The organism is Pseudalkalibacillus sp. A8, from assembly GCF_045920555.1.
Classification (GTDB): domain Bacteria; phylum Bacillota; class Bacilli; order Bacillales; family Fictibacillaceae; genus Pseudalkalibacillus.
Map to the genome: position 1 here is coordinate 5880648 of NZ_CP174509.1, position 57671 is coordinate 5938318.

Below are 57671 nucleotides of genomic sequence, written 5' to 3' on the forward strand. Positions count from 1 at the left end.
GCATCACGAAGCAAGTAATCCATCCGGTCTGCATCAATCTGGCTTGAGATCATACTGACGACGAGCTTATTTTCATAAGTTTTCGCAATGACTTCGGAAACTTTACGTGGAAAGTCATCATCCACCTTTTTTAAGACGCTGTTCACTTCTGTATCACCAAGGATGATCGATTGCGTGAAATTTTCGTGGTCAAGATTGAATACTTTTTCAAAGGAATGTGAATAGGGACCATGCCCGACGTCATGCAATAGTGCAGCTGCTAAACAAAGGATGCGCTCTTCATTGTTCCAATGCGGCCTGCCCTGAAAGATTTCAATGATTCGGCGGACGATTTCATACACCCCTAATGAATGGCTGAACCGGCTGTGTTCTGCACCATGAAAGGTTAAAAACGTCGTTCCGAGCTGCCGGATCCTTCTCAATCTTTGGAATTCCTTTGTTCCGATCAAATCCCAAATAATGCGGTCACGTACGTGAATGTATCTGTGTACAGGATCTTTAAATACTTTTTCTTCGTCTAATTGTTGCAGCATATAGCTCATCGCCTGACTTGATACCCCTTTCTTCTTACACCTGACTGAAGAAGCTGCGTCTATATTGGTCAAATGAAATTCATATTCATGTTGTTTTTGACAATGTTTTAATTATATATTCTTCAAAATGAAATGAAAACCTCTTCGAAAATCGGAAAAGCCAAGTTCCATTACATGACATGGAGTACAGTCATAGTAAAAATTTTTTTGCGGAAAATAAGGTTCCTAGAGTACTAAGTACAAGAGAGAAAATATAAAAATAAAAAATTCAAGCGGCAAATGACGAAATAAAAAAACTGACCGGAGGAAGTAGTCCTCTCAGTCAGCTCTTAGCCGTGATTTTGTAATTTTTAAATATCTAGATCTGGTGTCTTTTGCGGGGCACCGCCATGCTTTTCTTCAGATTTTGCAACTATGACAGCGCAAGATGCGTCGCCTGTAATATTTACAGCGGTTCGGGTCATATCTAACAATCGGTCGACACCAAGCACAAGTCCGATCGCTTCCACCGGGAGCCCTACTTGTTTTAAGACCATCGCAAGCATGATCAACCCTACACCCGGCACACCTGCTGTACCAATACTTGCTAGTACCGCCGTAAGGACAACTGTGATAAGCTGCGTCAAGGAAAGATCAACCGCGTAAACTTGGGCGATGAATACTGTGGCAACCCCCTGCATGATCGCTGTACCGTCCATGTTGATCGTCGCTCCAAGCGGCTGCACGAAGCTGCTGATCTGTTTCGGTACATTCAAGTTTTCCTGTGCAGTCTTCATCGATACAGGAAGCGTACCGCTACTGCTGGATGTACTGAAGGCAACAGACATCGCTGGTGCGAAGCTTTTGAAAAATTTGAGCGGATTCATCTTTCCTAATGTTGAAACGGCTGTTCCGTAGGTGATAATAGCATGCAAGAGCAATGCAAGCAGTACTGTTCCGAAATATAAGCCCATTGCTTGCAGTGCATCTAAGCCGAAGCTTCCGACTGCAGACGCGATCAATGCGAATGCACCATAAGGAGCAAGGATCATAACAATATTGACAAGATACATCAAAATATCATTACCTTCTTCAAGTAATCGACGTACACCTTTTGTCTTTTCACCTAACACCGCAACCGCAAAACCTACAAAGATGGCAAAGGCTATGATCTGGAGCATATCCCCTTTCGCCATGGCATCAATCGGGTTTGTCGGAATGATGTTCAATAATGTATCAACGACTGGTGGTGCTTCTTCGGCTTTAAAATTAGCCTGGCCTTGTGTATCGAACCCTCCACCTGCACCCGGCTGGATCAAATACGCTAATCCAAGGCCGATGACAATCGCGACTGTCGTAGTGATCAGGAAGTAACCGATCGTTTTCCCGCCGATACGACCCAGCTTTTTCGGATCCCCAATACCTGCTGCACCAAGTGCAATCGAGAAAAAGACAATTGGTACGACCAGCATTTTAATTAGATTCAAGAAGATCGTTCCGACTGGGCCGAAAACAAATTTATCTAGTGTTTCAAATAAATCGGCTGCAAATAAATTAAGTACGATTCCGACGATAATACCTAAAATCAGACCGATTATGATTTGGACGCTTAACTTCATATTTTCTCCTCCTATCTAATGTGATGCGCTATTGGCTATTTTCTTATGCTTAAAGAATGTTGTCAAATGGTAATATAAAACATCTCGCATGTTTATGCAAAGTCTTTCTTGTTAGAACATTGATATGTAAGCGTTTGTAATATTATTCCTTTCTAGGAAAAAGCAAAAACCTCTCTGTCCACCCCCCTTTTTATTTATGTATAAAATCTCCAGTCCACATACATTTCAATCCTCTATTCCCTTTTCTGACATAAGTTAACCATAGAAATTTCGACAAAAAAGTATTCGTAAGCGAAACGAATTTTACAGGACATGCTATAATAGAACGGTTGAGGTTATTAAAGGAGCTTTAGTAATGGAAGAAATGATAAAAAGTATATTGGCGCAGCCGGAATGGCGTATTATAGACCAAACGACATTGGGAGAATCATTCCACGCACTCCAATCATTTGCCATGGACGACACACTATGCAGTTCAATCGGCAGTGAGGACTCCCCTCCTACCGTCCGTGCATGGGTACATCCGAAAACCATCGTATTAGGTATCCAGGACAGCCGATTGCCGAACCTTACCGAGGGCGTCCAATACCTTAAAGAACAAGGATATGAAGTCATCGTCCGAAATTCAGGCGGCTTAGCAGTCGTACTCGATGATGGAGTACTGAACCTTTCGCTTGTGCTTTCTGAAAAAGAGCAAAAGATCGATATCGACTTAGGATATGAGGCCATGGTCTACCTTACCGAGGAACTGCTGAAGCCTTATGGACTAGCTTTCGAAAGAAAAGAAATCAGCACGTCTTACTGTCCAGGAAAGTATGATTTGAGTATTGACGGGAAGAAGTTTGCAGGTATATCACAACGCCGTTTGCGCGGCGGCATTGCAGTCCAGATCTATTTGTGTGTAAATGGTTCGGGCTCAGAGCGTGCAGAGTTGATCCGACAATTTTACGAACGGGCAAAGGATGGGCAGGAGACGAAATTCACCTACCCTTCTGTCGATCCGAATGTAATGGCCTCTTTATCAGAGCTGGCAGATACTCCAATCAAAGTTTCTGATCTCATGAAAGGCTTATTACTTTTCTTAAAGGAGCAAAACTCGGATCTGCTCTCCTCCCACCTATCCATATCGGAGATCAATCAATATGATTTTTATTTGAAACGTGTGGTTGAACGAAACAAAAAAGCACTGGATCGTTGACGGGCTTTGCTCCAACAACGCAGGATAAATAAATGAGAAGTTGGGGCGTCCCATAAGTGTCTGACACTTTATATTGGGATAGCCCCGTTTTTTATTAAAAGAGAATAGATTCGGAAAAGAGTTTGTTAAATATCACCCAATACCAGGAATTTTCTAAAGAATGGAGAATGATTCCGAAATTGCCGAACCTCATTGGGATTATTGGGCTGTCACTACTGGAAAAAATGAAAATGAGGGGAATGAAGGAGGTATTGGAAAGGGACCGAACGATTTTCCCCACGGAACTCGTATTCAAATTGAAGTAGATTCGATTGAAGAAGCTATTTCTAAAGCTAAAAACAATGGTGCGATGGTAGTAAGAGATAAAATGGAGCTTGAGGATTTTTATCTTGCATACCTGGTAGACCCTGTCGGGCTTGGGCTGGGTCTTATTCAAAAAAATAAACGATAGTCGACAGGAATTAAATTGGAAACGGGTGTTTATTACATAAAAGGGGCAGATCCAAAAAGAGTCAGCCCCTTTAAACGTTTATAATGATGTAGATTGTGGTTATTTGCCTATCACTATCAAACGAGTCAGAACGATGATTACCGTGCTTGCATGGCTGTAATCAAGGATAATTTATAAACATCCTCACTGTTACACCCTCTTGAGAGGTCGTTCACAGGTTTATTCAAACCTTGAAGAACAGGACCGATCGCTTCATAGCCGCCTAAGCGCTGCACCATTTTATACCCGATGTTTCCAGATTCCAACCCAGGAAAGACGAATACATTCGCTCTTCCTTCAAGCGGTGAATCAGGTGCCTTCTTAGCGGCTACTTCCGGGACGAACGCAGCATCGAATTGAAGTTCACCATCTACAGGGAAATCAGTGCCGACTTCATCCAAAATTGCAACTGCATCGATCACTTTCTGGGTCTCAGCTGATTTCGCTGAACCTTTTGTAGAGAAGCTGAGCATCGCAACTCTTGGATTGAGGCCGAAAACACGCGCAGTTTCTGCACTTGTTACTGCGATTTCCGCTAAATCCGTTGCCTTGGGATCGATATTGATCGCACAATCGGCAAAAATGTAGCGTTCATCTTGTTTAACCATTAAGAATGCGCCTGAAGTACGTTTGATGCCTTCTTTCGTCTTGATGATCTGAAGGGCAGGACGTACAGTATCAGCAGTAGAATGGGCCGCACCGCTTACGAGCCCTGCAGCTTTATCCATATAGACGAGCATGGTCCCGAAATAATTGACGTCCTGTAAAATTTCTCTCGCTTCAGGTTCATTGACTTTCCCTTTACGGCGTTCCACGAACAGTTTCACCATTTCCTCAAAACCTTCATAGGTATCAGGAGAAAGGATATCGACAAGATCGAGGTCAAGACCTTTCCTTTCCAGCGTAGTCCTGATGATAGCCTGGTCTCCGATCAGAATTGGTCTCAAAATCTTCACTTCAGCCAAACGGACAGCCGCATCAATGATCCGAGTATCCTCTCCTTCCGGAAAAACGATTGAAGGATATATCGCTCTAAGCTTCTGCTCCATCGCCGTAAACATATTGCTCATGTTAACTCCTCCTCTTTTATAGGAACTGCATACGTTTATTTCAAGGTTTTTTGATCACTTTAAATGACTCTATCTTTTTCATTTCCTACAATACTCTTTTTTATCCCTGTACGAAACCAAAAACCTTCATGTAATCGCTTTACTGAAGAAGTTTTTCATTTCACAATTCTCTTAACCTTTCGATTGATTTTTGAAACACATATGGAAATATACGGAGACTGTCTAACCCGATGAAATAGGAAAGCTATGACTTTTTTGTTAAAGTCAGTCCACTCTTTTTTGGTTTGAAGGGATTTGTGATATGATGGAAACGGAAAAAATACTGTTCTTCAATGAGATAAAGGAGTGTCTACTATGAACGAAGCGGCTAAAACCCTGGATGGCTGGTATTGCTTACATGATTTTCGTACGATGAATTGGGCAGCTTGGAAGTCCATCTCAAGTGACGAACGTGAGCATGCGATCCAAGAACTACTTACTTTTCTTGAAAAATGGGAAGTGACAGAAGCACAACAAAGAGGAAGCCACGCCTTTTACTCCATCGTTGGACAAAAAGCGGACTTCATGATGATGCTTCTCCGTCCGACCATGCAAGAGCTTAATGAAATTGAAACAGCATTCAACAAAACGACATTTGCAGAATATACGGTTCCGGTATACTCGTATGTTTCAGTCGTAGAGTTGAGTAACTATATGGCTTCTAAAGATGTGGACCCTGAAACCGATCCAATGATTCAAGGACGTTTGAAGCCTACTCTTCCTAAGTGGGAACATATTTGCTTCTATCCTATGGACAAGCGTCGAGAAGGCAATGACAACTGGTATATGCTTTCCATGGATGAGCGTCGCGATATGATGCGCAGCCACGGTATGATTGGACGGGGTTATGCTGGGAAAGTGAAACAAATCATCACCGGTTCGGTTGGTTTCGACGATTGGGAGTGGGGTGTAACTTTATTCGCCAACGACGTCCTTCAGTTCAAAAAGCTCGTTTATGAAATGCGTTTTGATGAAGTAAGTGCACGTTTTGGTGAATTCGGATCATTCTACGTAGGAAACATCCTACCGAACGAAAAAGTCAGCTCATTCTTAGCTGTATAATAAAGAAAACTTGGCGAGGCCAACCCTTGTGAAGGTCAAGCCTTAGTTGCCCTTATATTGAAGAAAGTATTTTATACTTTCTTTAAATGTTAAAAAATCTCAAGGAACAGCCCTTCTATGAAAGGGCTGTTTTTTTAATCTTAATTAATACTGTATGCGCATTTTCACTCAATCGAAGAAACCAGTTGAGCATGAAAAAACAGATTGAATTGCTTTATGAACATTTCATACGGACAGTTTAGCACTAAAAAACGGTTGGAGTTGCTCTATGAACACTTCATACGGACAGTTTAGCACTAAAAAACGATTGGGTTGCTCTATGGACACTTCATATGGACAGTTGAGGCTTTTTGAAAAGGGCAAATTTTCTCCCTGTCCATCAACATTTTCTGTCTTATCTATCATACCTATAGTAAGTGAAAGCCTACTTTTGGAGGTGGCATCATGGGAGTAGTGAAGGCAACTCAAAAAGATATCGAGACGCTTGCCAGATTGATGAGGGCTGAGGCAGAAGGCGAAGGGAAGCAAGGGATGCTCATGGTCGGAAATGTCGGAGTCAATCGGGTAAAGGTCCGCTGTCTGGACTTTAAAGACATTAATTCAATTCAAAGAATGGTCTTCCAATCTCCGGGTGGATTCGAAGCGACTCAGAAAGGCTATTTTTATCAGGGAGCCAGGCAGAGCGAAATCAAATTGGCGAAAAAAGTGATTGCAGGGCAACGTTTCCACCCTGCGGAATTCTCTTTATGGTTCTTCAAACCCCCAGGAGCTTGTCCTGGGCAGTGGTTCAACCAGTGGAATGCAGGGCGATTCAAATCACATTGTTTCTATAAGCCTACTGAAGCAGACTGTGCTGGAGTCTATTCTACGTTTTAGTAGTCATAACTTATCCGAGCGTCGAGTATACCTGTTTAATAGGGAGTATCATTGAAGATGGGGAGGTTTGTTATGAACTATCCGAATTATCGTCAGAACCAAAACAACATGCAGGGGATGCCAGGAAATCAAGGGATGCCAGGCATGCCGGGAAATCAAGGTATGCAAGGTATGCCTGGCCAATTCCCTTCCGGATTTCCTGGTGCAGCACAAATGAATGGCCAACTCCCGGTTGAACAGTCGTATATTGAAAATATCCTTCGATTGAACCGGGGTAAAGTCGGAACATTTTATATGACATTCGATGGCAATCCGAAATGGCCTGCAAAGATTTTCAAAGGCGTTATAGAAGCTGCCGGGCGTGATCACATCATCATCAGTGATCCTGAGACAGGGAAACGTTATTTATTGTTGATGGTTTACCTGGACTATGTCACGTTTGATGAAGAAATCGAGTACAGTTATCCGTTCAATCAGGCTGCAGCGGGACAAATGGCGACTTACTCTCCAAGGTAGGTTAAAAAGGGCGTATCCACACCTGGATTTGTGTGGAAGCGCCCTTTTTTCATTTAATGAAAGTCTATTATCTCGACAACACAGGAATTATCTCGACAACTACGAAATTACCCCGAAACTCAAAAAGTGGCCCAAAAAATTCGAGCCACCCTGCTTTCTAAACTTTCAATATTACAATGATGATCAGGACCCAGCTGATGATGAAAGCTAGTCCGCCAAATGGCGTTATGATCCCTAACTTCGAAATCCCGCTTACACTCAATACATAAAGGCTGCCGGAGAATAAGATGATCCCTATGAGCATGATCCATCCTGCAGTCCCGATCATTGAGGAATTCGGAAATTTATCAGCTAAAAATGCGACGACAAAAAGTCCGAGTGAGTGAAAAATATGATATTGAACCCCTGTTTTATACACATCCATCATCTTGGCAGATAACTTCGATTCAAGACCATGAGCTCCGAAAGCTCCCAGGACAACTGAAAGTCCCGCATTTAATGCACCTAGAAGAATAAATAATTTGAACATGATCCTACTCCTTTTGGAATCGTAGATTATCGATATACTGCTTCCTCAAGTGTAATGAAAATTTGTACACTTGCCAACAGAGGTCTAAAAATTGTCATCTTTTATTTTCTTAAGAATAGCCCGTCCCTCTTTCGTTTTTCCTAATAAGTCCTTTAAACTTGGCAGATTATCGGTATCATAATTCTGAACCGCTTCTATGATCCGGAGTTTAACCTCTTGTTCAATATCTTCTTGATACTGTTTTTCCATCGAAACAATCGTCTGTTTGATTTTCGGTTCAAGACGCTCCAGTATATGTTGTATTGATGATTCGTCATTGTTTTTCTTTGCCTTTTGAACGCTTCCGTATAAATCCATGTTTTTCATTCCTCTCTTCCAAATACTCACCAATTTCATTAATAGAGTTCTCTAAATTGACGAGTCTTTTTTCAAATTGAAACAGGAGATAAAGTGCTACCACCGTTGGAAAGCCTATATTTGAAACCAGATTAAACCAGCCTACGACGTTCGTACCTTCAAGCATATTTTTCACCCTCCATCCATTTTTTCAGATGATCAAGAGCGCGCCTATGGGTCTTCGATATGGATTGCGGACTTACTTTCAAAGAATCTGCAATCTCCCTCAACTTCCAATCTTTCTGGTAATGAAGATGGATGACTTTCCTTTGATGAACCGTCAGCCTCATAATCGCTCGGGCCAATACAGGACACTCGAACTCAGTCTGGATAAACCCTTTCAATGTGTCATCCTCTGTAAAATACCTCTCCTCATGCTCTTCAGATATGTTACGAAACTGGGTTTTCCGAAGCCTGCGTATATAATTAATCGATTGGTAATAAATGAATTTGGACATGTAGTGGATGAATCGACATTCGAAACAAAATTGTTGGAAGCGATGATTTAATTCCCGATATTGATCGGCCGATGGTGACATGATGAATTGCAGCATTTCACTCCGATTGTCTTGATCGTTTATAAATGCTGATAAGAGATCTCTTTGTCTCTCTATCTGGCGTAAAAAACGCTGTGCATCTCTCATTTTGCATCCCTCCCTTTATAAGTAAAGCAAAATAAACTCGTAAAAAAACAAACAAAATACGAACATTTGTTCCTATTTTTAGTATAAAAAAGAGAACACCCTTTGACCATGAGGCTTTTCGGGTGTTCTATGTTCATGTCTATCGTCCCATTTAACGAACCTCCTCTATCGTTATGTTAATACTTATCTTTCTTGTGCTTCAGTGGTCTTTGGTTTACGGATGAAAAACGACAATACTAAAAGAATGGCTAAAAAAGACAATCGGCAGTTTGAAGCCAGCATTAGAGCCATACGCTTCCGAAACAAGACCTACAATCCAACCAGCAAATGCACCACCAATACCTGCAGCCACATAGACCAAGCCAAGCGCAGAACCGCCTGTGCGGCTTAATTTCGTCCCGATTGCTGTGGCCGTTGGGAACAGCACTGAGAAGAACAGTCCCGCTACACCAAATAAGTAAACCCAATTATCAACGAATACTTTACTGATTGTTACGAATATCAGGCCTAACGCCGAGAACGACATCAGAAGCATCTTTTCTCCAAATTTTTTGATCAACCAACCACCCGCAAGACGTCCCACTGTAAAACAAAGTGAGAAAACAGATATGATGGTTGCTACCATGCTGTTCTTTGCAGCTTCAGATGCACCGCCCAGGCTGAGGTCTTTTAAATAAGTAGGGAAAAAGTTCAAAAAGGACACTTCTGCTGATACATAGAAAATTAAAAATACCATGACGAGAATGAACTGATAGTGGCCAAGCATTTCTTTAAAGGAAGAAAGGTCGACTTTATCTACTTCTCCTTCAGGTAAATTGACACTGAACACATAAATGATCAAAGCATTCAATAAAACAGCGATTCCGATGTAAAAATAACGCCATGAGATATCATTTGAAAACATCGCCTTCAATACGATCCGAAACAAAAACATCCCAAAGCCGTAAATGCCCATCGCAATATTCAACATCGTTCCTTGTTTTTCAGGATAGACGGCAGGAACAATTGCATTGGAAGCTACCGTCATCGCTCCAAGACCGAACCCTAAGACAAGATAAAATCCGAAAAAAAAGCTATCGTCTGGGCAACGCCAGTACCGAGTAGACCGGTCTCCATGATGATACTTCCGATGCTTCTCATATTTGTTTCCCCCACCCACCATACTTTACACTTCATTTCATCCATTGGATAATGGCAGTAAAGAAACTTGCATATACATGTGATTCTAATCAAGGAGGTCCTGTTCGGTGAAACAAAAATGGTGGAAAGAAGCAGTCGTCTATAAAGTGTACTGGAGAAGTTTCTATGATACAGACGGGGACGGATACGGAGATATAAACGGTGTCATACAGAAATTGGACTATATCAAAAAGCTTGGTGTGGATGTCATCTGGTTGAATCCTGTCTATAAGTCTCCCGATAAAGATAATGGGTACGACATTTCAGATTATCGAGCCATCATGGATAAGGCGGGGACGATGGAAGATTGGGAGAGGCTTTTAGAAGAAGTCCATAATCGGGATATGAAACTTATCATGGACCTTGTCGTAAACCATACATCTGATCAACATAATTGGTTTCAAGAGTCCCGTTCATCTGAAGATAACCGTAAAAGAGACTGGTATATCTGGAGAGATCCCAAACCAGATGGTGGCCCTCCGAACAATTGGCGCTCCTATTTCACACCATCCACATGGGAATATGATGAAAAAACAGGACAGTATTACTTCCATTCCTTTGCCATTGAGCAGCCTGATCTAAATTGGCGGAATCCAGAAGTGAGGGAAGCGATCTTCGATATGATGAAGTTTTGGCTTGATAAGGGAATCGATGGCTTCAGAATGGATGTCATCAACCTCCTTGCGAAAATTGAAGGTTTTCCTGATGCTGAGAAGCCAGAAAAAATAAATTATCTGGGAAATAATCCGGGTATCCACCAATATTTACAGGAAATGAATGAGAAGGTACTCCGTCATTACGATATTATGACTGTCGGGGAAATCCCATTTGTCACCCCTGAAGACGGCTTAAAATACGTAGGGGAAGACCGAGGTGAACTTGATACCCTCTTTCATTTCCAGGTGGCTGACGATATGCCGGAATGGGATATGGTCCAATTCAAGGATATACAGAAGAAATGGTTTGAAGGCATTTTTGGCAAAGGCTGGAACTCTCAATTCCTGAACAATCATGACCATACCAGAAAGGTGACAAGGTACGGAAATGATAAAGCTTATCGGGAAGAATCAGCCAAACTGCTTGCCACGATGGTACATACACTCCCTGGGACACCTTATATTTTTCAAGGTGAAGAAATCGGCATGACCGGTGTGGATTTTGATTCAATTAAAGATTATCAAGACATCGCCATGAAAAATAAATATAGAGAAGAAGTCGATAAAGGAAGAGATCCAGAAGAGGTGCTTGAAGAGCTGAAGCCATTAAGCCGTGATAATTCAAGAACACCTGTCCAATGGGACGCTTCTGAAAATGCTGGCTTTACAGACGGAGAGCCGTGGATTGCAGTCAATCCGAATTATAAAGAAATCAATGTAGAAAAGGCATTAGACGAGCCTCATTCAATTTATTACTACTACCAAAAGTTGATTGCACTTCGAAAAGAAAATGATGTTATGATCTACGGTGATTATGAGGATTTGTCCGAAGGTGATGAACGGCTTTATATGTATACAAGGAACTTGGAGGAACACTCCTGGCTGATTGTCCTGAACCATTCGGATGAAAATCAAGAACTGACTTTACCAAATGAAAGCATTAATGCTGAATTAAAGATTTCAAACTACGAAGACGTTCCGGAAAAGGCATCCAACCTGCAGACCACTTTACGTCCGCATGAAGCAAGGATCTATTCTTATATCAAATAGGTTATAAAAAAATAACAACTTCAATAAGGGAGCGACTCACTAACAATGCTCATTCTTCCGCACTCTAATAAATCAGCAATAACAATGCTGATCACAGGTTTTTTGCGGGTAGGATGCATTGAAGGAGTACTCCCTTTTTCCTTATGAACGATGTTCAAAAGCCACAAATGAGTTCGCTTTAGAACATGTTGATCTATTTAAAAATCAGCTCTGTTATACTTAATCGTTGATTTTTATGCGGGCGATCCGCAAACCTCTCGTTCGTTTCTCGCTATTGGGTCTCGCCTGGCTCGCTTTTCCCGCAGGAGTATCGTGAATTTCACTTAAAGCAATTTTTTATAAAAAAACTTGGGCTTTGACAAGCCTTGGCGAAGGCTGAGACTTAGTTGCCTTATACTGAAGAAAGTATTAAATACTTTCTTACAGTGAAAAAAATCAACATTAAAATTTAACAAAGCCTAAAAATCAAAAATTGAATCCCCGTTCACATCATCATCTTCTTTCAAACGCTTAGCGGACACGTTGCGGACAGGCGCCGGACTCGATTTTTTGACTTCAACCGTACTAGGCGCTGACGGCTTACGGCCGGTCGCCTCCATCAACAAGTCACAATAGGCTTTTATTGCACTCAGTTCGTTGCGAACCTGGCTCGAAGATGAGTTGTCATCAACCTCTCCTTTTATAGATTCAAGGCGATCAATCATTTTCTGGACTACTAAACTGGATTGTATACTCAAGAGAATCCCTCTTTCTTCAAATCATTCTTTCCTCATTATAAAGGGGTTCTCCTGTACAGCACAACACTCGGTATAATCGTTCTATTTTATGAGGTGTCCCAAAGCACATGCCTCTTCAGTCGGTAAAAGACATACACGCTTCGATTCAGGATGATTGCTTCAAACTTTCTAACTCCAACGAACGGAACACGATCGGGAAGATATCCATTCTGCTTATCGTTTAAGTCTTGGTGTTTAATCCGGGCAATACACACCATGGAAAGCCATATCACCAAAAAATACGTAACGAATTCGCTCATCATGAAACCTAAACCCCTTTCTCCTTCATCAATTGGTTCCGAAATTAACATACACCTCCTCTTTCCCGGAACTTATCATCTTTATTCGGTTATGTGTCCAAGTATACGTAAAGGTTGACTCAATGTTTGTCACAATCTGAATGCAAGAACAAAGAAATTATCTACAAAAAACTTTGGGATTTGCCATAGCGGGTCAAAGTCTTCTATCAATCTTACCTTCCCCTATTAGAATTCAATCGGATTAACACAAGTTTAGACGTAATATCGGTTATGAAAATTTTAAAAAAATAACAACAAGATTTAACACCGCTAAAAAACAAAAAGAACGGAATTGACAAGGGCTATCTATAGCTTTTGCCATTGTCGACTCCATTCCTATAATCCTTTTAAACTTTCTGGATGAACTTTTGCCTGATCTGTTCGACCCTTTTTCGATTGGCGCCGAAATCTGGAACACCTGTCCTGGACGCTGAACGTACATCGATAATTTTATTTCGCTCATGGATTAAAAATTCAAGATCATCCGTTAAGTTCAACCACTTCGATTTACACTCTGCATGGATATAATTCTCTTCCTTTTCCACTATATCTGTGACCTTCATATTGCTAAGCACCTGAAGCAATGTATCGTATGCGTGCTCGGTAGAACCGTTGTATGAAATCGGCGCTATGTTATGTTTTTGACTATCACTTGTGGATGAAACACAATTTGGAGAGGATGTACAATCTTCTAAGCTGTTTTTATCTGTCAATTCTAACTCCTCCTTAAGGTTGTATTCATCCTACCCTTTTCCCTTCTGCTTTACACTTAATCTCTTAAACTGTGAATTTAATCTTCAGCAATAATTGTTATTTCAATGTAACGAACTCTTAATAGGTTTTATTTGAAAAATAAGTTTATTTGGCTTTTGAATGTGATATTAAAATAATACATTAACAAAAGGAGGTTTTTTAAAATGGCAAAACCTATTGTAAGAGAATATGTTAATGATGAAGAATTGAAAAATGATGTGAAAGAGTTGCAAAATCGAGGGCTCGATAAAAACGATGTGTACGTGATCTCCCATGATGACGATCGGACGAATAGAGTAGCTGGAAACGCAGACGCCAACACGGTCGGTGTAAAAGAAATGGGACTAGACACAGCTGTCGGAAACATCTTTAATAAAAAAGGGGACGAATTAAGAGCTAAGTTTAACGAAATGGGCTTCTCACAACAAGAGGCTGATCAATATGAAGAAAGATTGGATAAAGGAAGAATTCTCATGTTAGTAACCGATCACGATAAAGTACAAGACTGGGTCTAACCTATTCGTAAAAGGGGCTGCACCAATGGGTGACAGTTCCTTTTACATTTTTAATAGATTGCAAAAACGATCATCAGTTCTTCTGATCCAAATTTCAATGATACGGATAATAGTTTCTCAGCATCTGTTATAGATACTTCGCTTACAATCCGTGGCGTTGTGATATCGATAGAAATATCTCCATTTGATAACTGAGTCGCTATATTACCTGCTAAGATATTGCCTAACTCCCCAACAAAAGATTCAAGCATGTCACCTTCGAAGGGCATCCCATACATCTTATTCCCGCATTCTCCAAAAAACCTTCTAGACGCCAGGAAAAGAAGCGAACCATTGATTTCTTTTTCAAGACCAATGATGACACCAATTTGTTCATCATCCTTGGTTTCAAGATCGACTTCGCTTTGAGGCATTCCCATATCGAATTCCATAGGTATGACTGTCTTTATGACACTGATCGTCCCGTTCAATAAATTTGTAATATGTTCTGCTGCAGCGATTGCCATTGACCAAACCTCCAAATGATTTCCCTTTTTATATTGGCTTTTTTCCTTTAAGTTAAAGGGAATCCTCTTAAAGAGTGATAAATCTGCAACAAAAAACTACTGAGAATTTCAGTAGTTTTTTTACAGCCGTCGATGTCGCATGATGTTCCTTCAAAGGCATCAGTTTTGCTGTTTTTCTTATTCAGTTCTTCATCAATGATATCCGAAAGGCGGTCAGCTGGGTACAGGCCCTGCAGCTTCCTTTCTCCGATAAAAAAGGTTGGAACCGCTCTGATATCTTGCTCTGCTGAGTTTCGTAACGCTTTTTGATGAAGCTCCTTATATTTTCTCGATTCAAGCGCTTCACGATATTCGGAACCGTTCAGGCCAACTTCTTCTGCAAGATCGACAAGAACATCGATTTGTCCGATATCCTTCCCTTCCACAAAAAACGCTTGTAAGATTCGATGGTTATAATCATTCGCTTTACCATGTTCTTTCGCGTACTGAAATCCTTCGAATGCCAGGTGCGTTCTTGGTTGAACTGGTGGAAGGTTCATCTCGACTCCCAGCTTTTGAGAAAGGGGCTTGACCGACTGGTGCCAGGCACTCTGTATATAGTCAGAGTTCGGGTCAAGGGTAGGAACCGGTTCAGGCCTCAATTCGAACGGCATCCATTCTACTTCGACATCCTTTCCTTCCATTGCCTCTTCTAGCGGAACCTCCGCTAAATAACAGAACGGTCATACATAATCTGAGTAGATTTGGATTTTTAACGTCATAAAAGTTCCTCCTATCCAGGATTAGTGATAAAAAGGGCTGCCCCACCCTGCAGGCTACAGGTCAACCCTCTCCGATTTATCGTAATGGTTTCAATGCTTTTGATACTTTCGCTACACGTTCTCCGAGCCTTCCAGCCATTACAAGGTCAACTTCCTTCGGCTGTTCTCCACCTTGTGGTCCAGCAATCGTCGATGCAGAGTAAGGAGATCCACCATTCGCATCAGCAGTCAGCTGTTCGGGATTTTCACCGTATGGAAGACCAACATAGATCAATCCAAAGTGCATGAAAGGAACGAAGGACGTTAGAGCTGTGGCTTCTTGACCCCCGTGAACCGACCCTGTGCTAGTAAATACAGCTGTCGCTTTACCTTCAAGCTCACCGTTCAACCACAACGAGCCAGCAGAATCAAGATATTGTTTCATTTGTGCTGGCATTGAACCATAACGGGTTGGAATTCCCCAGATAATCCCGTCCGCCCAACGTAAATCATCATGTGTTGCTTCTGGAATATCAGACTGCATTTCTTGAGCTTTTACATAATACTCCTGGGAAGACATTGCATCTTTTACTTCTGTAAATTCCTTTACACGAACAAGTTTAACTTCAGTATCTTCAACTCGTCCTGCTCCTTCTGCGACCGCCTGTGCCATTTGATAAATATGCCCATATGCACTGTAATAAGGAATCAAGATTTTCGTTGCCATTTTTATTCACTCCTCTAAAAATTTCATCTGGTTTAATAATTTCCCATCCCTGTGCCTAATTAATCACTTTTCTCTAAAAAATATCCTAGTTTCATATATTTCGAATTCGAGATATCGGTTTTGAAAGAAACTTGGCGAGTGCCAAGTCTTGTATGGATTTCCTACCCAATTGGATTTTTAAAAAATCACTTACTCGCTGCTGCGTACTTTCCGAGCTTTTTCAGCATCCGAATTGCTTCCGTCTTTTCCGATTCCGTAATCCCGCTTAATGCCTGCTGCAACACTTCTTCATGTGATGGGAAAATGTCTTCGATCAACGCTTTGCCTTTTTCCGTTAAAAACGCATAAGTAATACGGCGATCCCTTTCACACGCTTTTCTTTCTAAGTATCCTTTTTCCTCTAATTTATCGACGACATACGTAATACTTCCGCTTGCCAATAAAATCTTCCCGCCTATTTTTTGTAAAGGATGCGGTCCTTTATGGTAAAGAAGTTCAAGTACACCAAATTCAGTCAAGTTCAGACCAAACCTTTGTATATCTTTTTTCGCCACCTCCATAATGGATTGATAGGCACGGGAAAGTACTACGAATAGCTCCAATGACGAGTCTTTCATGCTAGTTAGATCTCCTTTTAAAATTATCTCGAATTCGAGACAATTATATCGTTCTTGATTTTCTATGTCAAAATATATGAATTGTTGTTTTTTACGAAATTCACTCCCTTTCCGCGGGCTAACGAAAAGCGGAAGCGGCCCCCTTAGTTACGATAGGTCGCTGGAAAACTGACGAGGAGGCTCGAACCAAACTCAGTTCGGTTCTGCGTGGGTAACATTCCGATCTAAATCAATGTGTCGACCGCCGCAGGAAGTTTGAAGTGATCCAAGTGACTGGTCGCTGAGCTGGACATCACTTCCACGGGGTCTCGCCTGGCTCGCTTTCCCGCAGGAGTGTCGCGAATTCCCTTAAATAAACTTTCTAATCCACTAAAACAGCCTATTTCACTAAAGAGAGAGCTTCAAAAAGCCCTCTCCATTTTATCCTTATGCACCTGCTGATTGAGGTTTTTGATCAGATACATTGCGTTTGGTGAAAAACTGCAATGCGAAAAGTCCGATGAATACAGCAAGGCCCAATAAATCAGTAAAACCTTCTGGATAGATCAACATGATACCTGCAGCAAGGCAAATTATACGTTCTACCCAATGCGTTTTTCTCATCCAATATCCGATCATTGCAGCTCCAATTGCAATCATACCTGTAACGGATGTAAAGATGATCCAAAGGGTTTGATCCCAGGTCGTATCAATCATCAACAGTTCAGGAGAATACACGAATATATACGGAATGATGAAAGCAGCTATAGCCAGCTTTGCTGAATTCACCCCGGTCCTGATCGGTTCTCCTCCAGATACCCCTGAGGCTGCAAAGGCTGCAAGAGCTACTGGCGGTGTGATATCAGCAATGATTCCAAAATAAAACACAAACATGTGAGCAGACAATTCATGAATATTCAGAGCTAATAAAGCCGGTGCAGCGATCGTTGCCGTAATAACGTAGTTCGCTGTTGTCGGTGAACCCATCCCTAAAATAAGAGATGCGATCATCGTAAAGAATAGCGTAAAGAACAGGATACCATTTGATAGGTCGATCAAACCGCCCGCCATTTTAAGTCCAAGACCTGTCAACGTTACCACACCGACGATGATCCCCGCACAGGCCGTAGCTGTGGCAACACCGATTGCTGTCCGGGCACCATTAATCAATGCTTCCGCAAAATCCTTTGGTCCCATCCTTGTTTCTTTATTGATCGCTCCCACAACGATACAGGACACAATCGACCAAAGGGCTGCACGTGTAACACTCATTCCTGACATCAGAAGAATGACAACCACGAAAATAGGCGCTAGTAAATAAATCTTCTTGAAAACTTCTTTCCGATCCGGCATCTCCTCTTTACTAAGACCTTTTAAGCCAATTTTCTTTGCTTGGAAATGAGTCATGATCCAAATCCCTGTAAAATAGAGCAAGGCTGGAATCGCAGCAGCCTTTGCAATTTCCCAGTAGGTAATGCCTCCGCCGATGAATTCGACCATCAGGAATGCGGCTGCTCCCATGATCGGCGGCATCAATTGGCCTCCTGTAGACGCAGCTGCTTCAACAGCTCCAGCAAAATTCTTACGATAACCGAGCTTTTTCATCATCGGTATAGTGAAAGAACCTGAAGTAACAACGTTTGCGACAGAGCTTCCGGAAATCGTACCTTGAAGGGCACTTGAGAAAATCGCTACCTTTGCTGGTCCGCCTGTACGCCTTCCTGTTAAGGCTACTGCCAGATCATTGAAGTATTGGCCGACCCCGGTCTTAACTAAAAATGCTCCAAATAATAAGAACAGGAAGATGAAGGTGGACGATACTTTCAATGGTGTTCCGAGAATCCCTTCTGTCGTGAAGAACATCGTACGGATGATCCGTTCGATTCCAATTCCACGATGCTGTAAGAACCCTGGCATGACAGGCCCTAAATAAGCATAAAGCAAAAACACTGTAGCAATGATCGTAATCGGTACTCCTACTACCCTTCGTGTCGCTTCAAGTACAAGTACAATAGCAAGTACACCGACTAGTAGATCCATCGTTTCAAGACGTCCGACCCGTTGGACGAGGTCATTGATGTTGAATGGCCAATAAAGACCTACTACAACACTTAACGATGCCAACAAACCATCAAGCCACGAAATCTGGAACTTCCGTTTCGCATCCTTCACCCTGCTCTTTTTTGATGCTGGAAAGAGTAAAAAGGCTAGAGACAAAGCAAATCCTAAGTGGATGGAACGATGGACCTGTGGTGAAAATCGATCCAACGTTGAGGTATATAATTGGTATAACGAAAAACCCAACAGCAGAATCGTAACAATCCAGCCTAAAATTCCCGTTAATCTACGAAACCCGGCTTCAGGATCGTATTTCGCCATCATTTGTTCTAATTCCTGATCTGTAATCTGCTTATCTTTTTTCAAACCTTTTTCATCCAAAAATCTCATCTCCTTTAAGCCGCTGCCATAGATTAATAGGTTGTACATTCAAACGGATCCAGCTGCCTGGCGCCACAGCTTGGTCCAAAGGAAATTCTTCCTGGTCCATTACCAATGTATGATTTGCGATTACTCGTCCAATGCGAATATCAATGGCAGGAAATATCCTATTCATATTCGTAATGTAATAGGTTCCGTCCTTTTCGATGAATTTTTCTTCACCCGTTGCATTGGACGGCATGCCGATGGCGAAATTTTCATATTCTAGCTCTGTTTGAACGATTTCTTTTTTGTCGTTAATTTCGTAAGTTTCTTTTACAGGCGTTCTATGGACGGAATGGATATATTTAATATGAAACCTGGTATCCTTATCCACGTTCACATACGCCATGACATTTCCGGTATTTTCGAATGTGATCGTTAATACATTCCCATAAGGAATAAACACTATTAAAATAAGTCCGATCAAAACAATCAGGCTGGCCAAGGCCTTCGTATATCTTTTCATATATACACATCCATAAGAGCCGGTTATATAAGGAAGGCTGACTCATAAGTGCCTGACCACCTCCATTCAGATAACGGAGGGTCTGTCACTTCAGTTTTGAGCCAGCCTCATTCACTCATTAAATTATTACTTCAAGCCTTTTTCTTTAAAGTATTTTTCTGCACCTGGGTGAAGATCGATCCCCACACCATCAAGTGCTTTCTCCGGGCTGATCAATTCGCCTTTTGCGTGCTTGACGTTATCTACGTTATCAAAGAACGCTTTTGTCAAATTGTAGACAGCGTCTTCACTCAAGTCCGCACGTGCTACAAGCATTGCCAACACCGCAACTGTTTCAACGTCTTCTTCAAGACCGTACGTTCCAGCTGGAATGGTGTCTTCAGCATAATACGGATACTTATCGCTAAGCTCTTTTGCTTTGTCAGCTGCTACTGGTACGATTCGAACAGGTTTTTGAGCGGATAACCCCTCAACTGCCCCAGTCGGTGCACCAGATGTAATGAATGCAGCATCGATATCGCCGTCCTGCATAAGTTCAGTCGATTCATCAAAAGCAAGGTTTTCTACTTGGATATCATCTAATGTAAGTCCATGGATCTCTAGGATTTGCTTCGCATTTTCTGCTGTTCCGCTTCCGACATCACCGACAGACACCCTTTTACCCTTCAAATCTTCTACAGACTGGATATCACTGTCTTTCAAAACAACGATTTGAATCGTTTCAGGGTATAAGGTACCAATAGCTTGTACATTATCAGTTGCGGCATCCTCGAACATCAATTTTCCTTCCACTGCATAACTGGCAATGTCCGTCTGGGTGAATGCTAGATCTGCTTCCCCATCTTGCAGGGTCTGCATATTTTCTACAGAAGCTCCTGAAGCTTGTGCAGAAACGGTTTTCTCTGTGTTATCAGACATGATGGTTGCGATTTCACCACCAAGTGGATAATAGGTTCCACCCGTACCACCTGTCAGCATGCTGATTTCATCTGGATCAGCGTCTGCTCCACCGCCAAGTGAACCACACCCTGTCAATACCATTGCAATGGCTAGCAAACTAACAAATGTAAGTGAGAGTCTTTTAAACTTCATATGTAACATCCCCCTTTTCGAATGTATAATCATACTTATTTTACCATAGTAAATAGTACAAGAGTAGGAAAAATTTAATTTTTATCAATCATAAGAATTTTTTGATAGTTTCACTTCCCAGTGCATTAATAGAGGACGTTGGTGAAGGCTGGTTTTCGGGAACACAAAGGTCCAGGGCATAGACGTATCAGGAAGAACAACAACCTGGGGTGAATCGAATCGGGAAGAGGCCACCATTCCTCTCTTGTTTTCATAATAGTTGAGAAATATCCTTTCCGCTTTGAAGGTTTCTTCTTCGCCATTTTGAATGAGAACCATTGCTAGTAGTGAGCCTTGGTGGTTCATTGCGGCGCGGATCGGAAGCCATGTCAGTTCTCCATGTCGGATAGGTGATTTTTCATGTAATTGCTCGATGCGGATTCTGTCCTGCTTTGCGATCGCCTTCTCCCACGAAGGTTCGAAAATTAATCGATCACCCATGATTCAATTCCTTTCTCAATTATGTAGTTTGGTCTGTTATAAAATTTAGAGGACATCTGTTCCTTTATCTGCAATAAAAAGGGGTGTTTATAATAATTAGTGGCCATCTGTTTCTTTATTTGTGTGAAAAGCAGCTTATTTCCAATGATTTTCAGCAGATAAGGTCTCTAGTGTCCTCTATTTTTTCAAAGCATGGCGATTTCATGCAAATAAGGTCTCCTGTGTCCGCTAAATCCATCATAAGTTTCCGATTTTATCCGACTTCCATTTCAAGTTCTTCAATCCGTTTCTCAAGATATTTCGTATCTTTTTGAGCATGGAAGGTTTCTGCTTTTTCAACAATGACGGCTGTATTATATTCAGGAATCCCTGCGTATTGTTCGTAAACCCCTTTCGGAATGAGTACATTACCTTCAGGCCAGTGTACCTGGATGTTTCCAGGCTTGACCTCTACAAACCGTGCTTTTCCATGGAATAAACCATACTTGTTGTAAACGACGATCGCCTCTCCTTGCCCGATGCCATATTTCTTGCCGTCCTCTTCATTCATCAATACATCATATCGTTCAGCCTGGTTGAACGGGTCCTGATCAGAATAAATCATGGAATTGAATTGCTTACCGCGTCGGGTCGTCACATAAAAAAGACCCTCGGCTTTTCGTAATTCGGGAATATCCATTGCGATCAAATTTCCTTTCCCATCTGGAGTTGGACATACACCTTCCTCACAAAGCCATGCACCGCCCCACTGGAATACATCCCCTTTTTCCTTCAAATGCTGGATGCCATCATAATTCGGAGCAGCTTTTGCAATTTCCTCCCGGATCGACTGCGCATTTTTAAAATCAATGAGGTTTGCATGTTCAGGCTTCACACGTTTCGCCAAATCGACGTAAATTTCCCATTCCGGCCGTGCTTCTGTAATTCGCGGCCCTTTGATTTCGGGTGAAAAATACACCATGCGCTCCGTTGAAGTGGATGTACCTCCACCAGGCTGTTCATAACGTGTCATTGCAGGCAGTACGACTACCGCTTCTTTCGCATCAACAAAAGTGGAAGTATTGAAGATGATGTCTTGATGAACTCTGATATCCACACTTTCAAGGCATTTTTTAACAAATTGAGGGTCAGGCATCGTTTCGAGGAAATTTCCGCCGGACATATAGTAGAGCTTCAGCTTACGCTCATGATCTTCTGGGAGCAAGGCATTTTCAAGGGAAACCCCGACGATATCACCCTGCCATCTAGGAATCTCAAATCCCCATACTTTTTCAACGCGTTCAACGTTCTTGTCATTAAACCCGCCCCCTGGAAGGACGAAAGGATCAGCACCCATCTCTCCAGAACCCTGGACACCTGAGTGACCACGTATTGGCATGACACCACAGTGTTCCCGTCCTATAAAACCTTGTAATAGCGCAAGATTTGCTACTTGCGAGACATTATCTGTCCCGAACCGATGCTGTGTCAAGCCCATCGACCATACGAACACGGCAGATTGTGATTTTGCGAGTAAAACCGCAAGCTCTTCCATCCGCTCCTTCGATAGCCCGGATGATTTTTCAAGCGTTTTCCAATCATAGGATCGGACCTTCTCTTTCAACCCAGCTAGCCCATTGACATGCTCTTGGATGAATTCATGATTGATCGCCGATCCTGGTGCCTTCTCTTCCATTTCGAACCAGTGCTTCATGACCCCGTGCATGAAGGCGATGTCACCGCCGATGTTCACTTGATACACATCATCGGCAATCTTTGTCCCGAATAATGCAGATTCAGCGATTGAAGGGATCCAATATTTCTCCATCGACGGTTCATAATAAGGGTTGATGACGACGATTTTCGTGCCTTTACGTTTCGCCGCATACATGTATTTTGTGGATACTGGCTGATTGTTGGCTGCAACCGATCCCCAGAATACAAGTACATCCGTACCGATCCAATCTTTATAATTACAGCTGGAAGCGCCGATCCCAAGAGACCTGCTTAAGGCGGTTTTTGAAGGAGAATGACAAATTCGTGATGCATTGTCGATGTTGTTCGTACCTAAAAACCGTGCCACCTTTGCTGCAGTATAATAGGATTCATTCGTAATTCCGCGTGATGTCAAGTAAAACCCGTATTGCTTCGGGTCAAGGTTTTTCATTTTTCCTGCAAGCAAATCAAGCGCATCGTCCCAAGAAAGGCGACTGAATTTCCTTTCCCCAGGTTTACGGATCAGTGGATAAGGAATCCTTCCCAGCTTTCTTAAATCTGTACTGCTCTTTTTACGTAGCTCATCAATATCGGAATGAATGACATCAGGCTTCATTTCAGGCATTGTGTTCAAGCGCAAAACATTCAATCGGGTTGTACACAGATGTGGTCCTTGCAATGTCTGGTCTTGTAAACCAGCAACTCCAAGGGCACAGCCGTCACATACACCTTGAGTCAAAATCCGTGCGGCATATGGGAGATTGTCTATATTTTCCCATGCCACTTTTACGGTGTCTCGAATATGGTGCGGCTTTATTTTACCTAATCCAAATGGAACCTTGCTCACCCACAAGGATGGATCAGGATTCTTTTTTATTTTCATCGGGCCAGTATGTTTCGTCTTCCCCATTTCAATTCACCTTCCCTGATCAGCCAAGGGTGACTGATTTTATAATCTAATAGTATTATGAAAGCGGATACAATTCAACAACCTCCACTATCCGCCAATCTATATGATTGGTTATCTTAGCAGAATTCCGGAGAAAATTGTCATTAAGAATCGAATTGGTAACAGGAGTTCAGTTTCCCGCTGTTGAAATGATTTAGGTAGAATATATAGAAGGAGCCTGGAGAATGAGAGAAAGTTATAAACTGCGCAATGAGGATTGGCTGGAACGTGCAACCATCCTTGAAATCCAGAAAGCGATGAATAACGGGGAACTGTCTTCATTACAGCTCGTAAGCCGTTGTTTAGAAAATATCGTAAAACACAACCATGCCGGTGCCAATTTGAACGCCATAATCGAGGTGAATCCCGAGGCAATACAGATTGCAGAGACACTTGATGCAGAACGAAAGCTGAAAGGGATGAGAGGGCCGCTTCACGGTATACCGATTATTTTGAAAGATAATATCGAGACTGCAGACTTGATGCATACGAGTGCTGGTTCTCTTGCACTCGAAAACAATTTCGCCAAGGAAGATGCCACGATCACCCGAAAATTGCGTGAAGCTGGTACAGTCATTTTAGGAAAAGCAAACCTTACAGAGTGGGCGAACTTCATGAGCATGTCGATGAAAAACGGTTACAGTTCTAGAGGCGGCCAGGTCCTTAACCCTTATGGCGGGCATGTTGATGTCGGCGGTTCCAGTTCAGGATCAGCGGTTGCGGCTGCTGCACACTTTTCAACACTTACAATCGGAACGGAAACATCCGGATCGATTTTAAGCCCTGCAAGCCAGAATAACGTAGTGGGAATAAAACCGACGGTCGGCCTCATCAGCCGGGCAGGTATCATCCCGCTTTCGCACAGTCAAGATACGGCAGGCCCGATTGCTCGTTCTGTAACCGATGCGGCAATTTCGCTCGGTGCTCTGACAGGGCAGGATGAAAAGGACCTTATCACACAAACGAGCATTGAACGGAGCTACCGGGATTACACATCCAACCTGAATGCAAATGCGCTTCACAACGCGAGGATTGGTGTGGCACGCTCCTTGTATATCGATATTTTACCGGAAGAAAAACGTCTGGTGATGGAAAAAGCGATTGAAGATATCAAGGAGGCCGGTGCAACCGTGGTGGAACTTGAATCAATCTCACCGATGGAGGAGGATTCCACATGGGACTACAATGTCTTGTTGTATGAATTCAAATCCGATCTGAATGCGTATTTGAGTAAACTCCCCTCCACTTCCCCAGTACATTCATTGGCAGATGTGATCCGGTACAATGAAAATCATTCAGAACGAGCATTGAAATATGGACAGGATATCCTGATCGAATCAGATAAGACATCCGGAACGATGACGGAACCTGCCTACCTTGAGAGCCGGTTGCGTGACCTTCAGCTGTCCAGAACCAGAGGGATTGATGTTGTCATGGCAGAATATCAGCTGGATGCTCTGCTCTTCCCTAATTCCAGCGGTGCTGGGGTGGCAGCAAAAGCAGGCTACCCATCCATCGCTGTTCCTGGCGGGTTTACAGAAGAAGGGCAGCCGGTAGGGGTCGTATTCTCTGGCCTTGCATATAGCGAGCCATCCTTGATCGGTTTGGCCTATGCATATGAGCAAGCGACGAAACACCGTAAGCTTCCTGAATTGAATTGAGGATTAAGGGAGACTTCATTTTTGAAGTCCCTCACACGTGCTGTACGAAGTGTTTTGTAGATCATACATTTTTTTTGCCCCGCACAAGCTATTATCTTTAAAAAACGGCATCCTAACTTGAAACTTTTAAGATTATCTTAAAACTTGTGATTTTATCTTTAAACTTGAGAAATTATCTTGAAAATTCTACTCCAGCACCTCGATCGAATCATCGACATTGATAGTGCCTGGCTTTATAACCGATGCATAGATGCCGAAAATCTGTTTGTTTTCTTTAACTACGGTTTTCAAGACGTTGGTGTCTACTTCTTGTGTCCTAGAGTCAAAATTGACATAGGCACAGCGTTCACAGCCTTTTTCTACATGCAGGATGACGTCATTGATTTTAAAATCCTTGCCGATCCAGGACTCTTCTAAGAAAGGTTCAGCATTCCCGAGGTTCATGACGATATTTGGCCTGAATCTGAGCATGTCCATTTCTTCACGCCCACATAAATGTTTGAGTTCTTTTAACGAGGCTTTGCTAGTCAGCAATAATGGGGAATCCCAATAAGATGGTCCTGTTCCGGCCGGATTCGTATGAACAAGATTAATGCCTGCACCAGTCTTTCTCTCAAGATACTCATAGAACTCTTTATCGTCTTGCTTAAAACGCTTATCTTCTTTTATGAAAACGAGTGTGCCTTTCTCCTCTAGCTTCACATCATAATCCAATAGAAAGGGTGAATCAGGGATCGTTAGATGCTTCTCAGGATTTTCGCGTTTTTCCCATGCAAAAACACGGTCACCTTTGACACCATGATCATGGACTGTAGCTGCTGATAAATACTCACCTTGCATGGATTTCACCGGATATCGGATCACTTCTGTAACTTTGCCTACATTCATATTTCATAACCTCCGATTCTTTTCCTTATGATAAATATTCGGAACATCCTAGCCATTCCCTCTACCTTATTGAAAAAGGACCAACCTTTAGAAAGTTGGTCCTGCTTATTATGCTTGTAATCTTTGTTGGAACTTATGGACCCTTGGTGCGATCAATTGGACAAGCGGGCCAATCGTAAACGTGACGATGAGGGTCCCGAGTCCAATAGGTCCGCTGAAAAGAAAAGCAACTACAAGTGCTGACAGTTCACCGATCGTTTTCGCCACACCCATGCTTACACCTAGTCGTTCCTGTATGGCTAACATAAGCTTATCAATAGGGATAAGGGGAAAGTTTGCTTGTAGATAAACCGAAATCCCAAAAGCTAAAATCACCATTCCAACGACGAAAAGGATGATCTGGTGCAGCAAACCACTTACTTTGAATTGGTCCAATACTATGAGCAGCCAGCTGTCAATAAAAAGACCCGCTAGAAAGATCGTGATTACCGCCAGCATATCAGGGCGTGCCCGTAAAAGAAAAGCGTTTAAAATAATCAGGATGATACCGACAATGAAAACCCAGCTGCCCACCGTCAAACCGACCGTTTTCGATAACCCGACATTGAGCGCATCCCAAGCGCCTGTTCCTAATTCTGCTTTTATTGTAAAACTTACACCAAGTGATATCAAACTTAGTCCAACTATAAAACTGATCAAACGTAAGATGAACGATTTCATGCTGTCTCCTCCAACCAAAATTTCATCTATCCATCATACCATGTTTATATTGAAGAAGGAATCAGTCTATCGTATTGCGCATTCTGATCATTGAAAAATTCAAGGAAGACATGGGAATTTCCTCCCTTAACATTCTTAAAGAGGGCAAGCACCTTAATTCGACGTCTTCCTCTACAAGAAGCTGGGGTAAGCTTTCGAGTCTTTGGACAGAAATCGGAACCACCGTTGACCGGGAAGTGTAATAGCCTGCATTTTTATCGAAACAGATGAATGAATCTCCTTTAAAGGTGTATTGATAGATTGTCGCTTCCTTCAACCGATCCATCCAACCGCTTTCAATTGTGATAACCATCCTTACATTCACGTTGTATTTTTCCAGGTCGCTTTCTGTGGTCTGATTACCTTTCCAAAAGGCAACCCGTGGACAGTCTCTCGGGAAAAGGTATAGCGGGCGATGGGTTTCATCTATCGCCCAAACCAAAGGAGGTGCATCCGGAAACGATGCTGGTTTTCTTGGATGAAATTCCTTGATCGTCCCTTCTTCACTAAAGTGATAAAACAGATTCAAGCTTTTCGATCCTCTATGGTCGCGAGGTGTGCGGAACAGTTCAATAGCTGGATTTCCCACTTCTTATTTACAAACTTGAAAATGGAGACTGACGTATTCCCAAACCGGCATCTTTCATAATCTTCTAGAAGATACGTGAACAAATCGTTGAGTAAAGCCCCGTGACTGACGACGATGACCCGTCCATCTGGATGTTTATGGATGACTTGATCCATGAACGATTTGATCCTCGCTAGGATGTTTTCTTCCTTTTCAAAATTAAGATCAAGATCTCGCCAGTTTTCTCCCCATCGTTCGAGACGTTCTTCTTCATTCGTTCCTTCCATTTCACCCCAATGGAGTTCACGAAGCCGTTCATCTGTCTGGACAGGCAGGTTAAGGACGTTCCCTATTGATTCTGCCGTCACTTTAGCACGGCTAAGATCACTTGAGTAAATCGTATCCCATTCTTCGCCTTCAAACCTCCGACCTAATGCTTTCGCTTGAAGCAACCCTTCTTCATTAAGAGGAATATCGGATTGCCCTTGAGCTCTTGCTTCTAGATTCCAATTCGTAACTCCGTGTCTGATGAATGCGATTGTCGTCATATTGACCCCTCCCTGTAAAAATAGCAGACTCGTAATATTCGCTAATAAACGAAAGAAACCTTCTGCTTTTTTTAAAAAAAATTAAAAGAAAAAACCGTTGTGTTTCCCGCGGTTCTTTCTTTCATTTAAAAAAAGTATAATATTCTTCAATATAAGTTCAACTAAGGCGAAGCCTTCACCAAGGGTTTTGGCTTTGCCAAGTTTCCTTTACACCTCATGGTATAAGTTCAACTAAGGCGAAGCCTTCACCAAGGGTTTTGGCTTTGCCAAGTTTCCTTTACCCTGTCTGGACTTGATTTTTACCATTTCGTTTTGCCGAGTAAATAGCTTGTCTGCTTTTTCAAAAATACTTCCTTACCTATCCCTGCATCGTATTCATTGACCCCAATACTTACAGTCACTCGAGATCCTTCCAATACCCGGAATGAAATACGTTCGATTTTGCTGCGGATCCCTTCGACCAACTCAACCGTCTTTTCTATCGGTTTACCTACAAAGACCAAGCCTCTTTCAGTTATCCCTATGACAGATAGTGCGGCAATTGAAAGCATCGCTAACAAAGTGAAATGGTCGATGATCCCGATACTGCTTCTAATCATAGGATCGATGATGGAAAGGATTGAATAACTTACAATCGTCAAACCGGTCGTATATAAGATGATCCTCTTCTTGAAATAAGGGCCAGAAGCAAGGACCGGGAGAAAGAGGCAGCTTTTACAATGAGCAAATCTGGTCGGCTATAGATAAAATTAAGCGCGATCAAAAGACCTGCTGTAATGACGGTAAAATCCTTCAACGAATGGTCCAGCCGAACTGCGATCTCAGCTCCCCCAACAATTAAAGCTCCGATTACACCTGGTACAGCAACAAAGTATATAAGATACTCCCCTAATGGTATATTGCTGAAGTTATAATTGATGAGCTTTATGATGATCGCTAAGAAGATGATCAACCAATACACATTCAGAATTCTGCGATTCAATTTTCGGGTATCAAGTTCCATCTGGCTCATAGGCCGCCCCACGTTTTAGTGTTAGGCTCTGTTATCCTAAATTGTTGATTTTTGCGAAATTCACTCCCTTTCCGCGGGCTGAAGAAAAGCGGAAGCGACTCGCTTAGTCACGTAGGTCACTGGAAAACTGACGAGGAGGCTCGAACCAAACAAAGTTCGGTTCTGCGTGGGCTCACACATAAGATGTAAAATCAGTGTGTTGCCGCCGTAGGAAGTTTGAAGTGATCCAAGTGACTGGTCGCTGAGCTGGACATCACTTCTCTGTATCCAATCTGCGGGGTCTTGCCTGGCTCGCTTTTCCCGCAGGAGTGTCGCGAATTTCGATTAAAAAAATTTTCTATAGAAAACCAACATTAAAATTTAGAAAAACCTAGTAATAAGGAGATATCAGGATATAGACCAATACTCCTGTCAGGCTGACATAAAGCCAAAGAGGCATTGTCCACCTTGCAATTTTACGGTGCTTTTCGACTTGCATGGTCAAACCACGTACCAAGGACAATAGTGCTAAGGGAACAATGACTGCTGCCAAAATGATGTGAGTGATCAAGATGAAATAGTAGATGTATTTTAATGGTCCTTCTCCACCGTATGAAGTTGATTCAGCAAGATAGTGGTAAGAAACATAAGAAATCAGAAACAGGGTTGTCGATGTGAATGCCGCAAATATGAAGCGACGGTGCAGTTTGATATTTTTATGCAGGATGAACCAAAGTGCTGCAAGCAAAAAAACAAACGTAAAACTATTGAAAATAGCATTCAATAAAGGCAACACGGTTATGTCGAAGCCCGTTTCTCCCTCATATTCCGGTAAAAAGAAGAGGACAACGACTAAAGCATTTATCAAAATCGATAGGAATACGACAATTCCTGTGTAGCTTTTTTTATTGGCAGTTGAATTATGATTCATGGTTTCTCTCCTATTCAGCAATAATTCTCCTTCAAGAATAAAAGATGTGTTACCCTGTAGGCAACTTTTTGTCCATAAATCCACACAACGTTCAAATATGTCCCATTATAATCAGCCAATTTCATCCCTTTGGTTCCTGTGGCTAATTCTTTCTAAATCTTCCAATACATCTTCTAATGCTAATAATTCATAAATGACTGTAATTCGCTGTGAAATATGTCGTTTAACCTTGGAAGCTTCGGTAACATCACGACGGTCCCTCTCCGAAATGAATAAAGATTCAAGCTGTTCAATAAGCTTGTTATGCTGTTCATTCATTTTATGACGAGGATCTTTTAAGATAGCGGCAATTGAAGTAGCGGAATCAATAATAGTTCCGGATTGTTCTGGAGGTAATTTCGTCTTCTCTATATTAAGATATAACAAATTCCCGAAATGATAAAGAATCTTTTGGTGATATTCCAATTTTTTTACAACAATCCCAAATTTCTGGATGTCCTTCAAGTTGTGTCTCCTATATTTCCATTCCTCGCGTTGGTACTGGGCAAGTGCAAATGTGCGTTCCAATTCCTTGCTCAACCGTTGATATTCAATCCGTAACCCTTTTGAATTTTTTCCTTCAATAAACTTTTTCAAAAGTTCCCCGGATCCTATATATAACTGGTCGACTTTTTTGATGACCATGTCGTTATAATGTGGCGGAAGTATCATGAAATTGATTACAGTAGAAACGACCAGCCCGATCAGAGTCGTACTAAGCCTCACAAAGAAAGAGTTCAAAAACTGATCTTCAGTTTCAGCAATCATTGCGACAGCTGTCAATGTCGCGACCAACATTCCTACATCGAGCCGCAGCTTATGACATACTGCGAGTGTTAGCGTTGCTGCTAAGGCATAAGCAAGTGAGGATTGGCCAAGAAAAGATTCGAACAGCATGGCAAAACCAGCACCTATCATAGCTGCCGGAAAACGGATCATTCCTTTTTTTATCGAATCGGAAGCTGTCGGTTCAATAGTGACGATTGCTGTAATTACAGCAAAAAGAGCTGGCAGATTGAAAATATTGCAAATCAGTGCAGTTACAAATGCAGCAAGGCCTGTCTTGATCACCCGTCCGCCGATCCATTTATTTAAGGCGATTTTCTTCACTGTCCATCATCCCGTAAAATTACGATTTCCTCTTATTTTATCAAGGGACATTTCGTATTTCTACTTCTCATTTTTCTACCCTTGGACTTTATGATCTTAATTGCTGTTTTCGAAGGTAAGAACCGGATTCAAAAACGGTACCACTTTCTTGTGGACCTGTTTAAAAATCCGCAAAAATCCTTGAAAATATTTTCGTATTAAGAGTTCCAAAGAATGCTAATATATGACAAAATATATACTGTAGTCTACTAAAAGTGAGGGAAGATGGATGTTTTGTTCAAATTGTGGCAACAAATTGCATAGGAAGGATCAATATTGTGACACATGTGGAGCAAAACGCCTGGCCACAGTAGAGTCTACTAAAAATGAAATGAAGCGATGGCATTGGCTGATGCCAGTGATCGCTTTCCTTATTGCAACAATCTGCCTATCAGGTTATTTTTTCAGTGAACATAATAGGACCAATTCAGCTATGGAAGCTTTCCAAAAAGGAGAAACTGCAGCTCTGAAAGGCGAATTTAAAGAAGCTCGTAAATATTTTGAGGAAGCTCTCGCGCTACGTTCGCAATTTCCTGCTGCGACGGAAAACATGAAACTAGTAAATTCAGCGATTGAAATAAACGAACGCTTACATATTGCAACGAAACATCAAGAGGGTCAAGAATTCAGTAAATCCTTTGAACAAATTGAAAAAGCGGAAGGCATCCTATCAACATACTCGGGGAAAGTAGCAGATTCGATTGAAAAAGATATCAAGAATATACGGATGAACGTCAATGTAGCAGAGATCAGCTACGAAATGAAAGGTAAATCGACGCTTGAAGAGCTCGAACCGATCCTGATAAAAGCAGAAAAGCTTGATATAAAAGAAGCAGATGAAATTGCTGATGAAATCCGAAATCGAATCGCAGAAATAGCTTTTGCACAAGCAAACGACTTACTGACCGACCATCAGTTCACCGCAGCACTCGCCTCTGTAAAAAAAGGACTATACCACAAACCTAAAAATGAAAAGCTGATCAACTTAAAATCAACTATCCAGAATGAACAAGCCGCTTTCGAAAAAGCCGAACAAAAACGGTATGAACAAGCTCTCATTGCAGCTGCAGAAGAAAAGGAGCATAACTTGAATGACGCTCTCGAGGTTATTTCTATTAAAGCGGAATTCAATGATTTAGGTGACCTGGTCGTGAAAGGTTCTGTAAAAAGTAAAGCTACGGTCCCTATTACATTGGCAAGTATTTCATACTCCTTAGTTGATAAGAAAAAGCGAGTTTATGATGAAAATGAAGTCTATATATATCCAGACGTTCTCTATCCTGATGAAAAAGGAACATTTGAATATACCCATTATTTAATAGACAAAGAGCTTGATGTGGAATTCAATGAGGCTAATTGGTACCTACAATAAATCGAAAGGGAGGATTAGATTGAAACGCCCTGCCATTCTCTCCATCATCATAACCTCCCTTACCCTAATGGCTGGTATTTTTGGAGGTTATGCCTTACATGATCATTTTAGCAGTTTGAAAGTTTCGGCTACTTCATCGATCGGAGAAGTAGACATAAAAGCAGATCAAGCAGAAAGCCCAAAAGAGAAAGATCTGAAAACGATCATTCATGAAAGTCAAAAAAGTGTCGTCCAGTTAGAAGTCGCCCAGGCCGATGGTGAAAGTGTCGGTTCTGGTTTCATCTATAATGAACACGGTGATGTGGTTACAAACGCCCATGTCGTCAAAGGTGGCAAGAGCATCATGGTCCGAACTGCAAACGCCCAGCAATATGAAGGGCAACTAATCGGTATCGGCGAGTCCACGGATATCGCTGTTATCCGAGTCCCCGACCTAGCTGGGGAACAGTTCTTCGAAATCGCTAGGAACTATGAAGCTGAAATCGGGGATGAAGTGGTAGCATTAGGAAGTCCCCTTGGGTTACAGAACACGGTGACAACTGGCATCATCAGTGGTTTGAATCGAGAATTCATTATTGATAACTATACCTACTCTAATGTCTATCAAATTTCCGCCCCAATCGCTAAGGGGAACAGCGGCGGACCTTTGATCGATAAACAGACTGGACAGGTTCTTGCAATCAACTCCGCCGGGACTGAAGAGGGATCGATCGGATTCAGCATCCCTCTCTCAGACGTTTATAAGAAGATTGTATCCTGGTCTGAAAACCCTGTCGAACACACAATGGAATTGGGAGACGATACCGGTCACCCATCAGAATTTACATTGAATACTAGAGAAAGTGAATATCTTGTCGGCTATTTTATCGACAATTTAGCTATCGGAGATTATGTGACAGCCTATTCCTTGCTCGGGAGTAAGTGGCAGACGGGTACACTTTATAAAAAGTTCCGGGAAGGCTACCTCCATACAGTAGACGTTACGATCAATAAGATCAGCAGCGAACCGATTGATGAAGGAAATAAATTTATTGTAACTGTCATCATCCAAGCACTCGAACGCAATAAAAACAAAAATACAGAGACCGTACTGTATAAATGCCATTACGAAGTCGGATTTGAAAATAACCAGCTTAAAATATTAAGTGGAAAAGCGGAAGAAATCGAATAGAAGAGCTCCTTCAAGAAATGATGCAGATCACCTTAGTTGAGGATCCATCATTTTTTCTTTAGGTGCGGGGTACTTAGCTTCTTCTCCTTTCTGCGTCATTTTCACTTTTTCTTATGTATTGCTATACTTAACCATAACAGAGGACTTAAAGGAGAAGAAACATGAGTACGTTATTAATCGATATGGATTCGGTGATCTGTGATTTGATGAGCGAATGGCACAGCCGATATAACAAAGACTATCACGATAACCTTAGTGTAAATGACCTTGAATGCTGGCAGAGCGAAAATTATGTCAAAGAGGAATGCGGCACTAAGATCTATGATTATTTGGACGAGCCAGGGTTATTCATCCGACTTAAGCCATTGCCAAACGCTATAGAAGTCTTGAAACGCCTCTCAGAACAACATGATATTTTGATTGTGACAAGCAGCAGGACCTATGCCTATACCGAAAAGGAACAATGGGTCGAGAAAAATCTCCCATTCATAGGTGCGAGAAACCTGATTTTCACCCATCGGAAGGATATGGTATGTGGAGATGTGCTTTTTGACGATGCACCACATAACCTGATCGCTTTCGAAGAGTCTGGCCGAAAGGCAGTGGCTATGGATTATAGATATAATCGGAATGTAGATGTTGAACGAGTCTATGATTGGCTTGAATTTGAGAAATGGGTTGAAAACTATGAAATGGGTGAACAATCGTGAAGACAACGGATATTCTCATTATCGGTGGTGGTCCTGCAGGGATATCTGCAGCAATCTGGTGTCAACGCCTAGGCTTGAACTACCTCCTTTTTGAGGAACAGGCGGAATTAGGTGGTCAATTGAAGGACATTCATAACCGTATCGTAGACTATCCCGGAAACATCTACGAAAATGGACAGATGCTAAAGAACCATTTTGCTACTCATATTGGTGAATTAAAGGTTCAATTTCATTTGCAGATGAAGATCAAACACCTGGACCATATCAATAAGACCGCTACTCTTATACAGAATTCAAATGAAATGAAAATCAATTATAACTATTTGATTCTTGCAACAGGGACATCCGTAAGACGGCTTGACATACCTGGTGAACAAGAGATGATCGACCGGGGTGAAATTTATTCTGCCACAAAAGACAGGTATCGTTTTAAAGGGAAAAAAGTCGTTGTAGTCGGTGGTGGAGATCGGGCATTTGAAGGCGCTCTTTTATTAGCTGAATGCGGAGCAAATGTCTATTTGGTCCATCGTTCCAAAGAGTTCCGGGCCCGTGAGGAATTCAGGAAGCATGTCATCGAACATTCTAAAATAACCATACTATGTGACACTGTTGTCCAAAACATCAAACATGCTGAAAATGGCATCGCAGGAGTCGATTTACGAAATCGTTTGACCAATGAAATCACCCATCTGTCTGTGGAAGGTATCTTCATCCGGATCGGTGTGCAGCCGAACATTCGCTATGTAAAAGAATTCGTCACCCTGGATGAAGGGAATTATGTCCAGGTAGATTCGTGCCAACGAACGAGCGACCCCTACATCTATGCAATCGGGGATGTTTGTACACACCCTGTATTCTCGAGCATTTCCAATGCAACAGCTCAAGGTATGGTTGCATCAAAACATCTTTCTCTGAAACTGTGTTGAAGAATCTGAGTTTGAAGGATTCGTAGCAAATCTTAAATAATTCAGTGCAAATCAAAAATTTTTCGGTGCAAAGTCGAAATAATCCGGTGCAAATACAAGATAATTCGTTGAAACTTTTAAAAGGGGAGACTCAATAGAGTCAGCCCCCTTTTTTATTCACCTGGAACGAGGATCAGTTCATCACTTGTTTGGTAATCTTCTTTCTTCAAACTTGTTGTATGGTACCCACCTTCCACCCAATCATCAATTTGGTCATCATACCAATTGCTTAAGACGTGCCCTGATTGCCCTGGTCCTACGACATTATGGGATTCAGTCGGAACAGCCATATCGACAACGGTCCGCCAAGCCGCTCCGTGGTTCACTTTTCCGGTTTTGTTATTCCATCCGGCTGCCATCACAGTCACGCGGCTCCCTCCTACTTCCGCTAGCTTAGGGTTGAACAGGAGATTAAACGGTTTGACTGAACCAAGCGGGTGTTCTAATAAAAGGGAATGATATTTTCCCCAGCGCCAATCATTGACGTTATCGCCTTGCAAGGCGGAGCATTCTTTTACAGCACGCCGGAAAGCTTCGGTGGCCACTTCATTCAAACCACCTGCTTCATGGATCCATATACTCGGCTCACCACGGCTGTCTTTTCGAATCAACTCGTCAACGACCTGTCCTCTTCCATCAAAGAGATTCATCATTTTAGAATTAATTTGGCCTTTAAATAAAACATTGCTAATCTCTGCCATCCAAAAATGGAATATGAGAGGTGCTCCCTGATCTTTACTATCTTCGTAGTTCCATCTCGCAAGCAAGGCGAAGGCATCATTTTCCACCTTATTAAAATCTTCTCTCGCTAACCTCTTAAGTAGCAACGGGATCATTTCTTCCGCTTGAAGGTTGTATTGGTCCATCTGAAGATCTTTCATGTCATCAGCCGAAAATTCCCGGGCTCTAGAAAGGCGCTGATCGATTCGTTCATAACGGTAAGGCTGCGCCCATGTATGTGTTATGTGATAAGGATACTCGTCCCCGATGATCTTATTGTTTGCGGTCGCGATAAAGCCTTTATCCGGATTGACAACCGTAGGCAACTCGTGCCATGGGATGAAACCTTCCCATTCATATTCATCCGTCCAACCCGGTACCGGTACCATGCTGTCCCCTTTTTTTCGGATCGGTATAAGACCATTCGCCCTGTATGCAATATCCCCATTTACAGAAGCAAAGACAAAATTTTGGGCAGGCGTATGGAAGTATGTCAGTGCTTCTTTAAATTCAGGCCAATTTTCCGCATGGTTCATCCTGATCACGGCTTCTAGTTCGGTAGACGGTTCCAATGCAGTCCATTTCAATGCTAATGCTGTCTCTTCTTGATTGTAATGCGCGTATTCAGAAATGATCGGTCCATGCCTCGTGATCATCACTTCATGGTCGATATCCGCCTCATCTTTCACTTTGATTGTTTCTTTGATGACCTCTGCTTTTTCCCATTCACCCTCATATAAAAACAAGGATGGGTCCGTAGGATTACGCTTTTCAATATATAAATCCTGGACATCCGGACCAACGTTCGTGACACCCCAGGCGATTTTTTCATTATGGCCGACGATGATACCTGGAATTCCAGCAAAAATGACACCACTTACGTTCAAGTCCCTGTTCTTCAAGTGGGTCTCATACCAAATTGATGGAGTACCGAGCCCTAAATGAGGATCGTTGGCAAGAAGCGGTAAACCGGATTCCGTTTTTTGGCCCGAAACCACCCAGTTATTACTCCCATTAAAGGGTGGCGGCACCACAGCGTCCGCTAAACTTTTCTCAATGTCGACCGGATTTTGTTTGATTGCCGATAAGACTTCTCCACCATTTTCCGGATCTGCAGGAAACAGCTCCAATGCTTTTTCTTCAGGGAATTTCTGCAATAAATATTGTCGAAATGCTTGCCCATTCCAATGGCCACCTAAGTCAAAAGCCATATATTTTGCAATGGCCAATGAATCGACTGGATTCCATTTTTCCGGTTTATATCCTAGCAGAATGAATTCAGGGGGAAGTGTATTTTTCTTTGTCGCTTCAGAAATAAATGCATTCACCCCTGCAGCATACCAATCCAGTACATTTCTCGCTTCAGAAGAGTATGCATCTAACGAAGATTCTGCTGCTCTTCTCAACCCAAGTGTCCGGAAAAAACGGTCTCGATCGACGGTTGCTTTTCCAACTACCTCGCTTAATCGTCCAGATGCAAGCCTTCTGCTTAAATCCATTTGAAATAATCGGTCCTGGGCTGTAACGTAACCTTGCGCAAAATATAGGTCCTTCAGGTTAGCAGCCTCTAAATGCGGAACACCTGCTTGGTCTCTATGAACAGACACAGGTCCGCTTATCCCGGTAACCACCTTTTCACCTTTGATGTCTGGTAAGCTCCTTTGGAGAATATAGACAGCAACAGAAGAGGCGATGAGTAATAGAATTATGATCACGGATAACCCGATGATCAGACCTCTTTTCCATATTGTCCCCCGGCTTATTCTATATTCTCTTTCTAAACCCTTCTCCATCTTTATCCCCCTGAACTCATGTAACAAAAATTAGTCTTCCTTGGCCCCTGGCCGTACAGCTTTTGCATTCTTAAGCTGATCTGTTATATCTATATGCGGACATCCGAGTTGTATAAGTTGTGCGGTTTCTGCAATCAGTCCTTCCAATTCTCTTACACTTCCACCCAAGTCAGTCCATGTAAGCAATCGATGAATCCTTTCAGAAAGACAATCAGGTTTCGCTTCCATCCTCTCACACGTCTCCGTCAACCATTTCAACCCTGGGTGATGGATGTACATTTCATTCAATGCACTCAAGCTCATGATCAGGTTCTTAGAGACTTCTACAAGCAGCGAATGCAAAAAAAGAGAATCTCTTCTATAAATGAGCGCTTCACGATTTTGCCATCTGCCATCAAAATCAAAAAAACGCAATATAAGATTTTCTTTAAGGATTTTGGGGTAAGGAAAGATAGATTCTGTATAGTGGTCAAACTGTCTTTCCCCCTTAAGAGCCATACCATCGGCAAGCGCTCCTACCAGACATTGCTTATCAAGTGAAATATCACCCTTTATCACCGATTGGATGTACTCTTCGATTGTAGAAGTGAGAAAACTGCTGATCTCGAATTTCGTACCATCTACCAAGTAGGTCTCAGACCATTCCTGCTCTTCATAAGGGTGAAAATCAAGGATTGTACCATCGACTTCTTTAATCGGGTTCAAACGGTCTTCATCATTAGGCGGCTCATCCCACAACAAGAAAAGTTCAATATCCGAGAACCGGTCATCCCAATTTCTTGAAACGGAGCCTCCAACAAAAATAACGTTAAGCTTCGGATTTATTTTCCTGCCATTTTCCGGGCTTGTTCAAATAAGTTCATGTACTTCTCCTCGATCATGATAATCTGTTCCAATTATATTAAAGTATCTTGAAAATGATGATGCTATTTTGAAAAGCACAGTATGTGTCTGTTACAGAGCGTTATAGGGGGGAACCAGAACCGATTGACGGTTAGAAACCCCCATTCCCGAACAAAATGAAAAGAAGTATATGTACATCCTATTCAATATTTTACCTTCATACCTATTTTTGATAGATTTACTTTATACCCTACATATAAGGAGTGCAGTCTCGTCATGCTGGATTGGTACAATACAACGATGGACTATGTCACCGATTTATCACTTTGGGTTGATATCGGTATTGCAATAGCCATCTTTATCGGTTTTGTCATTTTCAGAAAACTATTCACCAAATATATATTCAATTTAATTTCTAGATTGACTGACAAATCGTCAACTCAAGTCCTTCATAAAATTCTATTGGCTTTTGAAAAACCTTTGAATGCTTTTTTCATCTTTCTGGGACTTTATCTCGCTTTTCGATCGCTAGAATTCCGTACGGAAGATATTCACTTGCCTTTACGATTGTTCCGATCATCGGTGATCGTTTTAGTGACTTGGGGCTTGATAAACCTATCTTCATCTTCTTCGGTTCTTTTCAGAAGCATACACCGAAGATTGGATTTACAAATGGATCAAATATTGATTCCGTTCTTGTCCAGGGTTTTGAAAGTCGTCATCGGGGCGATCGCCGTCAGTGTGTTAGCCCAAGAGTGGGGATATAACGTCAATGGATTCGTTGCAGGTTTGGGAATTGGTGGATTGGCCTTTGCATTTGCGGCAAAGGAAGCATTGGGGAATCTTTTTGGCGGTGTCGTGATCATTATGGAACGTCCATTTTCCATCGGAGATTGGATACAAACGCCTTCCGTTGAAGGAGTGGTGGAAGATATCGGATTCCGCAGTACGCAGGTCAGGACATTTGCGGACGCCCATGTTACGGTACCGAATGCGAACATCGCAAATGAACCGATCACCAACTGGACGCGTATGAGAAAACGCCGAATCTCCTTCAATCTCGGGGTGGAATATACAACACCAAAGGAAAAGCTTGAAAGAGTGGTCGATCAGATCAGAACGATGCTGAAAGAACATCAAGAAGTCCATCCAGAATTGATCATCGTCAATTTTGACAGTTACAACTCAAGTAGTCTTGATATCATGATCTATTTCTTTACAAAAACGACTGCCTGGGTCAATTTCCTGGATGTAAAGCAGGATATCAACCTTCGCATCATGGAAATCCTCGATCGTGAAGGAGTCTCTGTCGCATTTCCAAGCAGAAGCATCTATATGCAAAATCCAGACCATTCGATGCATCCTGTGGAGGATTACAACCACAACACAAAGCCTAGTAAAAATGTCGATAATCGAGACGTTCAGACTAGAGGCTACGGGGATGAGGACGGAGAATAAAGAATATATCATAAAGAGAGGCTGCCAGATTCGGCAGCCTCTTTATCCATTTGTAGAATATTTGCTTATATCTTCCACTTTGCCATCCATGCGGTGAATGATCAACTGACTCGGACGGGATCGATCAGCAAGATCCTGGGCCTCTTGATAAGCCTCTTCTTTTCTCTCAAACGTCTTTTCAGGCTTATCGCGCCCCTCTACTTTTATGTCCCATCGTTTTTTATCATTCGGTACTATGTGATAAATCGTTTCCTCCATCCAGTACTCCTCCTTATAAATCGTTGTACAAAATAAATACCCCGTCTGCAAAATATTCACACATGATTTAGGGTTAAGTCTCATGTTTTCGGAAAAAGTAAACATACGGAGGTGATTATCTTGAAGAAAAAGAAAAAGGATCCTACTACGATTGGACTCCCCTCTTCCCAGCCTGAAGGACAAGGAACCGGATATGAAAAAGGACCTTCTGTCGATTCCGCAAGAAAGAAAACAAAGAAATAACTTGTGAAAAACTCTCGTAGTATCGAGAGTTTTATACTTTTATATTTAAACCACGAATAAGCAACTGGCGTATTGGGGTAAATATCTATATAAATGTATCAAGTGGGGTATCTATGTGGTCTTTTCCTATGCCAAGAGTTGTAGTGAGTAATGCTGGAGTTGGATGCTCTAAGCATAAGAAAGGGGCTGACCCAAAACATCGATGAAAATTGATGTTGGGTCAGCTTTATTTTTGAAGTGTTTTTTAGAATTTTTGAAGAAAACAAACGGATTTTGCGTCCTATACCGTCTCCATTTGCTTTCCTTGAATTAGATTTTTCATCTTTTTGAGATTGTGACCAATACTAACTAAGCCCCATTCGATTGTAACTTTCGAGAGGCCTCTTAAGTGAAAACGTTGAAATCCCTGATTATGTGTTTAGTGCAAAATAAAAGTACAGAGTATTGCAAGCCTAAAACATCATAGCAACTTTACTTGGAGAGGCGGGTATGCTAGCCTGGTTGGCACAGCCAGCCCTTGATACTGCTGGCTTCTTGGCTGGTAGTGCATACCCGTAGAGGCTCCATGTCAAGTTGCAACACTATGTATTTGCAATTGCAATTTTGTGTATTTTTTCACTGCAAAACACATTATGTTTCGTTTGTCCAAACACGGTTTCAACGTCGATTTTTCGTTGACTGTAAATCTGCTTTCCTTCTTTTGAAAGTAATCGTTCACGGATTTCCTTTCGTTGTTGGACATTTCTCAAAGATATGTAAATCGACTTTTGATCTTTCCCCTTCGCACATTTTTCCTGAAATGGGCAGCCGACACATTCTGCACAACGATAGGTCCGACTCGTCGATACATATCCGTGCTCATGAGTGCGTTTTCGCTCACCTTGAAAGGTCAACCGTTTGTTGTTGGCACAGATGAATTCATCAAGTTCCTCATCATATTCCATGTTTTCAACTCGGCCGATTTCTTTTTTCCATTTTCTTGTCTTCTCTTTTTCAAACGTATTAAACGGAATATAAGCTGTTATTTCATTCTCTTCAAGATGCGAATAGTTTTCTTCACTTCCATAACCTGAATCTGCGATGACATTGGATGGTAAAGGGCGGTTTTGTTCTAAAATATCTAGGTGGGGAATCAAACATTTTGGATCGCCTGCTCGCTGGTGAATACTAAAGCCTGTAATGAATTGATTCTCTGTTCCCATTTGAATATTGTATCCAGCTTTTAATTGTCCGTTTTTTCATGTGATCATCTTTCATACGCATGAAGGTTGCATCATGATCCGTTTTAGAATAACTATTTCGCCCCTTTACGATTTCGATTTGTCGATCATACTTTTGTTTCCTTGGAAGAAGATCTTTTTAAAGCTGCTTCTTCGCTTTTTTGGGTCTTTCTGGTTCTCTTCCAGATGCTTATCCAACTTTTTAACGGTATCCTGAATTTCTTCTACAGTAACGGGTTTTTCTTTAAGGCTTTCTTCGAGATTAGGCTGATTTTCTTTGACCTCGCCTTCGATGAATCGTTCGATGTCGAAGACGATCTTACGAAACTTTTTATCCAGGTTTTCACTATATCGTTTCGTTGCTTTCAACCAGACAAACGTGTATTTATTCGCATTTGCTTCTACCTTTGTTCCATCAAGATAGTAATCTTCTAAGGTAATAAAACCCTTTTGGTGTAAAAGTTCAATAATGGAAAAGAAGACATCATAAATAATTGGTTTCATGCGTTCAGATCGGAATCGGTTGATCGTTCGAAAATCAGGCTTCTGGTGGTTGCTGAGCCACATAAAGTAAATATTCTCTTGAAGCGCTTTTTCGATTTTACGCCCAGAATAGATTTTCTCGGCATAGGCATAGACAAGGATTTTTAACATCATTTTAGGGTGGTAGCTGCTTCGTCCGCCACCTTTATATTCTTGAAGAAGAATACCCTCGTCAAAGTTCTCAACGGCTTCATGAACAATACGTGCGAGGTGATGTGGGGGAACTTCAAGTTCTAGATCCATTGGTAGAATCAATTGGTCCATGTTATAATCAATGAAAGAAATATGATCATGTTTCATAAAAGAATCGTCCTTTCTGGATTGTGGTGTGGTAACTTCAATTATACAGAAAATAGGGCGATTCTTTTATGGTTTTAAGCAAAAATAGACCAAAAGTAGAGGGGCTGACCTCAGAAGGACAAATTAATGTCCTTTTGAGTCAGCCCCCCTTTCCTGTTTCACTATTTCAGGTTGTCATAATACTGATCGACCATCTTTTCAATTTCATCTTCATTAGGCTTGTCACCGGCGAATTCAAACGGCAGTTCTTGTTTGAACGTACCATTCTCATACACATGTACTGCCCCATTTTGATGAGAAACACTGTATTCGATTTCAAACGTAAAGTCTCCGCGTTGGATGGCTCCCATACCTCAACCTCCTCTATGGCCCTTAGTATAGCCAGAGTCAGTTCTTTTCATTTATGTCATGGATCTGCCAATCGATTTCCTCGATTCCATTTTCACGAAGAAAACGGTTGATCATGGAAAACGGACGACTTCCGAAAAATCCTCGATTCGCTGAAAACGGACTTGGGTGTGGCGACTTGATGATCAGATGATGATCATTCGCGATCAGCTCTTCCTTTTGCTGGGCGTGTTTTCCCCATAATAAGAAAACTATAGGCTTTTCACGTTCATTTAAAGTACGGATAACTGAGTTCGTAAAATTCTCCCAACCAAGCCCTTTATGGGAATTCGGCTGCTTATGCCGGACAGTAAGAACCGTATTCAGCATCAAGACACCTTGTTTAGCCCAATGGATAAGAGAGCCATGATTCGGCGGTTCACATCCTAGGTCATCTTTCAGTTCTTTAAAGATATTTTGCAAGGATGGTGGTTTCCTTACACCTGGCTGTACGGAGAAACTCAATCCATGAGCTTGTCCGGGACCATGATAAGGATCCTGTCCTAACAGAACGACCTTTGCCTCCTCATATGAGGTGAAATGAAGCGCATTGAAAATATCATTCATGTGGGGGTAGACTTTCTGCTGTCCGTATTCATGCTTCAATTGCTCGCGTAGCTCTAAATAATAGTCCTTTTGAAATTCGTCCTCCAGAACGTCAGACCAATCATTTTTTAAAATACCCATTTGATTCATCACCCGTTTTTTAAAAGATTACTAGATTTACAGGGTAGTATATCATAGGACTGGCTTCCATATCGATCAGATCACGCACCGATTTCGCTAATAAATGACATATTGATTTTTATTTCCCCGAGAATATTTGACAAAATTTTACGTTCTGAAGTTTTTCAAAATCCGGGCAGCCTCTTTTCATTGAAATACACGACGTCCCTGTAAAATGAGTCCCTCGTTTTCCGTTTTTCACTTTTTGAGGGTCTCATGGACGCTTTCAATTGTGTATTATCAGCCCATGACGTTATCTTCTCCATCAAAAGATACAATCACGATGGAAACCTTCCCTCGATAACTATACATCATTTCTTGTTTGTAGATTTTTTGAAAAATCTGCCCCTCCCCATTCTTTCACTATTATCATATGAATCCGAATTCTCTGTCATATACAAGTTTGCTATAATTGAGACAGTCGCTTTGGAAGAATCAGGAGGATAAACTATGGAAATCAAAAAATTGCCTATCGAAGATATCAGCGAATTCATCTCCATTGTCAGCCGTTCCTATCCTGGAATGAAGCTGGTTTCAGAAGATGATTTACAAAAAACTGCAGAAAGATTCATAGACATACAAGAAAATGATCCTACAACATCCCTATATGGCACCTACCGATCTGGGAAACTTGTAGGCGGCATGCAGTTCCATGACTTTGAAATGATGTTACATGGACAAAGAGTTCCCGTAGGAGGAATTGGTATGGTGGCTGTTGATCTTTTACATAAAAAAGAGGGTGTCGCAAAGTCACTCCTAGAATATTTTCATAAGCATTATCATGAGCAAGGAACCTATTTTACTGCCCTCTATCCGTTCCGACCAGACTTTTACAAGCAAATGGGTTATGGATATAGGACAAAAATGAGCCGGTACCGGGTACGCCCTGCTCACTGCCGAAAGGACCTTCAAAAGCACACATCTCTTATCTGACTTTGGATGACGTGAATAGGATTGTCGATTTTTATAACAAGACAGCTGCTCGTACCCACGGCCTCATGATCCGTAATGTCAAAGGTTTTTCGCGCCCGTTAAAGCAGCCAGGAAACTTTACGGTCGGGTATGTAAAAAATGGTGAAGTGAAAGGGTATGGCGGATTTTCGTTTAAATCGAATGCTGAAGATACTTTCCTGCAAAACGACATCATCATTCATGAGATGCTCTATGAGAATCAGGAAGTTCTTTCAGAAATGCTTACCTTTTTCCATTCGCAACACGATCAGATCCGCTCGATCTATTTTGATACACAGGATGAGTATTTTCATTATTTATTGTCAGACCCGAGTAATGGTACTGGTCACCTTATTCCCCACATTTATCATGAAAGCAATACACAAGGTGTCGGCTTGATGTACAGGGTTCTGGATACGGAAGGATTCCTGCAATCCCTGTCAGCACACAATTTCAATAATGTCACGATTTCATTGGATATGACCATCCAAGATTCATTTGTACCTGATAACAATCGTACGATTCAATTACATGTACAAAATGGAAGCTTGATGATAGGCGAGAAAGCAAAAGCTGATGTAGAAATCAAACTGGATATCTCTGATTTTTCATCTATGTTGATGGGGGTTGTACCTTTTGAAACGTTATATACCTATGGAAGAGCGGACATCTCTGATACAGCTTATCTCCATACAATAACGGATCTATTCCATACGCGTAAAAAACCGATTTGCTTGAATCGCTTTTAAGGAGGGCTATCAATGAATGAGAGATCGCACGAACGAAAGCTTACAAACCTTGCCGAAGTCACTTTGACAATCGGCCTCAACCTTCAAGAAACACAAACGCTCAATATCAATGCTGACTTGGATGCAGCCCCTTTCGTTCGGAAAGTAACGGAAATTGCTTATAAAAAAGGAGCACGGCATGTTCATGTCAATTGGATGGACCAAGAAATTTCGAAGCTGAAGATCAAACATGCACCTGAAGAAAGCCTATCTGAATTTCCAGATTGGAGCAAACACCGGTCGGAAGAGCTGGTAAAACAGAAAGCTGCATTTCTCTCGATCCGCAGTACTCTTCCTGAAGCCTTTTCTGGACTTGACCCGGATCGCGTAGGAACGTTCATGAAAACTTCCGCTATGGAACTTCAGCAAATTTCTTCTGCAAGAAAATCCGGGAAAATTGCGTTTTGCATCGTTTGTGTCCCGAATGAAAAATGGGCGCAGAGAGTCTATCCAAATGTCACACCTGAAGAAGCACTGGACAAGCTATGGGAAGCAATTTTCCAAATGACACGGGTGGATTGTGATGAACCTGTGGAGCAATGGAAAGCCCATATTGGATCTTTACTCTCAAAGGTGGATGAACTGAACGCCAAACGGTTTAAACAGCTCCATATCGAAGCTCCTGGCACGGACCTGGTCCTGGACCTTCCGGATCAGCATTTATGGGTTGGCGGCGGCGCCGTTACACAAGAAGGCCTCTTTTTCACACCGAACTTGCCGACTGAAGAGGTGTTCACCGCCCCAAAGAAGAATGGTGTCAATGGAACTGTGAAAAGTACCATGCCATTAATATATGGAGGGACTGCCATTGAAGATATCGAGCTTACGTTCGAGGCAGGAAAGATTACAAACGTGTATGCTTCCAAAGGGATTGAGACATTAAAGCATCTCATCAACAGTGATGACGGTTCCCATTTTCTCGGGGAAGTTGCCCTAGTACCAGAGGATTCACCAATCGCAAAAAGAAATACGATATTTTACAATACGTTGTTTGATGAAAACGCCTCATGTCACCTAGCAATCGGTTCAGCCTACCCTCTATGTATAGAGGAGGGGACGAATATGACCAGTGAAGAATTGAATCAGGCTGGGTTGAACACGAGTATCACGCATGTCGATTTCATGATCGGTTCGCCTGAAATGAACATCGACGGAATTCATCCGGACGGCCGACGTGAACAGTTGTTCCAAAACGGTTGCTGGATCAAGAAAAATTAATTGCATTTATCTTCAGGGGGTAAACTATGATTGCAACGTCAATCCGTAAAGGAAAACGCGTCTATTTAGGACGTTTTACAGAAGAAGATCTAGACAAGGTATCGGAGTGGTACCATGATGATGAATATATGCGATGTATGGATGCTTCTCCAAGCTTTCCGTTGTTGAAACGGGATTTCAAGGACTGGGTGGAGCAGAAACCCCGCGAACAAAAATCGTTTCTGTTCGCAATCCGCATGAATGAAGATGACAGGGTCGTCGGCTGGGTCGATCTGGACAGCATCCTTTGGCCTCATCGTAACGCCTGGCTTGCGATCGGAATCGGTGAGAAGGAGCATTGGGCCCAAGGACTTGGATACGAAACGATGGAGCTTATATTGAATTTCGCATTTTATGAATTGAATTTGCATCGTGTCCAATTGACTGTCTTCAGCTACAACAAGCGTGCCATCAAGTTGTACGAACGCCTTGGTTTTAAATATGAGGGCGCACAACGTGAATTTCTCCAGCGGGATGGTAACAGGTACGACATGTGCATGTATGGGATATTGAGCCACGAATGGACAGATAAGCACAAACTTCAATGAATATTTTATATGCAACGTCTGTCATAAGCGTTTCTTCTTCGTTTCTTGACGCTGAGTTGTTATAATCGTAAAAAAGTAATCCAATTGATAATGCATAGAAAAGTGCAGGGAATCGTAGGAGGGTTTTGCTTTGGATCCAATTGATATTTCAAAGGTACAGCCAATCATTGAGCGTTTTATCGATAAAGACGTATACATTCACCTTGAAACGACAAACGGAGCATACGCATCACACTTTAATGAAAAGATGTTTTCAGCTGGCGCTTATATCCGGAACGGGAAAATTAAATATACACGTGGAAAAATCACTGGAGAAGGACCATACCGAGCTGGTCTGAAAATGGATCTTGGTTGGATTTATGCTGAAGGGCTCACCCATTGGGAGCTTGATGCGAAAAATCGCTTGCTGATGGCAGGACATGATATGGAAGGAAAACTCGCAGTAGCCCTTCAGATCAGCGAAACGCCGTTTGAATAGAAAGGAGTCGGGCTTATGGAAAAACAAGTACTTGTGGTCTTCCCTCACCCAGATGATGAAGCATTTGGTGTTTCAGGGTCGATTGCATTGCATATAGAGAATGGAATACCCGTTACGTATATGTGTTTGACACTAGGTGAAATGGGCAGAAATATGGGAAACCCTCCTTTTGCAAACCGTGAATCCTTATCCGAAGTTCGGAAGATGGAGCTCCAAGAAGCCTGTAAAGTTCTTGGGATTGAGGATTTACGTATGATGGGGCTTCGGGATAAGACCATCGAATTTGAAGATCCAGAATGGCTTACAAACGAAATCACGAAAGCGATCGACGAGCTCGATCCCTCACTCATCATCACTTTCTATCCTGGTTACAGTGTACATCCTGACCATGAAGCATGTGGAGAAGCGGTCATTAAAGCTGTAAAAAGGATACCGGCACCAAAAAGACCTAAAGTTGAATGCGTCGCATTTTCCAATGACTGTGTCGAAAAGCTGGGTGAACCGGATGTTATCCGTGATGTCAGCAGGGTTCAAGATAAAAAAATCGCGACAATCGAAGCACATAAAAGTCAAACTGCAGGACTCATGGCCGGTATGAGGAAACGTCTTCAAGCAAACGAAGAGGAATTGATGAACTGGATCAAATACGAACGGTTCTGGACATATAAATTTGATTGAATTACAAAGAGGTGACTTCATAAAAAGTCACCTCTTTTGTATTATTCCTCTTCATTTTGGAGATTTTCAATCCGTTTTTGGAGTGGTAAAAAGAACCCCTTTGCCCTCTATTTCAATCGATTATTTGTCGTTTTCTTTTTCACTTTCTTGTTTTTTTCGGATGATTTTCTTGACTTCTTTTCGTTTCGACCTGTGAACTAATATATACAGCGTATCTCTTGGTTCCAGAGTCGTATTTCCAGTCGGTGTGATCAAGGAATCTCCTCGGATCACTGCAGTTATCAACGTATTTTCTGGAAGAGACAGATCTTTTATCTCTTCCCCTAAAATGGCCACACCTTCCTCTATTTCGATTTCCATCATTTCGTTCTTTGTTTTTCCGATTGAAACGAGTTCAAGACTATGCGGAACTTCTGCTTTTGCTCCTTTCGAAAACTTGAAGTACTTTGCGAGTGGCAATATGGTCGCCCCCTGGATTAATGCCGATGTTAAGACGACGAAGAAAACCACATTGAAGATCAAACCGCTGTTCTCTACATCTGTAACCAACGGGTACGTCGCTAATACAATCGGAACGGCCCCTTTCAATCCAGCCCATGATATGAAGAGTTTTTCTTTAACATTGAATTTTGCAAAGACTAAACTAATAAATACACCGACCGGCCTTGCTATGATCATGAGGATGAACGATAGCAAGATCCCCTGCCAAACGACCTGAAGCAATTGATTCGGGAAGATGAGCATTCCTAGTAATATGAACATGAGGATCTGCATCATCCATGCAAACCCTTCATTAAACCGGACAATGGAATGTCGGTAAATCATATCATGATTCCCGAGAAAGACTGCCATCGTATAGACAGCCAAAAAACCGCTCGCCTGAAAGATTGTCGTAATTCCGAAGGTGAAGATTGCTAAAGCGATGGATAAGACAGGATAAAGACCGGAAGAATCCAGGTTAATGTTATTGATCAGCCATGTAGCGGTTTTTCCTAATAGGAGGCCTATCAGCAACCCAATGCCCATCTGCCAAAAAAAGTTAAGGATCAACATTGCTGTATTCGTCTCTGGATTTTGGATCAATTCCAAAAAAGCTACAGTCAAAAAGATTGCCATCGGATCATTGGTACCCGATTCTGCTTCGAGGGTAGAGGTCAATGTTCGTTTGATATCCCTGCCCCCGAGGGAGGCGAATACAGCAGCAGCATCCGTGGAACCAACGATCGCCCCAAAAAGAAACCCTTCAAACCAGGTTACATCCAAAATGTATTTAGCAGCAGTACCGGTAACGGCAGCTGTGATAAGTACACCGAACGTCGCTAGTGACAGGGAGGGTTTGTAAACCTTCCTGATGTTCGCCCACTCGGTTTGCAGACCCCCTTCGAACAGGATGATGATCAAAGCCAATGTACCGATCAATTGTGTAAGCATCGCGTCATCATAATAGACATATTGGCTGACCACCATCCCGACCAAAATGAAAAATACCAAAGAAGGCAATCCCAGTCTGGATGAGAATTTTGCGGTGACAACACCGATTAATAATAAAATTGAAACAACGAGAATTGTATGATCCACACTGAATTCCATTTCCGTCCTCCCTATCTCTATTCAATTATTATATAAAAAGGACTTTACCAAAAACAAACATCTAAAGAAAACTTGGCGAGGCCAAGCCTTGTGAAGGTCGAGCCTTAGTTCCTCGAAAAAGCAATTGCTTTTCCTTCGTGCGGTGTATTGCTTCCGATGCCACCAGCTTGTGCCCTTATATTAAAGAAAGTATTTTATACTTTCTTTAAATGCAAACTGAAAAAAGCTTAATGCTGACATTCAGTCAACATTAAGCTTTCCTAGCTGGAATTTACTTTTGCACCGAAAATAGTTTTTGTAATTGGTCGGTATTGGTCGTCAAGTCAGCTAACGTATATTTGTCTAATACGGTAAAGTAGGCCTGCATCGCTTCATTCAATACCCCTTTCAGTTTACAAACAGGGCTGATTATACAAGTATCATTTGAGGAATCAAAACATTCGACCAGATAAAAGTCTTCCTCTGTTTTCCGGATCAGTTCCCCGATGTTGATCTCCTCCGGAGCCTTAGCAAGTTTGAAGCCGCCATTCCTACCCCTGACCGTTTTGATGACCCCCAGCTTTCCAAGTTCATGGATCACTTTCATCAAGTGGTTTTTTGATATTTTATAGATTTCCGCAATCTCTTTAATATTGACTAATTTGCCTTCCTTCTGAGCTGTCAGGTATATAAGAACCCTCAAGGAATAATCCGTATATTGGGTCAATCGCATCGTCTTCTATCCCCTCTCGTTAAGGAGTTTTTATTCTTTAATCGTACCATTTTGGTTGGTAAAGTGAAAGAATGTTACAAATCATGTGTCTTTTCGTTGAACACAAATGTGTCATTATTTTGAATGCTGTATTTTGGATATATCTTTAAAAACCGCTCTTTTTTATAATAAAGATGTAAACAAAATATATCTTTAAAATGTAAGGAGCTGTTTCAGATGCTAGATCAGAAGACCATTCAAACAATCAAATCGACTGTTCCTGTACTTAAAGAACATGGGACTACAATCACGTCCTGTTTCTATGAACTTCTTTTCACCAATCATCCTGAATTATTAAACTTATTCAACCATTCCAATCAACATAAGGGACGCCAGCAAGGCGCATTAGCAAATGCCGTTTATGCAGCAGCTGTGCATATTGATCGTCTGGAAGAAATCCTTCCGGCAGTTAAGCAGATCGCTAATAAACACCGTAGCCTTGGTGTAAAGCCTGAACAATATCCTATTGTTGGTGAAAATCTCTTGAAAGCGATCAAAGATGTGTTAGGAGATGCAGCCACTGATGAAATTCTTGATGCATGGGCAAAAGCCTATCAAGTCATTGCAGATGTATTCATCCAAGTGGAGGATGGCATGTATAAGGAAGCGGCAAAGCAACCTGGGGGCTGGAAAGACTTCCGTGAGTTTGAATTGGTGAAGAAGGAAGTCGAAAGCAAGGTGATCACTTCCTTTTACCTAAAGGCTGCGGATGGAAAGGAACTGGCAGATTTCACTCCTGGTCAATATATAAGTGTAAAAGTAGAGATTCCGAATGATCCTCATACTCATATTCGCCAATATAGCTTGTCTGATACACCTGATAAGAAACTTTACCGTCTTTCCATTAAGCGTGAAGGCCGTGTTTCCATGCACCTTCATGATAATGTGAAGGAAGGAGACCGTATACTCTTGAGTGCGCCGGCAGGAGACTTCATACTCAATACTGAATCGAAAAGACCACTCGTTCTGATCGGTGCAGGTGTCGGGCTCACTCCATTAGTAAGTATGCTGGAAACGACATTGATCCAATCGCCTGAACGCAACGTTCATTACATCCACGCCTCTATTAACGGGGAATATCAAGCAATGGGTGACCGGATCATCGAATTAACCGAAACCCACGAGCAATTGAAAGCCTATTTCTGTTTTGAAAAACCGACTGAAAAAGATCTTCAAAATCAATGTTTTGCCAAAGAAGGGTATATTGACATGCCTTGGTTGAAATCAACTATACCGCACGATGCTGATTATTACGTTTGTGGGCCTGAAGGCTTCATGAAAATGGTCATCCATAGCTTGAAACGACTGAACGTACCTGAAGGTCGAATCAATTTTGAATTTTTCGGACCAGCTATTGATTTGAGTGAAAAAAAGGTTACAGTTAAAAATTAAAAGCATTATAAAAAGAGGTTGACCGAATCAACCTCTTTCTTATATTTAATCGAATAATTGTTTATATTCGCCGTACCCTTCTTCCTCAAGTTCTTCCTTTGGGATAAAACGAAGTGCAGCTGAATTAATACAATATCTCAAACCATTTTCATCTGGTCCATCATTGAATACATGGCCTAAATGGGAATCTCCGAACTTACTTCTCACCTCTGTGCGGATCATGAAATGGCTGAGGTCTTTCTTTTCTTTAATCCTTGTAGAATGAAGGGATTTCGTAAAACTTGGCCACCCACACCCTGCATCATACTGATCCTCGGAACTGAATAAAGGTTCTCCAGAAACGATGTCGACATAGATACCTTCCCGTTCGTTGTTCCAAAACTCATTTTGAAAAGGCGGTTCTGTACCATTCTCCTGGGTTACGTTGTACTGCATGTCATTCAATTCTTGACGAAGCTTTTTGTCGTCCTTTTCCATCACCCAGTTTTCCTCAATAAAACCTTTGCGCCCTGAACCCTTATAGTAACGATCATAGTGATCAGGGTTCTTCTCATAATACTTTTGGTGATAGCTTTCTGCAGGATAAAATGTGGAAGCGGGAAAAATATCCGTTACAATCGGTTTAGAAAACCGCCCGCTTTCCTGTAAAATCTTTTTGGAGGCTTCAGCCATCTCTTTTTGTTCCTCATTATGATAATAGATGGCCGTTTTATAGGATTCCCCGCGATCATGGAATTGCCCCCCGGGATCTGTCGGATCGATTTGCTGCCAATAAAGGGTAAGGAGTTTTTCATACGGGAAAATTTCTGGATCAAAGGTGATTTGGACCGCTTCACGGTGCCCTGTCGTATTCGTAACCACTTCCTTATACGTTGGATTCTCCGTATGTCCGCCTGTATAACCCGATACGACTTTTTCGATACCCGGCATTTCATCGAACGGTTTTACCATACACCAGAAACAACCGCCTGCAAATGTTGCAAGTTGTAAATTTTGTTTGTTATCAGTCATGTTAACACCCCTTGCTATAAAGGCTATACCTTTATAAGTCATACTTCCTTAAAAAAATTCTTATATCTAATCATAGTGATTTGTATAAGTTTAGCAAGTAAAATGTTTTACAAAAATAAGGTAACTCCTTTTGGCTTTTTCATGTATTGTCGCTAACTGATTTTATCAGCAGAAGCTTGCCAATAATAAAGTGGAAGGACTGGCCATTGGAAAAGTGATAAGTATCAACCTGGCAGCTCCGATTATAGGGTTCTTCATCCATTCTGGTTGGAGATGTCTAGGACTGATCTTTCCACCATTCTGGATTTCAGAGGCTCTATTCACTAATTCAGAGGGAGCTAAAGCACCCCTCCTCTTGGGTGCATCCATCTACCATGCCTTCCTCCTTTTGTGGTTGGTACAGAGGCTCGAGAAAAGGATCGGGTAGTATTTTCCTGGTCAAGACCTGAACTTCAGCAGTTCTAACGGGTGTTTTTGGTTCTATATTTCTAAAAAAAGCCGTCCAACTCAGGACGGCTTTTGCGCAACAAGGGTGAATAGTTTAGGTATTCCGATATCATGGACTTTTTGATTTGGTTCTTCATCGAGTGTTTTAACAACCAGTCCAATATCGGCCACGGCGGTTATGAGTTCTCCTAGGGTCCATTTCCTTTGTAACACTTGGGCTTTTTCACTTTCTCTTTCTGATGAATACTTAGAGAAGGCAACCTGTCTGTTTTCAATCATCGGATCAAAATAGTTTCCGCTAACCTTATGCTTTTTCCCTTTTGATGTGATCAGTTTAGTTGAGATTGGATGGAACTCGTGCAATACCAGTTGCCCTCCTGGCTTCAATAAGCGATGGATTACTCGAACGAGCGGTTCCAGGTTGATGAAGTAATGGAGGACACCTAGCTCCATCAAGACAAAATCATACAAATCCTCAGATCCCTCGCCTTTGAAAGAAAGCACATCTGAGACTTCGTATTGGATGTTTACCCCAGCTGCACCAGCAACTTCTACTGCAAATGCGGCATTCTCTTGGGAAAAATCAACAACCGTAACATCAGCCCCTAATAAAGATAAGGCAATTCCTTTGATCCCATTCGATCCCATCAAATGTGCAATTTTTTTCCCATCAACAGGCTCCATATATCGATAAAAGGATCCTAATCTTCCTTCAGGATGCTGCTTGATTTTGTCGGCAACCTCCTCTGGTGCTCCATAACGGTTGATCAATGCTTGATAATTGTTCTGATTCCAAGCGACTTGATTCTGCTCGGTCATTCGCATCTGCAAATCATAAAGATGTTGGTTGATCACCTCTTCGTAACGAGGATTTCTCCTTTTTGTATAAAGAGACTGACACCAATAATGTAAGCCGTCCCTCTCCAGTTGAATTCGAAAAGGGTCTGTCCGTATTGCTTTATTGTACACACATTTCACCCGAACCGAGGTCCCCTCCATTTCAAAATGAAAGCTCCCTATGTCTTTCGTCCTTTCAATAGGAGTTGGGCCATATGGCGTGAAAAGGCCATGAACCGATTCAACCAGATCCCACTGTACTTCTATCGCCACTTCTTCTAGTTTCACCGGGACTCCTTGAATCATAAGTGCTGTCTCTTCAATAAATTGATACGGTATTGATTGTTGATCGAACACAGCAGCTAAATTACAAATATCCAACCAATAATTTGATGATTGCATTACGCTTCCTCCGTCACTTGTATATCTCATTATAAGATGACAGAATCGAAACCAAATTTCAATAGAACAGGCACCCCCTTGAGAGGTGCCTGTTTAAAAAGATTAGTTGGTCAAGTGTGGTTCTTTGGTGGAGACAGTGATTGGTTGATAGCTTACTTTTTCGCCATTTTTCAATATTGCAGTGCCCTGATATGTGTATTCTTGTCCTGCTTCAACTGTTTCATCGATATAGCTCGTCTCATTCACTTCTGAAAGCAGCTCACCATTCCGTTCAAGAACAAATCGTTCTGCATTCTGCTCCTCCCACGTCAGATCTACTACGTTCCCCTCCTTCAATTCTGCCTCAGATTCAGGCTGTGGAGACGGCTTTCCTGCAACAATGACATGAAGTCGATCATTACTCTCTGCAGTACCAGCAAAGTTCTCAGCTTCTGCGATAAGGAAGTAGTTACCATTTAAGAAAAACTGTAAATGGATAAAAGATCCACCCAAAGTTTATTATATAGGGAATTTCGATTATTCAGGTATTGAATTTTCTGCATTGATGAATCCATGTCCGTAAATATTCGGATCAAGATCATTCTTTTTGTCTGCACCGTTGATCAGCATCTGCTTGATTTGGTCAGGATCAGCGTCTGGATTGTGTTGGAGCATCAGTGCCACGACACCTGCACAGATCGGTGTAGCCATCGATGTACCTGACATCAAGAAATAATCGTTGTCGACCCGACTTGATTTTTGTAATTTATCGATAAAAGAATTCGGAGAACGCAAGGAAACAATATTGACACCTGGGGCCAGGATGTCAGGTTTTTGTACCCCATACACAGTAGGCCCTCTGCTTGAGAAACTAGCGACATCATCATCTGAGCTGTCTACTGTATCATTGTCATCATACGCACCTACTGTGATGACACGGTCACTTACACCTGGGCTTGCTATCGTTTGTGCATCCGGTCCGCTGTTCCCAGCTGCTACACATAACACGATTCCATTTTCCCAGGCTTTTTCGACACTTTGGACCATCGGATCCTTGTCTTCCTGTTCATATTTTTGAGCGGTGGCACCAAGGGACATACTGATCACGTCAATTTTTTTATCCGGATTGTTCACATTATATTGGAGGCACCAATCGATCCCTTGCATGATTGATTCAAGGGTGCCGGAGCCCATCTTGTCCAATACTTTTATACCAATAAGATTAGCTTCATAAGCAGGCCCTTTATATTTTCCATCGGAAGCTGCTCCGTTTCCTGCTGCATCACCGGCACAGTGTGTGCCGTGGCCATTGTCATCATATGGCTCTTCCTTCTGATTGACGAAATCCACAAAGTCGATGATTCTTCCATCAATATCCTGGTGTGGATAGATTCCCGTATCAATCACGGCGATGGTGACACCCTTTCCTGATAAAGTCGTATTATTACGAACGATATCTTCAGCACCTGCTGCTGGGGTGGCTACATCGAGCAATGCTTGTACTTGTCGATTTAAATAAATTCTTTTTATATGAGGACATTTGCCAAGGATGTCTTCCAACATGGCTGGCGTGGCATTGATACTACAACATGAAACAAATGAGAATGTTTTTCTCATATTGCATCGTGTATGGCTTTTGACAAATTTGTGTATCTCTTGACAACCATTTTCAAATGTATCCTGTTGAAACTCGATGATCACTGAAACTTTCTTCATCTTTTTAATGAAACGTTCAACAGTTTTATGCATAAAACAAGGAATCCACGTGAAAGGCTTATACATGTAAAGCATTTGTTCACGCAGGGGGTGGTCGATTTTATGAGCATAGGTCCGTATAGTCTGAACCATAGAATAACCAAACATCTTTTCACCTCTATCATTTTGTCAGGTTTTTACTAGATTATGAGAATCTATTAAAAACGTAACGGTGTCCGCCTATTTGATAGAGAAAGAGGCATGTGGATTTTTGGTAGCCTTTATAAAAAGGACAGATGCCTTCTAAGCATCCGTCCGATAATTTTTTATTGCGTCGTCTGTCCTATCATCGACAACCGCTTGATCTCTTGCTCAATTTCATCTTTCAGAACTTCAACTACATGATAATCCATTGCTTTGATATAGTACCTCTCCAATTCGTCATGATATTCCTTCGCTTCTGCCAGACATTGTATCGCACTTTTCATATTCGTGGCATATCGTTCGGTTATATCCAATAATTCTGCTGCATATTTTTCATCGGTTCCTGGCGCGATCGTCCTTTTGTACATATCTACGATTTCATCATTTTCACGGTCTGGAAAATATTCATGAGGTGCTGTACTATCAAAGATTGCAATCCCAAGCTCACGTATGATGACCATATCAAGACTGTTCGGATCGAATCCGCAATGATAGATTTCTACGTCGAA

62 protein-coding genes and 3 pseudogenes (2 of these 65 cut by a window edge) are annotated in these 57671 nt (G+C 41.9%); 21 read left to right on the plus strand and 44 right to left on the minus strand.

What is annotated here, in order from left to right; translation table 11 throughout:
* Both ACJROX_RS29300 and ACJROX_RS29305 read right to left on the minus strand, forming a co-directional pair.
* Positions 1–542 carry the beginning of an HD domain-containing protein gene (locus ACJROX_RS29300; protein WP_408008684.1) on the minus strand. 751 nt of this gene lie to the left of the window's left edge, so 542 of the gene's 1293 nt are visible here — the first part of the coding sequence; its start codon is at positions 540–542; its stop codon lies beyond the left edge, outside the window.
* A 341-nt stretch (positions 543–883) separates the two neighbouring features.
* Positions 884–2131, minus strand: coding sequence for a dicarboxylate/amino acid:cation symporter (locus ACJROX_RS29305; RefSeq protein ID WP_408008685.1), 1248 nt, complete (start codon positions 2129–2131; stop codon positions 884–886).
* Positions 2132–2495: 364 nt separating this feature from the next.
* Here ACJROX_RS29305 and ACJROX_RS29310 point away from each other — a divergent pair, with 364 nt between their 5' ends.
* Positions 2496–3329 carry a biotin/lipoate A/B protein ligase family protein gene (locus ACJROX_RS29310; protein ID WP_408011830.1) on the plus strand — a complete coding sequence of 278 codons (834 nt, stop codon included), beginning with the start codon at positions 2496–2498 and terminating at the stop codon, positions 3327–3329.
* Positions 3330–3489: 160 nt separating this feature from the next.
* A complete protein-coding gene (locus ACJROX_RS29315) occupies positions 3490–3780 on the plus strand; it encodes a hypothetical protein (RefSeq protein ID WP_408008686.1) in 291 nt (96 codons plus the stop codon).
* A gap of 137 nt (positions 3781–3917) precedes the next feature.
* On the opposite strand, the gene pta is transcribed toward ACJROX_RS29315, so the two are convergent.
* Positions 3918–4889, minus strand: coding sequence for a phosphate acetyltransferase (gene pta / locus ACJROX_RS29320; RefSeq protein WP_408008687.1), 972 nt, complete (start codon positions 4887–4889; stop codon positions 3918–3920).
* 354 nt (positions 4890–5243) lie between these two features.
* Here pta and hemQ point away from each other — a divergent pair, with 354 nt between their 5' ends.
* From hemQ to gerQ, 3 genes are all read left to right on the plus strand, one after another.
* Positions 5244–5990 (plus strand): hydrogen peroxide-dependent heme synthase, encoded by a 747-nt coding sequence (gene hemQ / locus ACJROX_RS29325; RefSeq protein ID WP_408008688.1) that lies wholly within the window; start codon positions 5244–5246, stop codon positions 5988–5990.
* A gap of 444 nt (positions 5991–6434) precedes the next feature.
* Positions 6435–6866: a cell wall hydrolase gene (locus ACJROX_RS29330; protein ID WP_408008689.1), complete on the plus strand. Its 432-nt coding sequence runs from the start codon at positions 6435–6437 to the stop codon at positions 6864–6866.
* A gap of 72 nt (positions 6867–6938) precedes the next feature.
* Positions 6939–7382: a spore coat protein GerQ gene (gene gerQ / locus ACJROX_RS29335; RefSeq protein ID WP_408008690.1), complete on the plus strand. Its 444-nt coding sequence runs from the start codon at positions 6939–6941 to the stop codon at positions 7380–7382.
* A gap of 157 nt (positions 7383–7539) precedes the next feature.
* On the opposite strand, the gene ACJROX_RS29340 is transcribed toward gerQ, so the two are convergent.
* From ACJROX_RS29340 to ACJROX_RS29360, 5 genes are all read right to left on the minus strand, one after another.
* The gene (locus tag ACJROX_RS29340; protein ID WP_408008691.1) at positions 7540–7911 is read right to left on the minus strand and encodes a DUF423 domain-containing protein; all 372 of its coding nucleotides are present in this window, start codon (positions 7909–7911) and stop codon (positions 7540–7542) included.
* An 84-nt stretch (positions 7912–7995) separates the two neighbouring features.
* A complete protein-coding gene (locus ACJROX_RS29345; protein ID WP_408008692.1) occupies positions 7996–8268 on the minus strand; it encodes a helix-turn-helix domain-containing protein in 273 nt (90 codons plus the stop codon).
* Entirely contained in the window at positions 8225–8434 is a 210-nt protein-coding gene (locus tag ACJROX_RS29350; protein WP_408008693.1) for a YvrJ family protein, read from the minus strand. Before ACJROX_RS29350 ends, ACJROX_RS29345 begins: the two co-directional genes overlap by 44 nt.
* Entirely contained in the window at positions 8427–8951 is a 525-nt protein-coding gene (locus ACJROX_RS29355; protein ID WP_408008694.1) for a sigma-70 family RNA polymerase sigma factor, read from the minus strand. Before ACJROX_RS29355 ends, ACJROX_RS29350 begins: the two co-directional genes overlap by 8 nt.
* A gap of 214 nt (positions 8952–9165) precedes the next feature.
* On the minus strand, positions 9166–10113 hold the full coding sequence (locus ACJROX_RS29360) for an MFS transporter (protein WP_408008695.1): 948 nt from the start codon (positions 10111–10113) through the stop codon (positions 9166–9168).
* A gap of 85 nt (positions 10114–10198) precedes the next feature.
* Between ACJROX_RS29360 and ACJROX_RS29365 the strand changes: the two genes are divergently transcribed.
* The gene (locus tag ACJROX_RS29365; protein WP_408008696.1) at positions 10199–11836 is read left to right on the plus strand and encodes a glycoside hydrolase family 13 protein; all 1638 of its coding nucleotides are present in this window, start codon (positions 10199–10201) and stop codon (positions 11834–11836) included.
* A 458-nt stretch (positions 11837–12294) separates the two neighbouring features.
* Here the strand turns inward: ACJROX_RS29365 and ACJROX_RS29370 are convergent, their stop codons facing one another.
* The 3 genes from ACJROX_RS29370 to ACJROX_RS29380 form a co-directional block, all read right to left on the minus strand.
* Positions 12295–12573, minus strand: coding sequence for a YwdI family protein (locus ACJROX_RS29370; protein WP_408008697.1), 279 nt, complete (start codon positions 12571–12573; stop codon positions 12295–12297).
* Positions 12574–12659: 86 nt separating this feature from the next.
* Entirely contained in the window at positions 12660–12923 is a 264-nt protein-coding gene (locus ACJROX_RS29375; protein WP_408008698.1) for a hypothetical protein, read from the minus strand.
* A 335-nt stretch (positions 12924–13258) separates the two neighbouring features.
* Positions 13259–13624 (minus strand): DUF1499 domain-containing protein, encoded by a 366-nt coding sequence (locus ACJROX_RS29380; RefSeq protein ID WP_408008699.1) that lies wholly within the window; start codon positions 13622–13624, stop codon positions 13259–13261.
* Between the two features lie 204 nt (positions 13625–13828).
* Here ACJROX_RS29380 and ACJROX_RS29385 point away from each other — a divergent pair, with 204 nt between their 5' ends.
* The gene (locus ACJROX_RS29385) at positions 13829–14179 is read left to right on the plus strand and encodes a general stress protein (RefSeq protein ID WP_408008700.1); all 351 of its coding nucleotides are present in this window, start codon (positions 13829–13831) and stop codon (positions 14177–14179) included.
* 50 nt (positions 14180–14229) lie between these two features.
* Here the strand turns inward: ACJROX_RS29385 and ACJROX_RS29390 are convergent, their stop codons facing one another.
* From ACJROX_RS29390 to ACJROX_RS29430, 9 genes and pseudogenes are all read right to left on the minus strand, one after another.
* Positions 14230–14685 carry a chemotaxis protein CheX gene (locus tag ACJROX_RS29390; protein WP_408008701.1) on the minus strand — a complete coding sequence of 152 codons (456 nt, stop codon included), beginning with the start codon at positions 14683–14685 and terminating at the stop codon, positions 14230–14232.
* Between the two features lie 125 nt (positions 14686–14810).
* Positions 14811–15446 (minus strand): annotated as a pseudogene (locus ACJROX_RS29395) (DsbA family protein); the annotation flags it as partial.
* Positions 15447–15522: 76 nt separating this feature from the next.
* Positions 15523–16152, minus strand: a complete 630-nt coding sequence (gene wrbA / locus ACJROX_RS29400; protein ID WP_408008702.1) for an NAD(P)H:quinone oxidoreductase — start codon at positions 16150–16152, stop codon at positions 15523–15525.
* 185 nt (positions 16153–16337) lie between these two features.
* The gene (locus ACJROX_RS29405) at positions 16338–16769 is read right to left on the minus strand and encodes a MarR family winged helix-turn-helix transcriptional regulator (RefSeq protein ID WP_408008703.1); all 432 of its coding nucleotides are present in this window, start codon (positions 16767–16769) and stop codon (positions 16338–16340) included.
* A gap of 426 nt (positions 16770–17195) precedes the next feature.
* Entirely contained in the window at positions 17196–19130 is a 1935-nt protein-coding gene (locus ACJROX_RS29410) for a TRAP transporter permease (protein WP_408011831.1), read from the minus strand.
* Positions 19131–19179: 49 nt separating this feature from the next.
* Positions 19180–19695: a DUF1850 domain-containing protein gene (locus ACJROX_RS29415; RefSeq protein WP_408008704.1), complete on the minus strand. Its 516-nt coding sequence runs from the start codon at positions 19693–19695 to the stop codon at positions 19180–19182.
* 126 nt (positions 19696–19821) lie between these two features.
* The gene (locus ACJROX_RS29420; protein WP_408008705.1) at positions 19822–20787 is read right to left on the minus strand and encodes a TAXI family TRAP transporter solute-binding subunit; all 966 of its coding nucleotides are present in this window, start codon (positions 20785–20787) and stop codon (positions 19822–19824) included.
* 84 nt (positions 20788–20871) lie between these two features.
* On the minus strand, positions 20872–21267 hold the full coding sequence (locus ACJROX_RS29425; RefSeq protein ID WP_408008706.1) for an SLAP domain-containing protein: 396 nt from the start codon (positions 21265–21267) through the stop codon (positions 20872–20874).
* Between the two features lie 253 nt (positions 21268–21520).
* Positions 21521–23872: an FdhF/YdeP family oxidoreductase gene (locus ACJROX_RS29430; RefSeq protein WP_408008707.1), complete on the minus strand. Its 2352-nt coding sequence runs from the start codon at positions 23870–23872 to the stop codon at positions 21521–21523.
* Between the two features lie 224 nt (positions 23873–24096).
* Here ACJROX_RS29430 and ACJROX_RS29435 point away from each other — a divergent pair, with 224 nt between their 5' ends.
* Entirely contained in the window at positions 24097–25572 is a 1476-nt protein-coding gene (locus ACJROX_RS29435) for an amidase family protein (protein ID WP_408008708.1), read from the plus strand.
* 186 nt (positions 25573–25758) lie between these two features.
* On the opposite strand, the gene ACJROX_RS29440 is transcribed toward ACJROX_RS29435, so the two are convergent.
* From ACJROX_RS29440 to ACJROX_RS29475, 8 genes are all read right to left on the minus strand, one after another.
* The gene (locus ACJROX_RS29440; RefSeq protein ID WP_408008709.1) at positions 25759–26460 is read right to left on the minus strand and encodes an MOSC domain-containing protein; all 702 of its coding nucleotides are present in this window, start codon (positions 26458–26460) and stop codon (positions 25759–25761) included.
* Between the two features lie 108 nt (positions 26461–26568).
* The gene (locus ACJROX_RS29445) at positions 26569–27180 is read right to left on the minus strand and encodes a YczE/YyaS/YitT family protein (protein ID WP_408008710.1); all 612 of its coding nucleotides are present in this window, start codon (positions 27178–27180) and stop codon (positions 26569–26571) included.
* A gap of 61 nt (positions 27181–27241) precedes the next feature.
* Positions 27242–27748 (minus strand): DUF6886 family protein, encoded by a 507-nt coding sequence (locus ACJROX_RS29450; protein WP_408008711.1) that lies wholly within the window; start codon positions 27746–27748, stop codon positions 27242–27244.
* On the minus strand, positions 27745–28335 hold the full coding sequence (locus ACJROX_RS29455; RefSeq protein ID WP_408008712.1) for a histidine phosphatase family protein: 591 nt from the start codon (positions 28333–28335) through the stop codon (positions 27745–27747). Before ACJROX_RS29455 ends, ACJROX_RS29450 begins: the two co-directional genes overlap by 4 nt.
* A gap of 299 nt (positions 28336–28634) precedes the next feature.
* Positions 28635–28976 carry a hypothetical protein gene (locus ACJROX_RS29460; protein WP_408008713.1) on the minus strand — a complete coding sequence of 114 codons (342 nt, stop codon included), beginning with the start codon at positions 28974–28976 and terminating at the stop codon, positions 28635–28637.
* Entirely contained in the window at positions 28973–29347 is a 375-nt protein-coding gene (locus tag ACJROX_RS29465; protein WP_408008714.1) for a hypothetical protein, read from the minus strand. The genes ACJROX_RS29460 and ACJROX_RS29465 overlap by 4 nt, the downstream gene beginning before the upstream one ends.
* 370 nt (positions 29348–29717) lie before the next feature.
* Complete coding sequence (locus tag ACJROX_RS29470; RefSeq protein WP_408008715.1) at positions 29718–30257, minus strand: DUF420 domain-containing protein; 540 nt, start codon at positions 30255–30257, stop codon at positions 29718–29720.
* A gap of 111 nt (positions 30258–30368) precedes the next feature.
* Entirely contained in the window at positions 30369–31406 is a 1038-nt protein-coding gene (locus ACJROX_RS29475) for an FUSC family protein (protein WP_408008716.1), read from the minus strand.
* 370 nt (positions 31407–31776) lie between these two features.
* Between ACJROX_RS29475 and ACJROX_RS29480 the strand changes: the two genes are divergently transcribed.
* The 4 genes from ACJROX_RS29480 to ACJROX_RS29495 all read left to right on the plus strand — a co-directional run bounded on the left by ACJROX_RS29480 (position 31777) and on the right by ACJROX_RS29495 (position 35624).
* Complete coding sequence (locus tag ACJROX_RS29480) at positions 31777–32817, plus strand: hypothetical protein (protein WP_408008717.1); 1041 nt, start codon at positions 31777–31779, stop codon at positions 32815–32817.
* Between the two features lie 19 nt (positions 32818–32836).
* Positions 32837–33988, plus strand: a complete 1152-nt coding sequence (locus ACJROX_RS29485; protein ID WP_408008718.1) for a S1C family serine protease — start codon at positions 32837–32839, stop codon at positions 33986–33988.
* A gap of 161 nt (positions 33989–34149) precedes the next feature.
* Complete coding sequence (locus ACJROX_RS29490) at positions 34150–34698, plus strand: 5' nucleotidase, NT5C type (RefSeq protein ID WP_408008719.1); 549 nt, start codon at positions 34150–34152, stop codon at positions 34696–34698.
* Positions 34695–35624 (plus strand): NAD(P)/FAD-dependent oxidoreductase, encoded by a 930-nt coding sequence (locus tag ACJROX_RS29495; protein ID WP_408008720.1) that lies wholly within the window; start codon positions 34695–34697, stop codon positions 35622–35624. The genes ACJROX_RS29490 and ACJROX_RS29495 overlap by 4 nt, the downstream gene beginning before the upstream one ends.
* A gap of 152 nt (positions 35625–35776) precedes the next feature.
* Here ACJROX_RS29495 and ACJROX_RS29500 read toward each other — a convergent pair whose 3' ends face one another.
* Positions 35777–38176 (minus strand): penicillin acylase family protein, encoded by a 2400-nt coding sequence (locus ACJROX_RS29500; protein WP_408008721.1) that lies wholly within the window; start codon positions 38174–38176, stop codon positions 35777–35779.
* A gap of 30 nt (positions 38177–38206) precedes the next feature.
* The gene (locus ACJROX_RS29505) at positions 38207–38914 is read right to left on the minus strand and encodes a cytoplasmic protein (protein WP_408008722.1); all 708 of its coding nucleotides are present in this window, start codon (positions 38912–38914) and stop codon (positions 38207–38209) included.
* A gap of 381 nt (positions 38915–39295) precedes the next feature.
* Here ACJROX_RS29505 and ACJROX_RS29510 point away from each other — a divergent pair, with 381 nt between their 5' ends.
* Entirely contained in the window at positions 39296–40477 is a 1182-nt protein-coding gene (locus tag ACJROX_RS29510) for a mechanosensitive ion channel family protein (RefSeq protein ID WP_408008723.1), read from the plus strand.
* A 42-nt stretch (positions 40478–40519) separates the two neighbouring features.
* Here the strand turns inward: ACJROX_RS29510 and ACJROX_RS29515 are convergent, their stop codons facing one another.
* Positions 40520–40735: a DUF2188 domain-containing protein gene (locus tag ACJROX_RS29515; RefSeq protein WP_408008724.1), complete on the minus strand. Its 216-nt coding sequence runs from the start codon at positions 40733–40735 to the stop codon at positions 40520–40522.
* 120 nt (positions 40736–40855) lie between these two features.
* On the opposite strand from ACJROX_RS29515, the gene ACJROX_RS29520 reads away from it, so the two are divergent.
* On the plus strand, positions 40856–40978 hold the full coding sequence (locus ACJROX_RS29520; RefSeq protein ID WP_221567401.1) for a YuzL family protein: 123 nt from the start codon (positions 40856–40858) through the stop codon (positions 40976–40978).
* Between the two features lie 280 nt (positions 40979–41258).
* On the opposite strand, the pseudogene ACJROX_RS29525 reads toward ACJROX_RS29520, so the two are convergent.
* The 5 genes and pseudogenes from ACJROX_RS29525 to ACJROX_RS29545 form a co-directional block, all read right to left on the minus strand.
* Positions 41259–41381 (minus strand): annotated as a pseudogene (locus tag ACJROX_RS29525) (transposase); the annotation flags it as partial.
* 220 nt (positions 41382–41601) lie between these two features.
* Positions 41602–43041 (minus strand): annotated as a pseudogene (locus ACJROX_RS29530) (IS1182 family transposase); the annotation flags it as partial.
* A gap of 161 nt (positions 43042–43202) precedes the next feature.
* Positions 43203–43391, minus strand: a complete 189-nt coding sequence (locus tag ACJROX_RS29535) for a DUF5370 family protein (RefSeq protein WP_408008725.1) — start codon at positions 43389–43391, stop codon at positions 43203–43205.
* A gap of 37 nt (positions 43392–43428) precedes the next feature.
* The gene (locus tag ACJROX_RS29540; protein ID WP_408008726.1) at positions 43429–44115 is read right to left on the minus strand and encodes a uracil-DNA glycosylase; all 687 of its coding nucleotides are present in this window, start codon (positions 44113–44115) and stop codon (positions 43429–43431) included.
* A gap of 164 nt (positions 44116–44279) precedes the next feature.
* On the minus strand, positions 44280–44420 hold the full coding sequence (locus ACJROX_RS29545) for a hypothetical protein (protein ID WP_408008727.1): 141 nt from the start codon (positions 44418–44420) through the stop codon (positions 44280–44282).
* A 184-nt stretch (positions 44421–44604) separates the two neighbouring features.
* On the opposite strand from ACJROX_RS29545, the gene ACJROX_RS29550 reads away from it, so the two are divergent.
* From ACJROX_RS29550 to bshB2, 6 genes are all read left to right on the plus strand, one after another.
* Positions 44605–45087 carry a GNAT family N-acetyltransferase gene (locus ACJROX_RS29550; protein WP_408008728.1) on the plus strand — a complete coding sequence of 161 codons (483 nt, stop codon included), beginning with the start codon at positions 44605–44607 and terminating at the stop codon, positions 45085–45087.
* Positions 45088–45098: 11 nt separating this feature from the next.
* Positions 45099–45854: an enhanced intracellular survival protein Eis gene (gene eis / locus ACJROX_RS29555; RefSeq protein WP_408011832.1), complete on the plus strand. Its 756-nt coding sequence runs from the start codon at positions 45099–45101 to the stop codon at positions 45852–45854.
* A 12-nt stretch (positions 45855–45866) separates the two neighbouring features.
* Complete coding sequence (locus tag ACJROX_RS29560) at positions 45867–47111, plus strand: aminopeptidase (RefSeq protein ID WP_408008729.1); 1245 nt, start codon at positions 45867–45869, stop codon at positions 47109–47111.
* A gap of 26 nt (positions 47112–47137) precedes the next feature.
* Positions 47138–47698 carry a GNAT family N-acetyltransferase gene (locus ACJROX_RS29565; RefSeq protein ID WP_408008730.1) on the plus strand — a complete coding sequence of 187 codons (561 nt, stop codon included), beginning with the start codon at positions 47138–47140 and terminating at the stop codon, positions 47696–47698.
* Positions 47699–47828: 130 nt separating this feature from the next.
* Positions 47829–48176 (plus strand): YojF family protein, encoded by a 348-nt coding sequence (locus tag ACJROX_RS29570; RefSeq protein WP_408008731.1) that lies wholly within the window; start codon positions 47829–47831, stop codon positions 48174–48176.
* Between the two features lie 15 nt (positions 48177–48191).
* The gene (gene bshB2 / locus ACJROX_RS29575) at positions 48192–48854 is read left to right on the plus strand and encodes a bacillithiol biosynthesis deacetylase BshB2 (protein WP_408008732.1); all 663 of its coding nucleotides are present in this window, start codon (positions 48192–48194) and stop codon (positions 48852–48854) included.
* Positions 48855–48974: 120 nt separating this feature from the next.
* On the opposite strand, the gene ACJROX_RS29580 is transcribed toward bshB2, so the two are convergent.
* The gene (locus ACJROX_RS29580) at positions 48975–50444 is read right to left on the minus strand and encodes a potassium/proton antiporter (protein WP_408008733.1); all 1470 of its coding nucleotides are present in this window, start codon (positions 50442–50444) and stop codon (positions 48975–48977) included.
* A gap of 271 nt (positions 50445–50715) precedes the next feature.
* Positions 50716–51156 (minus strand): RrF2 family transcriptional regulator, encoded by a 441-nt coding sequence (locus ACJROX_RS29585; RefSeq protein ID WP_408008734.1) that lies wholly within the window; start codon positions 51154–51156, stop codon positions 50716–50718.
* Positions 51157–51372: 216 nt separating this feature from the next.
* Here ACJROX_RS29585 and hmpA point away from each other — a divergent pair, with 216 nt between their 5' ends.
* Entirely contained in the window at positions 51373–52587 is a 1215-nt protein-coding gene (gene hmpA / locus ACJROX_RS29590; protein WP_408008735.1) for an NO-inducible flavohemoprotein, read from the plus strand.
* 45 nt (positions 52588–52632) lie between these two features.
* Here the strand turns inward: hmpA and msrA are convergent, their stop codons facing one another.
* The 6 genes from msrA to ACJROX_RS29620 all read right to left on the minus strand — a co-directional run.
* Positions 52633–53598 (minus strand): peptide-methionine (S)-S-oxide reductase MsrA, encoded by a 966-nt coding sequence (msrA, locus tag ACJROX_RS29595; RefSeq protein WP_408008736.1) that lies wholly within the window; start codon positions 53596–53598, stop codon positions 52633–52635.
* Between the two features lie 165 nt (positions 53599–53763).
* Positions 53764–53967 carry a hypothetical protein gene (locus ACJROX_RS29600; protein ID WP_408008737.1) on the minus strand — a complete coding sequence of 68 codons (204 nt, stop codon included), beginning with the start codon at positions 53965–53967 and terminating at the stop codon, positions 53764–53766.
* Between the two features lie 138 nt (positions 53968–54105).
* Positions 54106–55284: a class I SAM-dependent methyltransferase gene (locus ACJROX_RS29605; RefSeq protein ID WP_408008738.1), complete on the minus strand. Its 1179-nt coding sequence runs from the start codon at positions 55282–55284 to the stop codon at positions 54106–54108.
* Positions 55285–55386: 102 nt separating this feature from the next.
* A complete protein-coding gene (locus ACJROX_RS29610) occupies positions 55387–55776 on the minus strand; it encodes a hypothetical protein (protein ID WP_408008739.1) in 390 nt (129 codons plus the stop codon).
* A gap of 24 nt (positions 55777–55800) precedes the next feature.
* Entirely contained in the window at positions 55801–57126 is a 1326-nt protein-coding gene (locus ACJROX_RS29615) for a S8 family peptidase (RefSeq protein WP_408008740.1), read from the minus strand.
* A gap of 158 nt (positions 57127–57284) precedes the next feature.
* A protein-coding gene (locus tag ACJROX_RS29620) for a PRK06851 family protein (RefSeq protein WP_408008741.1) crosses the window boundary here: on the minus strand, positions 57285–57671 show its end. Its footprint extends 750 nt past the window's final position; 387 of the gene's 1137 nt are visible here — the last part of the coding sequence; its start codon lies off the right edge, out of view; the stop codon is at positions 57285–57287.

Bases quoted from the DNA above. Each gene is read 5' to 3' on its own strand.
- ACJROX_RS29305 (WP_408008685.1), bottom strand. From the start codon at position 2,131: ATGAAGTTAAGCGTCCAAATCATAATCGGTCTGATTTTAGGTATTATC.
- ACJROX_RS29310 (WP_408011830.1), top strand. From the start codon at position 2,496: ATGATAAAAAGTATATTGGCGCAGCCGGAATGGCGTATTATAGACCAA.
- ACJROX_RS29315 (WP_408008686.1), top strand. From the start codon at position 3,490: ATGGAGAATGATTCCGAAATTGCCGAACCTCATTGGGATTATTGGGCT.
- pta (WP_408008687.1), bottom strand. From the start codon at position 4,889: ATGAGCAATATGTTTACGGCGATGGAGCAGAAGCTTAGAGCGATATAT.
- hemQ (WP_408008688.1), top strand. From the start codon at position 5,244: ATGAACGAAGCGGCTAAAACCCTGGATGGCTGGTATTGCTTACATGAT.
- ACJROX_RS29330 (WP_408008689.1), top strand. From the start codon at position 6,435: ATGGGAGTAGTGAAGGCAACTCAAAAAGATATCGAGACGCTTGCCAGA.
- gerQ (WP_408008690.1), top strand. From the start codon at position 6,939: ATGAACTATCCGAATTATCGTCAGAACCAAAACAACATGCAGGGGATG.
- ACJROX_RS29340 (WP_408008691.1), bottom strand. From the start codon at position 7,911: ATGTTCAAATTATTTATTCTTCTAGGTGCATTAAATGCGGGACTTTCA.
- ACJROX_RS29345 (WP_408008692.1), bottom strand. From the start codon at position 8,268: ATGGATTTATACGGAAGCGTTCAAAAGGCAAAGAAAAACAATGACGAA.
- ACJROX_RS29350 (WP_408008693.1), bottom strand. From the start codon at position 8,434: ATGCTTGAAGGTACGAACGTCGTAGGCTGGTTTAATCTGGTTTCAAAT.
- ACJROX_RS29355 (WP_408008694.1), bottom strand. From the start codon at position 8,951: ATGAGAGATGCACAGCGTTTTTTACGCCAGATAGAGAGACAAAGAGAT.
- ACJROX_RS29360 (WP_408008695.1), bottom strand. From the start codon at position 10,113: ATGGTGGGTGGGGGAAACAAATATGAGAAGCATCGGAAGTATCATCAT.
- ACJROX_RS29375 (WP_408008698.1), bottom strand. From the start codon at position 12,923: ATGTTAATTTCGGAACCAATTGATGAAGGAGAAAGGGGTTTAGGTTTC.
- ACJROX_RS29385 (WP_408008700.1), top strand. From the start codon at position 13,829: ATGGCAAAACCTATTGTAAGAGAATATGTTAATGATGAAGAATTGAAA.
- ACJROX_RS29390 (WP_408008701.1), bottom strand. From the start codon at position 14,685: ATGGCAATCGCTGCAGCAGAACATATTACAAATTTATTGAACGGGACG.
- wrbA (WP_408008702.1), bottom strand. From the start codon at position 16,152: ATGGCAACGAAAATCTTGATTCCTTATTACAGTGCATATGGGCATATT.
- ACJROX_RS29405 (WP_408008703.1), bottom strand. From the start codon at position 16,769: ATGAAAGACTCGTCATTGGAGCTATTCGTAGTACTTTCCCGTGCCTAT.
- ACJROX_RS29410 (WP_408011831.1), bottom strand. From the start codon at position 19,130: ATGATGGCGAAATACGATCCTGAAGCCGGGTTTCGTAGATTAACGGGA.
- ACJROX_RS29415 (WP_408008704.1), bottom strand. From the start codon at position 19,695: ATGAAAAGATATACGAAGGCCTTGGCCAGCCTGATTGTTTTGATCGGA.
- ACJROX_RS29420 (WP_408008705.1), bottom strand. From the start codon at position 20,787: ATGAAGTTTAAAAGACTCTCACTTACATTTGTTAGTTTGCTAGCCATT.
- ACJROX_RS29425 (WP_408008706.1), bottom strand. From the start codon at position 21,267: ATGGGTGATCGATTAATTTTCGAACCTTCGTGGGAGAAGGCGATCGCA.
- ACJROX_RS29430 (WP_408008707.1), bottom strand. From the start codon at position 23,872: ATGGGGAAGACGAAACATACTGGCCCGATGAAAATAAAAAAGAATCCT.
- ACJROX_RS29435 (WP_408008708.1), top strand. From the start codon at position 24,097: ATGAGAGAAAGTTATAAACTGCGCAATGAGGATTGGCTGGAACGTGCA.
- ACJROX_RS29440 (WP_408008709.1), bottom strand. From the start codon at position 26,460: ATGAATGTAGGCAAAGTTACAGAAGTGATCCGATATCCGGTGAAATCC.
- ACJROX_RS29445 (WP_408008710.1), bottom strand. From the start codon at position 27,180: ATGAAATCGTTCATCTTACGTTTGATCAGTTTTATAGTTGGACTAAGT.
- ACJROX_RS29455 (WP_408008712.1), bottom strand. From the start codon at position 28,335: ATGACGACAATCGCATTCATCAGACACGGAGTTACGAATTGGAATCTA.
- ACJROX_RS29465 (WP_408008714.1), bottom strand. From the start codon at position 29,347: ATGAGCCAGATGGAACTTGATACCCGAAAATTGAATCGCAGAATTCTG.
- ACJROX_RS29470 (WP_408008715.1), bottom strand. From the start codon at position 30,257: ATGAATCATAATTCAACTGCCAATAAAAAAAGCTACACAGGAATTGTC.
- ACJROX_RS29480 (WP_408008717.1), top strand. From the start codon at position 31,777: ATGAAGCGATGGCATTGGCTGATGCCAGTGATCGCTTTCCTTATTGCA.
- ACJROX_RS29490 (WP_408008719.1), top strand. From the start codon at position 34,150: ATGAGTACGTTATTAATCGATATGGATTCGGTGATCTGTGATTTGATG.
- ACJROX_RS29500 (WP_408008721.1), bottom strand. From the start codon at position 38,176: ATGGAGAAGGGTTTAGAAAGAGAATATAGAATAAGCCGGGGGACAATA.
- ACJROX_RS29510 (WP_408008723.1), top strand. From the start codon at position 39,296: ATGCTGGATTGGTACAATACAACGATGGACTATGTCACCGATTTATCA.
- ACJROX_RS29515 (WP_408008724.1), bottom strand. From the start codon at position 40,735: ATGGAGGAAACGATTTATCACATAGTACCGAATGATAAAAAACGATGG.
- ACJROX_RS29535 (WP_408008725.1), bottom strand. From the start codon at position 43,391: ATGGGAGCCATCCAACGCGGAGACTTTACGTTTGAAATCGAATACAGT.
- ACJROX_RS29540 (WP_408008726.1), bottom strand. From the start codon at position 44,115: ATGGGTATTTTAAAAAATGATTGGTCTGACGTTCTGGAGGACGAATTT.
- ACJROX_RS29545 (WP_408008727.1), bottom strand. From the start codon at position 44,420: ATGGAGAAGATAACGTCATGGGCTGATAATACACAATTGAAAGCGTCC.
- ACJROX_RS29550 (WP_408008728.1), top strand. From the start codon at position 44,605: ATGGAAATCAAAAAATTGCCTATCGAAGATATCAGCGAATTCATCTCC.
- ACJROX_RS29560 (WP_408008729.1), top strand. From the start codon at position 45,867: ATGAATGAGAGATCGCACGAACGAAAGCTTACAAACCTTGCCGAAGTC.
- ACJROX_RS29565 (WP_408008730.1), top strand. From the start codon at position 47,138: ATGATTGCAACGTCAATCCGTAAAGGAAAACGCGTCTATTTAGGACGT.
- bshB2 (WP_408008732.1), top strand. From the start codon at position 48,192: ATGGAAAAACAAGTACTTGTGGTCTTCCCTCACCCAGATGATGAAGCA.
- ACJROX_RS29580 (WP_408008733.1), bottom strand. From the start codon at position 50,444: ATGGAATTCAGTGTGGATCATACAATTCTCGTTGTTTCAATTTTATTA.
- ACJROX_RS29585 (WP_408008734.1), bottom strand. From the start codon at position 51,156: ATGCGATTGACCCAATATACGGATTATTCCTTGAGGGTTCTTATATAC.
- hmpA (WP_408008735.1), top strand. From the start codon at position 51,373: ATGCTAGATCAGAAGACCATTCAAACAATCAAATCGACTGTTCCTGTA.
- msrA (WP_408008736.1), bottom strand. From the start codon at position 53,598: ATGACTGATAACAAACAAAATTTACAACTTGCAACATTTGCAGGCGGT.
- ACJROX_RS29600 (WP_408008737.1), bottom strand. From the start codon at position 53,967: ATGGATGCACCCAAGAGGAGGGGTGCTTTAGCTCCCTCTGAATTAGTG.
- ACJROX_RS29605 (WP_408008738.1), bottom strand. From the start codon at position 55,284: ATGCAATCATCAAATTATTGGTTGGATATTTGTAATTTAGCTGCTGTG.
- ACJROX_RS29615 (WP_408008740.1), bottom strand. From the start codon at position 57,126: ATGTTTGGTTATTCTATGGTTCAGACTATACGGACCTATGCTCATAAA.